Consider the following 57671-nt stretch of genomic DNA (forward strand, 5'->3'; position numbering starts at 1 on the left):
AATGGCGTGGGCTCACTCACGGAGGAGATGGTTTTACATTTGGTGTACCAGACTTATTTCGTGACCGTTTTACGTTTTATTATGTAACACTTATATGTTTAATTGTCATTTTTATTCTGTTACGTCTTTTCACAAAATCTTCTATTGGAAAAGTATTAAAGGCAATTTCACAAAATGAACAACGTGTGGAAGCACTAGGATATAAAGTTCTTCATTATAAAATTATTGCTAGTATTGTTGCAGGAGTAGTTGCTACGATTAGCGGTGGCTTATTTGTTATCACACTCCGCTTTGTTAATACGACTGTATTTTCAATTGAAATGACATTAAATGCATTATTGATGTCAATGATTGGAGGCGTTGGAACGTTAATAGGAGCAATTGCGGGAGCTGGCATTATTGAATCACTGAAATATTATTTATCAGAACTAGCTACAGCGTATCCAATTTTTGAACGATGGACAATTATTCTTGGCTTATTGTACATTATCGTCTTGCTAGTTTTTCCGAAAGGATTAGTTGGGACGATTAAGGGCCTGAAGAATATGAAACGGAGTAAGAAGGAGAAAAGTACAGAAGTGGAGCAAAACGTGTGAAAAATCAATTGTATAGAATATGAAAATCCCTCTTTTAGATTCGTAAAGGAGGGATTTTTATTGGTGTATGTAATTAGTTAGTTTGTAAACCTAGCAATTATATTAATCAAATAGTTCATTAGGTATTTGTTTTAAAGAGTTTCGATTTGTAAAAAAATGAACAGCGAATCTCTCAATGGGAACATCTTCAATGGGCACTAAGTTATCATTTTTAATCGGTAAAAAGGCTATTCCTTTACCGTCCTGAATAAACTCTTCCATAAGCGAATAAGAATCTAATTGTTGAAGTTGACCTTGAGATAAATTATTTTCTTTTAGAAATTGTATCGTCTTATTTTTAAAAGGGCACTTTTTATCATTACTAACGAAGAAGAGTTCCTTTGAATAGTCAATGATAGGCGTTTCTTTCGCTTTTAATAAGCCAACAGAAATGGAAGTAGTAAATACTTTTTTAAAAGCTGCTTCGGGATCATCCTCGTAAGTAATGACCATATCAACTTTTTGTTGTTGCAGTAATTTATGCAAATGACTACTATTTTCTACATATATTTGATAATTCCTGAAATTTTCTTTAATACGCTTACTTACATAATTAGTCAAAATAGATTGTGACGTCGCGATGATATAAGAAGAACCACTCGTTTTAATTTTATCTTTCGCTTCTTCTACTAAAGTTAATATTTGATGCGTGTAGTCTAATAAAATGTCACCTGAGGGTAACAAGGAAACGCCTTTGTTATCTCTATGTAGTAAAGGTGTTTCTAATTCTTGTTCTAATTTTTTGATTCGCTCAGTTACGTTTGGTTGAACATATCCTAACTCTTTAGCAGCTTTACTAATAGAGCCTTCACTAGCTACAGTTTTGAATATAATAAGATCATTTATTTCCATGTATCACAGCTCCTTATACGGTATCATTATAAATGATATCAACCATAATTTATACCTATTTTACGCTAGTCACTCATCGGTTTATCATTGTGTATATAAGATAGAAAGTGAGTGATAAACATGATTGGAATGCAATATAAGGTCATTTTGCCAAAGGATTATGATATGGAAATCATAAAAAAAAGGGTAAAGGATAATGGACATAAAACGGATGGTTTTCAAGAATTGAATTTCAAAGCGTATTTAATTACAGAGGCAGGAAAGGACGGGAATTTCTATAACTGTTATGCACCTTTATATATTTGGAATGGCCATGAAGGAATGAACAAATTTATATTTGAAGGGTATTACGATAATATTTTACAATCTTTTGGATGGCAACAAATAAATATAGGTGTTCTATTAGTTGTTAATTTAAGTGATGATTTTAAAAAAAGTAAATATGCTGTTGAGTTTACAGGGAGTATTTCCAAAAGTAATTCACTGAAGGGAACGCAATTAAATATTATAAATGAAAATGTACAAAACATAGAAAAATGTTTAGGAAATGTAATCATTTATAATCCAGATAAATGGAGGTATAGTCAGTTTAATTTTTATGAAGGAAAGCCCGACATGGTAACCAATAAAGAGGTTACAGTATATGAGATTTTGCACATTTCACGATGAAAACTTGTTGAAGTTAAATTAAGAAAAAGGAATGGAAATGTATGCCTTTTGTGAACGTTTATTATTATGAAAATATATTAAATAAAGAAGAGTTGAAAAAGATAGGTGAATGTATTCATCTTTCATTAATTGAACATTTTAACATCCCTGAAAATGATTTTTTTCAAATGTTTTTACCTTATAAACAAAATCACTTTTTATTTAATCCATATTATTTATTAGAAAGAGGAGAAAAGAGAACAGAGAATATGATTTATGTTTCTATTACATGTGGACCGGGAAGAACGATAAAACAGAAAAGGGATCTGTATCAGTCGATATCCTTGAAGGTTTCTGAATGTTCTAGTATAAAAAGTGCAGACATTTTTATTACACTAAATGAGACAGCTGTTGAAAATTGGTCGTTTGGTCAAGGAGTGGCGCAATTGGTAAAATGAAGGGGAATGAGATGATGAATGAATCCATTGAATATTGTATTCAAAAGAAAATGAGAGAAATGGCCCCTGCATTTGCTCAATATAGTGAAGAGATATTGTTCGAGGAAGTGTGTCGAGATGCCACTTTAACATTAAGAGAAAGAAGTTTATGTACAGTGGCGGCACTAATTAGTCTTAATCAGACAGAACAATTACCATTTCATTTGCGGCTGGCAAAGCAAAATGGAATTATGGAGAATGAAATAATTGCATTAATAACGCATATGGCTTTTTATGTTGGCTGGCCAAAAGCGGTAGCAGCTTTAAATATAGCAATGAATGAAATGGAAAGTTAAGAATAGCGATAAGAAAGACTTCATGTTGAAATGAATTCTTTCTTATCGTTATTTATGTAATACTCTAATCAGATATTTTTCACGTTTTCTCTTGCTTTTTTATCACTTGCGTAGTAAAGTGATAGTAAGATTCACGATAGGAAGTGATCAAACATGCGTGATAATACGATAGGATCATTAATATGGTTACGTTTAATACGATTTACGAACCAAAGTAATCAGATGTCAAATGAGTTTTTAAAACGTTTTGATTTAACGACAGCTCAATTTGATGTGCTTTTGCAAATACGTACGTATCAACCACTAACACAGATGGAGTTAGCTGAAAAGGTAACTGTTACACAAGGTGGTATTTCTCGAATGTTAACGCGTCTTGAAAAAGAAGGATATATTGTGCGAAAACAAGATTGGAAAACGAAAACAATTAGTCTTACAGAGCAAGGGGAAGCAGCTTTAGAAAAAGCACTGCCAGAGCAGCTTACATTTCAATCTTCGTTTTTTGATGATGTATTAAATGAAGAAGAGCAGAAAATGTTATACGAGCTAATGACGAAAGTTCATAAGCATAGCGAAAGAAAAGAATTACCACATGAGTAATTTTTTTTACACCATCAATTGATTAGTCAAGTGATGGTGTAGCTAATAGGGATATACACTTGACTTACCAACGTTTTAATAATAGAAACGAATAACACTTCATTAAAGGAGAGTACAACTATGGAAAAATACCGTATGGATACAAGTAAAGGAATGGAGTTTGGATTATATTCGATTGGGGATCATGTATTAAATCCGCATAACGGAGAGAAAATTAGTGCTGAACAAAGAATTCATGAATTAATTGAAACAGCTAAGTTAGCGGATGAAGCTGGACTTGATGTATTTGCTGTCGGTGAAAGTCATCAAACGCATTTTACAACGCAAGCTCATACAGTTATTTTAGGAGCTATTGCACAAGCTACGAAAAATATAAAAATTGCAAGTTCAGCAACGATAGTAAGTACATCTGATCCGGTACGAGTATATGAGGATTTTGCTACAATTGACTTAATTTCTAATGGACGTGCAGAAATTGTAGCTGGTCGTGGGTCTCGTATTGGGGGATATAGTTTACTCGGTTATGATGTGAATGATTATGAAGAGTTATTTGAAGAGAAAATGGATCTTTTATTAAAAATTAATAAAGAGGAACATGTAACATGGAACGGACAGTTCAGAGCGCCGCTTGCACATGCATCGGTTATTCCAAGAGCTAAAAATAATAACTTACCAATTTGGCGTGCAGTTGGTGGACCACCAGCTAGTGCGATTAAAGCAGGACGTGCGGGTGTACCAATGATGATAACAACACTAGGTGGCCCAGCTATTAACTTTAAAGGATCAGTAGATGCCTACCGTGAGGCTGCGGCGCAAAATGGATTTAATCCAGCAAGTTTGCCAGTTGCGACAACGAGTTTATTTTATACAGCAAAAAATTCACAAGATGCATTTAATGAATACTATCCTCATATTAATGCTGGTATGCTTACACTGCGCGGTGGTGGGTATCCGAAGCAACAATTTACAAATGCAGTAGATTACCGTGACGCATTAATGGTTGGTAGCCCGCAACAAATTATTGAAAAAATGCTTTACCAATATGAATTGTTTGGACAACAACGTTTTATGGCACAAATTGATTTTGGTGGTGTACCACTTAATAAAATTGAGAAAAATATTGAATTAATTGCTACTGAAATTTTACCGGCTGTTAGAAAACATACAGCGAAATAATTTAAAAAATACCGAGAGTCTAATCGATTCTCGGTATTTTTTTGTGTATGAATTCAGTTTGGAAAAATGACAAAAAAATGAATTTTTAGTTTAGAAGGAGGGAGGGTATTTTCTATTTTTGAATAACAATATTTTGTGTTTGAATTTTAAAAATACATTTTCCTCTTGACAAAAAAATAACTGATTTCTTCATTGATTAAGAGGACATTTTTTTATAAGAAAGTCAAGTGTATAAAGAGGAAAACGATTATTTTATTGATACGAAAGTAAGTCTTATATTAAAAAAATACATTTTAGTAATGAAAAAAATTTAATTCAAAAAAATGACAAAAGACATATTTCAGACAAAATGATGTCAATAATACGTCAAAAATCAGCTGAATTTACTATGCAGGTATATTATACAATTCGATTAACGGATAAAACACTACTGAAATAGTGAAAAGGTAAATTTTATGAGAAAGTTCTTTTGTAATGATCTTGAAAACTGAAAATTTATATTTTCTAAAAGTACATAAACAAATTTATCTTTCTATATTTCTAAGATTTGAGTTGTTTTATTCATACAACTCAATCGAAAATACGATATAAAAAATTATGAAGGAAGTGATTGTAGTATGGAAACGCTCGAATTGGCACGAATACAATTCGCATCAACAACGATTTTCCATTACTTTTTTGTTCCACTGTCTATTGGTTTAGCTTTTATCATTGCATTAATGCAAACGTTATATGTGGTAAAGGGACAAGAAATTTATAAGAAGATGACGAAGTTTTGGACACAAATATTCCTTGTAAACTTTGCGGTAGGTGTAGTAACTGGTATTCTACAAGAATTCCAGTTTGGTATGAACTGGTCAACCTATTCACGTTTCGTAGGTGATGTGTTTGGTCCATCACTTGCGATTGAAGGTTTATTAGCATTTTTCATTGAGTCTACATTCCTAGGTTTATGGGTATTCGGTGAGGATAAATTGCCGAAGCGCGTTCACCTTTTATGTATTTGGCTCCTTTCAATTGGAACAATGTTATCAGCATTTTGGATTTTAACTGCAAGTGCATTTATGCAATCGCCAGTAGGGTATGAAATGGCAGCAGATGGACGTGCACAAATGAATGATTTCTTAGCGATTATTCAAAACCCACAATTATGGGTACAATTCCCGCATACAATTACAGCGGCAATTGCAACTGGTGCATTCTTTATTGCAGGTGTGAGTGCATGGAAAATAACGAAAGCTCAAGAAACTGAAGTGTTTAAAAAATCGTTCCGCATTTCTATCATTGTTGGAACACTTACAACTGCGCTAGTATTATTCTTCGGTCATGCGCAAGCACAACAATTAATTAAGACACATCCAATGAAAATGGCAGCAGCTGAAGCGTTATGGAATACGAGTGAGGATCCAGCGCCATTTACAGTATTTGCGAAAATTGATGCAGAGAAGCAAGAAAATTCATTTGAAATTCAAATCCCTTATATGCTAAGTCTATTATCATTTGATAAATTTAGTGGTCAAGTAGAAGGAATGAATCAAATTCAAAAACAATATGAAGAAAAATATGGGCCTGGAGATTATATACCGCCAGTACACACTATGTTTTGGAGTTTTAGAGCGATGGTAATGAGTGGCACATTTATGCTTCTTCTAGGAGCATACGGATGGTTCTTATCAAGAAAAGATCGTTTAGCTGAAAAAACTTGGTATTTAAAATTAATGGTGTATGCAATTGCACTACCATTTATCGGTAATACAGTAGGATGGATTATGACTGAAATGGGACGTCAGCCTTGGGTAGTTTTCGGTGTTATGAAAACGGAAGATGCTGTATCTCCAAATGTTACGTTCGGAGAAGTATTATTCTCTTTAGTTTCGTTCACATCACTATATTTAATTATAGGTGGAATTACTATTTACTTATTCGTTCGTGTCATTAAAGGACATGAGAATAAGAAAACGAAACAGGATTCTCAAAGCCATGATCCATTTGATAAGGAGGATGAGTATGTTATCTCTTAATGAGTTGTGGTTTATCATTATTGCAGTTCTATTCGTAGGCTTCTTTGTACTTGAAGGTTTCGATTTCGGTGTAGGTATAGTTTCAAGGTTTTTAGGGGAAAACGATTTAGAGAAAAGAATTTACTTAAATACAATTGGTCCATTTTGGCACGCGAATGAAGTATGGCTTGTTTGTGCAGGTGGAGCTATGTTTGCAGCATTCCCGCACTGGTATGCAACTTTATTTAGCGGGTTTTACATTCCGTTTGTATTTATGCTTCTTGCTTTAATTATTAGAGGTGTTTCCTTTAAGTTCCGTGCGAAAATAGATAATCATAAATGGAAAGGTTTTTGGGATTGGGGTATGTTTTTAGGAAGTTTGCTACCGCCTATCCTTTGGGGAGTTGCCATTGCTAACTTTATGGTAGGTATTCCAATTGATGAGACGAAAAATGCTGTAGGTGGATTCTTACCATTACTTCATCCATTTGCATTACTTGGAGGAGTTATGTTCCTTCTGCTATGTATTGTTCACGGATTGCAATTCCTTACTATACGTACAACTGGTAAACTAAGAGAACGTGCACGTATTGCTGCGTTGAAAATTGCACCGCTTGCAATTATAGCACTTCTTATTTTTGCAGGTGTAGGATTATGGAAAACAGATATATTCACTGGTCATGGTACAGAGTGGATTATGGTTCCGATCGGAGCTTTTGTAGCATTATGTGCGTCAACATTATTAAATAAAAGAAGAAGAGATGGTTGGGCTTTCGTTATGACGAGTTTAACAATCATTTTACTAAGTGCGAGTGTGTTTGCCGGCATGTTCCCACGTGTTTTAATTAGCTCGTTAGGGTCAATATACGATTTAACAATTTATAATGCAGCATCAGGAGATTATGCACTAAAACTGATGACGTATTTTTCAATTGCTATATTGCCATTTGTTATGGGAAGTCAAATATGGAGTTTCTATGTGTTTAGACAACCTGTTAAGTCAGATAAAGATTTGGAGTACTAATGAAAAGAAAAAGAGGACTTCCGTCGTATCCTGGTAGCCGAGTTTTATATGTAGTGTTAACGATCATTAGCATTTTAGAAGCTATAAGTATTATTGCGCAAACAGTGTTTTTAGCACGGGCTATTACGTTTTTATTTCAAGGAGAAACAGTGCAATCTGTGTTAAATGAAACTGTTTATTTTGGAATCACGTTTGCAGTACGTCACATGCTAGTGCGAATATCGCAAATATTAGTGGAACGTTTCGCTGAAAAAACAGGATCGCTACTGCGAAAACAATTAATAGAGGCGTATTTCACATTAGGTCCACGGTATGTTCAAACTGCTGGAACAGGTCATCTGGTTACCTTATCGATTGAAGGTATTGAGAAATTTAAAACATATATTGAATTAACAATTCCTAAAATGATTAGAAGTAGTATCGTACCGGGATTCATTGTACTATATGTTTTTACGCTAGATATTGAGTCTGGAATCATTTTAGTTGTAACGATTCCTATCGTAATTACATTTATGATCCTACTAGGATTAGCGGCGCAGAAAATGGCGGATAGCCAATATGAAACATACCGTGTACTTTCTAATCATTTTGTAGATACGTTAAAAGGGTTAGAAACATTAAAGTATTTAGGTAAAAGTAAACAGCACGAAGGAAAGATTGAAAAAGTAAGTAAAAGGTATAGAAAAGCAACGATGCGTACTTTGCGAGTTGCTTTTCTTTCTTCTTTTGCATTAGATTTCTTTACGAGTTTATCCATAGCGTTTGTGGCGGTCGGATTAGGGATACGTTTAATAGACGGAACAATTGTACTATTGCCGGCCCTTACGATTTTAATTTTAGCTCCAGAATATTTCCTACCGATTAAACAAGTTGGAGCGAATTATCATGCTACGTTAGATGGACAACTTGCAATGGAACAAATAGAAGAGATTTTACAGCAACAAAAAGAAATAGGAAAAAAAGAATCAAATGTAGATTTAATATGGAATTCCTCTAGTAACTTGAAATTACAAGATGTAAAAGTAAAGAGTGATGAATCTGAAAAAGCTATATTAGAGGGAATTGATTTTACTTGGAAAGGCACCGGCGCTATAGGTGTAATTGGTGAAAGTGGAGCAGGAAAATCAACATTAATCGACGTATTAGCAGGATTTTTAACTCCTTCAGGTGGAAAGATGATTGTAAATGGTGTGGAAATTGACGGGGCTACTCGTGAAGAGTGGCAAAAGAATATTGCCTATATTCCGCAGCAACCTTATATTTTCCCGCTTTCATTAAAAGATAACATTTGTTTTTATGAAACAAATACAACTGATGAAGAAGTGGAAAGAGTTATTAATGAAGTTGGTCTTCGTTCACTCGTAACATCGCTTCCGAACGGGATGTACGAAAGAATTGGAGAAGGTGGACGTATGCTTAGTGGCGGGCAAGAACAACGTGTCGCTATGGCGCGTGCACTTTTAAGTAAAAAGCCAATTATTTTATTAGACGAGCCTACAGCACATCTTGATATTGAAACTGAATTTGAAATAAAACAAGCAATGTTACGTCTGTTTGAAGGTAAGTTAGTATTTCTTGCAACACATCGTCTTCATTGGATGAAACAGATGGATCATATTCTTATTTTAAATAAAGGGGAAATGATAGAAAGTGGAACATATGAAGAGCTTTTAAAGAATGAGGCATTACATTTTCACAGGAAAGAGAGGGGATAGAGATGAGTAATTGGATTAAACCTTATATACAGCAAAATAAAGGTAGAATGACTTTAACTATTTTCCTTGGTCTTCTTGGAGTTAGTTCAGGTGCGATGTTACTTTTCATTTCAGGTTATTTAATCTCTAAATCTGCTCTTAGACCAGAAAATGTAATGGCTGTATATGTTCCTATCGTTGCAACACGTGCGTTTAGTATAGGACAAGCAGTATTTCATTATTTAGAGCGTTTAGTTGGACACGATGTCGTACTACGCATATTAGAAAAAATGAGAACGAAACTATATAGAATAGTAGAACCGCAGGCGTTATTTTTCCGTTCGCGATTTCAAACGGGCGATATGTTGGGTGTATTATCCGAAGATATAGAGCATTTGCAAAACCTATATTTACGTACAATATTTCCTAGTATATTAGCATTAGTTGTATATAGCATATTCGTACTTGTTATCGGAGCATTTGACGTAGTGTTTGCGCTTATTGCAGGGTGTATGTTAGCGATTATCGTCTTTCTGCTTCCATTTGTATCATTACTTTTAATGAAGCAACATCATGTTACTTTAAAACAAGGAAGAAGCCGTTTGTATCAACAATTAACAGACGCTGTTTTTGGATTATCTGACTGGCAAGCAAGTGGCAGAAAAGATGAATTCATTGATAAGTATGTAGAGCAAAATAATCAGTTGTTAAAAACGGAAAAAAGAATGAAACGCTGGAATCATATTAGGGACAGTATCATTCAAGTAGTAGTGGGGATTGTAGTTATTTCAATGATCATATGGACTGGAAATGAGGCGGCAAGTGAACAGATTGCCCCAACCGTAATTGCGGCTTTCGTCTTAATGACGTTATCAGTCACAAACGCGCTTATTCCTCTTTCAGATGCTATCGATCGAATTCCATCATATGTAGAATCTGCTCATCGTCTAAATCAAATAGAAGATAATGCTGTTTTACAGGATGAAGAGGATTTACGCGGGGATAAAGGTTATGTTGCATCAAAACATATAGACATTGAATTAAATCATGTATCGTATAGTTACCCAGATAGTAATGAATTTGTATTGAAAGAAGTATCACTGCAAATAAAGGCAGGAAAGAAAATCGCCATTTTAGGAAGAAGCGGAACAGGAAAATCTACTTTGTTAAAATTATTAACAGGTGCGCTAAGCCCGTTACATGGTGAAGTTTTATTGAATAGTGAACACGCTCATACGAATCTTTTATCGAAATATATTTCTGTATTGAATCAGAAGCCGCATTTATTCGATACGACAATTGGAAATAATGTGCGAATAGGTAAACCAGAGGCTACGGATGAAGAGATATGGACAGCTTTAGAGAAAGCGCAATTAGCTTCGCATATAGCTTCTCTTCCAGATGGATTGCAAACAAAAATGCATGAAATGGGAAAAAGGTTTTCTGGCGGGGAAAGACAACGGGTTGCTTTTGCTAGAACGCTCATGCAAGAGGCTCCAATTATTGTCCTTGATGAACCTACGATCGGCTTAGATCCAAAGACAGAATTATCTTTAATAGAAACAATGTTTTCCGCAACGGAAGAAAAGACAGTAATTTGGATTACGCACCATCTTGTAGGAATTGAACATGTAGATGAAGTTATATTCCTTGATCGTGGTCAAATTGTGATGCAAGGTAGTCATGAACAACTTCTGAGAGAAAACGAGAAGTATCGTATGCTTTATGAGTTAGATAAAGGAATATAGTTTGAATAAGTAATAATTGTAAAATAGCTACGCCTAATGGTGTAGCTATTTTTTGTTAAGAAATATATTTTCTTTTTAAGGAATAGATGTATCCCGCTATTTGCAGGGGGGAAGACTTCAATCTTAAAATCCGGCTGATGTGAGGAAGTTAGGCGGGAGAGTAACTGTACGTAAAAATTCGATTGGTGAGGGGGATAATTAGAATGGCCCCTCTAATTAAGGTTTCTTTTTATTTGCCTTATGATAGAAATCAAATGAATAAAAAGCAGCTAATCCAATGCTTATATGATTGAATATGTATATTTACGATTGAAAAGTAGGATATTTTGTTATGGGCTTGCATAAAAGTATAAAGGTTTCATACGGTTTAAGTAATGTGATATTAGGTCGCGTATATAAATAATATGCGAAAAGGTGGGGGAAAAGATGGGGAATCGTTTTGAAAAAAGTGAAGAGGCGATAGAGCGAATTCCGTTAGTAAGTGTATTAATTCCTACTTATAATCGTCCTGGCTACTTTGAAAAAGCATTGTGTAGCGTATTACAACAAATATATTCTAATATAGAAATTATTGTTGGAGATGATAGCACGAATGACGAAACAGAAAATGTGTTACAAAAATACTTATGTGATCATTCAAATATTATTTATATAAAAAACAGGTCAACTCTCGGACAATTCGAAAATGCGCTAATGTTATTTAATGAAGCAAACGGTGAGTATATAAATTTTTTAATGGATGATGATATATTTCATGTGAATAAAATTGAAAAAATGATGAAGTATTTTTTCAATGATCGAGATAATGAAATCAAACTTGTAACATTTCATCGTCAAGTAATTGATGATAAAGGGAAAGAACTACGACATATTTATTCAACTGTCCGTTTATTTGAAGAGGATACTCTTATAGAGGGAACAGAATTAGGAAATAGGGTAATTGTGGATCAAAAAAATTATATTGGAGAACCAACAACAGTTTTATTTCGTAAAAATGATTTACAAGAACCATATGGGATTTTTGATAAGAGAAGGTATTTATGTAATGTAGATATAGCCTCATGGTTATCTTTATTAAGTAAAGGAAAAGCAGTATATATAGCAGAGACACTTAGTTACTTCCGATTACATTCAGGACAACAGTTGAATGAATCTAATAAACTTATGGATGGAGTAGAGGATTTTTCACATAGTATTATAGTTGGAGAAAAGTATGGATTTTTATCTACTGAAAAAGAGTTATATAAAGCGATAACTAATTTTCTAGACTATGCAAAAAAATTAGTTCCATCATCAATAGTATATACATTAGACTACTACCGACAAATTAAGCGAAAGGAAATAAATATAGAAAAGAAAAAACAGTATCGGAATAACAACTCTCATTTACCGAAAGTCAGTATACTTATTCCTGCCTATAATAAACCTCATTACTTGGAATTAGCTCTCAAAAGTGCTTTGAATCAAACATATGAAAATATTGAAATAATAATTTCTGACGATAGTACAAACGGTGAAGTTCAAGCGATGATCCAACCATATTTAAGTCAATATGAATGTATTACATATGTTAAAAATAAATCTCGATTAGAAGCAGAGAGCTTTAATAAGTGTATAGAACTTGCAAATGGAGATTATATAAACTTTTTATTAGATGATGACTTATTTCATCCTGAAAAGATTAAAAGAATGATGAACTGTTTTTTTAGTCTAGAAAACATTTCGTTTGTGACGTCATATCGTGAATTAATTGATGAGAATGGAGAAGTATTACTGCCATCAACATTGAATATGAAAATCGCCAAAGAAACTACACTTTTTGAAGGCAAAGAATTAGGGGATTATATGTTAAAAAACTTAAAAAATGTAGTTGGTGAGCCTACAACAGTTTTGTTTAACTGGGAATTTTTAGGAGTTGGTTTTGGGTGTTTTAAGGGGAAGAGTTACTCTGCTATTCATGACATTGCAACATGGCTAGATATGATGAGGAAAGGGAAAGTAGTTTATATAGAGGAACCCCTTAGTTATTTTAGACAACATAGTGGGGAAAATCAAAAACAAATGCAATTTACATTAAAGACAATTGAAGAATGGAATGAATTAATACTAGATGCATATAATAGTGGGTTTTTAAATTGTGAGCAAGATTATAAAGAATGTTTAACTCATTGTTTGGAAAATGCGGTGTTAATAATTAAGGATACGGTAAAAAATAGTCAATTAAATCAAATTGATAATGAAAAGATAGAGAAGGAACTAAATAAGTTAGTTCATCTTTTATTTGAGAAAGAAGTCTGCTATTGTCAATTTTGCAATCAACAATTCGAAAAATTTTCTCCTTGGCCAGAACATTACGCTTTTCCAAAATATAAATTCGAGATGTGGAATAAAGATACGGGGATTTGTCCGGTATGTGATTCGATGGACCGTGAAAGGTTATATCGTGTATATATTGAAAGGGAAACGGATTTATTAAGTGGAAATGATACTATTCTTCATATTGCACCAGAAGCGAAGTTAAGAAGTTGGTTTGCTCAGTATAAAAATATTACATATGTATGTGGAGATATTGAACCAATGGATCCATTAATGCAGGAAATTGATGTTACTAGAATTCCATATGAAAATGATACATTTGATGTGATTTTATGTGGCCATGTATTACAGTACGTTCAAGATGATGAAAAAGCGATGAGAGAGTTATATAGAGTATTAAAAACAAATGGATGGGGAATTATTCAAGCTCCAATCGTAATGAATGTAGATATTATTATAGAGAATGAATTAATTTTAACGCCAAAATTGAGAAAATTAGCTTTTGGTCATGAAGAACATGTAAGAATTTATAATCAATCAGGATTTATACAACGATTAATGAATGTAGGATTTAAGGTTGAATTGTATAACATAGCTGAAAAACAAGGAATGAGAAGTGCGAGGAAATTTGGTTTATCTGAAACGGATGTACTCTATATTGTCCGGAAATGAAGAATTGAGGGGAATTGAAAAAATTCGCATAATACGGATTATGGACAGTTAAATCAAAGTTTTGAAGAAGCATTAAACCTTAAAAAAAGAATTAATGCTTCTTATTTTAATTATAGAGCGATGTGCAACTTATTTTTTGGTTTTAAATTTAGCTGACAAAGGCAATACTGAGCCATAGTGAATGTAAAGTTGGAGGGCGAGTGTATATGTTTGAAGAGGATGGAATTGTTTTAATTATGGAGCCTGCTGATGAAAGAAACTTGAGGAGATTTATTTTTTCAGTGCCAAAGTCAGTGTATGAAAAGAAGGGGCTTACATTACACTATGGAGCAGCTATAGGACAAGGATATATGGATATAATTGAAGATATTATTAGCGTACATATAGAAATAGATGTTGTAACGATAATAGGGCATGTGAGCGGTTAAATGGCTATTTAAAAAGGTTGTAGGTGATTTAGCTAGAAGTTATGATAAAGAAGATTACAGACAAGTATAGTGACGAAGGGAGTCAAAAATGAAAATCAAATCAATTTTCTTAGTATGTTTAGTTTCAATTGGTTTAATGGGATGTTCACTAGTAGAGCAAGGTAAGAACTCCATAGATTATGCTCAAAAAGCGACAGACTATGTAAATGAAATAAGTGCATTTGCAAATGATGCACCAGCATTAGCTGAAAAGGCCATTAATGATAGCGAAGCTCGAAAAGAATTAGAAACGAAGCTTAGTGAAATAAAACAAGATATACCTGCATTCAATGAATTAACGCCACCGGATGTAGCAAAGGATCTTCATCAGCAAATCGTCGGATATAACGAAAAATTAAATACATTAATTGATACGGCGATGACAAAGATAGAAGAAGGGAAAGTGGATGTAGAGCAATTTAAAAACTCTGAGCTTATGCAGACGATAGATCAAGTTCGTGATTTGAAAGACAAGGTTCAAAATTTAGGACAATAATAAAAAAGGCTCCGTGATGAACGGAGCCTTTTTTATGTTCCCTAATGGAAAAGTTTATAACATGTTCTTCCTATAATATAAGCGTCGTTTATATCTTCCATTTTTCTAAAATATGTATTGTTTTATTAGTTGCATCCATGTTCACTTGAACACCTATCGGCATAGTGATCATCGGATGGGTATGACAACAATCAAAGTCAGCAAGTAAAGGAATACTTTGGTTTTGCAGTACTTCTAATAATATTTCGTACGGTTTGCGCTTTGTACCACAATCATCAAATTGCTCATGTTTTCCAAGAAGTATACCTGAAACTTTATCAAATACACCGTTAATTTTAAGTAATGAAAAGCTTCTTTCAATAGTAGCTGCATCTTTTGAGCTATCTTCAATGAATAAAATATCACCTTCTTGAATGCTTGGCATATAAGGGCTACCAAAAATTCCTTCTATTGTATTTAAGTTACCGCCAATAACACGTCCGGTAGCTTGTCCATTTGTTACAAAAATCCAACTATTATGTCTACGTTCTTTTTCTTTCGTCTTCTCTTCCCAATTAATAAATTCATCTGACCAAAATAAAGGTTGTTTTATGTTGTAAGGAAGTGAATGATCATGTAGTAATGTTTCTACAAAATAGTTGTATGTATAATCTACAAAAGGCTCAAATTCTCCAAAGGAGGGGATGAGTGCCGGACCATAAAATGTAGGGATTCCTGTTTTGGCATAAATCCCTAGCAGTAAAGCTGTTGCATCTGAATAACCAATCATTATTTTAGGGTTATTTTGAAAAGCGTCGTAATCAATATAAGGTAATAATGAATTAGAATTCATACCGCCAATTGTTGACATAATACAAGATACATTAGGATTTCTTATTAAAGCATTGAGTTCCTCGGCACGCTCTTGTATACTGCCAGAACGATAATAATCATATCGACCTGTTAGTGAACCTTCTAATATGTGAAATCCTTTCTGTTGTAAGTAGGATTTCGCTCGTTCAAATCTTTTTGGAGAAGTGTAGGTTGCTGGTGAAGAGGGTGAATAAATGCCGATTGTGTCTCCGTATTTTAATGTTTTTGGAAGTAGCATCGTAAGAATCCTTTCTATTAAATAGTTAAATTACGATAATGCAACGTTTAATATTCTTATATTTCGGTATACTGAGTGTAACATAAATGTATGAAATGAATAAATATGCTTTTTGCCTTGACGATATAAAGTAATTGTTGTTATGGTTACATGTGAGTGTATAAATGGTTTGCTAAAGGAGTTTTGAAATGAAGCGGTTAAAATGGGGAAGGCTGACGATCCTAGTAGTCATTATTTTAGGGATATGTTGGTTCTTATTCCAAGGAACTCAAAAGAGTGCAACAAATATAGAGGGACAACCTTTACAGGTGGCAGAACTACCTAAAACAGGATTAGCTGAAAAAGTAGTCCCACCAAAGTACATACCACCGGAAATTGATGCAAAAGCAGCTATGATTATTGATGCGAGTAATGGAGATATTATTTATCAACATAATGAGAATGAAGCTTTTGCACCAGCAAGTATGTCTAAGATGATGACAGCGTATCTTCTATTAGAAAATGTACACAATGGAAAAGTTCGCTGGGAAGATCCGGTGAAAATGAGTGCGAAAGCGGCACAAACAGAGGGTGCGAGAATCCCAGTTCAAGTTAATGATACATTAACTGTTAAAGATTTGTACCATGCATTAATGATTGAATCAGCAAATAATTCGGCTGTGGCTTTAGCTGAGCATATGGCAAAAACAGAGAAAGATTTCGTTCAGCGTATGAATGAAAAAGCAAAGCAGTTTAAAATGTCGGAGTATGCGAAATTCGCAAATGCATCAGGACTACAAGAACCTGATGGAAGTGAGACGAAGATGACAGCTGCTGATGTAGCAAACTTGGCGTATCATCTTGTAAAAGATTATCCAGAAATATTAGAAGTGACTCATTTACGTCAAAGTCAGTTAGCATTTAATAACATTAATGTTATAAGTACAAATGATATGTTAAACAAAAATAATAAAGCTTTATATATAGAAGGAATAGACGGATTAAAAACAGGATTTACAGATAGCGCGGGGTATTGTTTTACGGGTACAGCAAAACAAGGTGATACTCGTATTATTACTGTTGTAATGGGAACGAAAGGTAAAACGAAGCGTTTTACAGAGACGAATAAGCTAATGTCTTATGCATTTGGCTTAGTTAATTAAGTAAAATATTGACTTAGATCATCATTTAAGAAAGGTAATTTGTTGTTACTTATTATAGGTAACCATAAATTGCCTTTTTATTTTTATAATTAGGAAATAAAAAGGTAAAAAATGTGAGTGTTATTATTTGAGTTTATTATTGTTTGTTGATAGTCTAAAGTTAGAAACTTATTAATGATAAGTTTTAAGAGGCAGAATATGATGTGTACATATGAAAAAGCCTCAAATGAAAATTGGAGGGAATTATGATGGCAAAAGATTTTTACTCAGCAATTGAAGACAGAAGATCTATTTACGCGATTAGTAAAGAGCAAGTAGTTTCTGATGAAAAAATTCAAGAAGTGATTTATCATGCTGTAAAACATACACCTTCAGCTTTTAACTCTCAGAGCGCTCGCGTTGTCGTCTTGCTTGGAGAACAACATGATAAGTTATGGGATATTACGAAAGAAACGTTACGAAAAATTGTACCTGAAAATAACTTTGCATCTACTGAAGAAAAAATGAATGCATTTAAAAGTGGTTATGGAACGGTCCTATACTTCGAAGATAGTCAAGTAGTGGAACAACTGCAAGAAAACTTTGCCTTATATAAAGAGAATTTTCCGGTTTGGTCTCAACAATCCTCAGGAATGTTACAATTTGCAATTTGGACGGCTTTAGAAATTGAAGGATTTGGTGCTACATTACAGCATTACAATCCATTAATTGATGGAGAAGTGAGAAAAGAATGGGAAATTCCAGAAAACTGGAAACTTACTGCGCAAATGCCGTTTGGTAAACCGGTGGTAACTGCAGGTGAAAAAGAATACCAACCTTTAGAAAAACGTGTGAAAATTTATAAATAATGTAGGAATGATAAAGTGAAACTTTAATCCCACCCCTAATTTCTTTGCTTTCGCTAAATTTTGGGGTGGGGGTCATACTGTCCGTTAATGCGGGATAAAAGGTGAACAGAAATATAATCTGTTCACCTTTTTATAAGAAGTAAGGATTTTTTTGATAGGAATTTTTCATCTGATTTTTTAATTCGTTTTTACGTGTTTCAATAGTTGATATTTTTTGTAAGGTAATAATTGAAACGAATTGAAAAAAAGCATAGTACAGTTCTATATTTTTATTTATAGGATCATCTATTATGTTTTTCATAAATATACCTCCTTTTTTAATATTAAGACTTCCATATCAAAATTCAATGCTACGTGGAGAATACCGACCCGTAAAAGTTCGATTGGTTTCCCGGTAGGGCGGATAATACATGTATGGATTAAGACGCCACTCTATATATGATAATATAAATATCCTTAAAATTCCATATGTAGCGGAAAATAGTGAGTGGAATGTACATTTTCGTCAAATTAGAACAGAATTTTTGAAGTTAAATCTTACAAATCGTCAAATCTTTTACAAGCGATAGACAGTATCAAAAATAGTTTTCTAAAAATATTATACTATTGATAAAAAAAGTATTTTTTGTCATGATAAGAGTATGCTCCATGGAAGGAACTATACTAGGAAATACATTCTTTGCATTGTATTAGATTAATAGAGTTTTTCGGAGTGGATAGGAAAAATATATTAAGATAAGGAATAGAATGTCGAATTTTCAATGAAATACATAAGGAATTTGAAAAAAGCATTGCAAAAACAGTCAGTTTAATGGTAAGGTTCACATGAAGTTCACACGGAATTCACTTCATTCGTTTAAAATGAAATCTGTGTGAAAAATAAAACTCTTGTTAAAAAATGGAACTTAATGAATATTTTACTTTGATAATATTGTAAAGTATTAAGTTTATAAGTTTTTTTAAGAGGATAGTAGGGAAAGGAAGTAAAGACAACTTATGAAAAAAGTAATTGCAGGTTTAGCAGCAGCTTCAGTAGTGGGTGTTGCAGTTCCAGGTATGGATTCTGCTCAGGCACAAGTTTCAAACGAGGCGCTAAAAGAAATTAATGGACAAAATCAAACGACTGTAACTGAAACAAAAACTGTAGAAACAAAATCTGACTTAAAATACACAGTAACTGCTGATGTATTAAATGTTCGTTCAGGTGCTGGTACAGGACATAACGTGATTTCTAAAGTGAAATCAGGTCAAGTACTACAAGTAATTGGACAAGAAAACGGTTGGTTCAAAGTAACTGTAAACGGTCAAACTGGTTATGTAAGTGGTGACTTCGTAACGACTGGTGGTAAAACAGGAACTACTGTTCAACAAGGAACTGGTACTTACACAGTAAACGTTTCTTCACTAAACGTACGTACAGGCCCAAGTGCATCTCATACAGTATTAGGCTCTGTAAATAAAGGTAAAACAGTACAAGTTGTTGGAGAAGTACAAGATTGGTTTAAAATCAATTTCAATGGTGGAACTGGATACGTAAGCAAAGACTTCGTAACAAAAGGTGGTTCTGCTGTATCTAACGAAACAAAACAACCAACTACAAACAACAATACTACTACAGTTCAAACTGGTGGTTCTTATGTTGTTAACACTGGTGCATTAAAAGTACGTACAGGCCCAGCTACATACAACGCTGTAATCGGTGGCGTAACACAAGGTAAAGTATTAAACGTTACTGGCGCTGAAAATGGTTGGTACAAAATTAACCATAACGGCCGCACAGGTTATGTAAGTGCAGACTTCGTTAAGTTTGTAAAAGGCGGAGTAAACAACGTTACAAATAACAATAACAATAACGTTACAAATAACGTTCAACAACCAGGTAAAGACGTACAAAAACCAACAACAGGTGGAGATACATCTTCAATCGCTGGATTCGCTAGATCTTTAAATGGTTCACCATACAGAACTGCTGGTACAACACCTGCTGGTTTTGATTGCAGTGGATTCATTCACTATGTATTAAATCAAACTGGTCATAAAGGCGCTCGTCAAACAGTTGCTGGATACTGGAGCTCTAAAACAAAAACTAGCAATCCACAACCAGGTGATTTAGTATACTTCCAAAATACTTATAAATCAGGTCCTTCTCACATGGGTGTTTACTTAGGAAACGGTCAGTTCATTAGTGCAGAAACAGATGCAACTGGTGTACGTATTAGTTCTGTAAGTAACTCTTACTGGAGCAAGCACATGTTAGGTTACACAAAAGCATACTAAGAAAAAGTAGTTTATATACTTTTTGTATAGAGAAAAGGCTTTCCAGGGAAACTTGGGAAGCCTTTTTATAGTTGAATAAACTAGGAATGTAGTAGCTTTTACTTTAACTTCCCATTTAAAAATCGAGCGTATAGGTCATGGAAATAGTTCGGGCGAAATAAGTTTGCTGCATGTCCTGCAAGCGGTATTTCTTTATATAAAACGTTTGGAAGAATGGACTTTAAATCAAAAAGACAAGATTTATAGAGATGATCATGTTCGCCCATTACCCATAGAATAGGGTGGGGAAGTGATTTTAATTTAGATTTTAAATCGAATTCTAAACGATGCCGTAATGATTGGGCAATAATTGATGAATGTAATTGCAATCCGAAACGGTAATAAATATTTCTTGAAATGACTGCGAACGGATTTGCCTTTAGTATGCCACTTGGAAAAATGGTATTTGCGTATTGAGAGAGCCATTTAGAGTAATCGTCTCCTCGCTTCTCCCAAAACTTTTGAAATACGTTATATAAAAGGGATGGATTATTATAATGTCCACCAATGTGACAAATACTCAATACCTTTTCTGGATGCATTTGTGCAAAAATTGTAGAAATATAACAGCCGTAACTTAGAGCGCAAATATGAGCTTTTTGAATGCCTTCTTTTTCATATAAATTCAATAATTGATCTACGAGGCGCTGTAATGAAAATTCGATATCTGCACCTTTATCATCGCCATGACCTAATAAGTCGTAAGTTATAATATTATAGGTGGCTGAAAATCGTTTATGCTCTTTTTTGAAGGCGCGACGATTGCCGACTAAGCCATGAATAAAAATAATTGTTTCCTTTTCGGAATGTATATTTGTTTGCAAAAAGGATACTCCTTTCAATAACGGGAGATTTATATAGTATCGTAAATTGGTTATTTATAATTCACATAGAATAATATTTAGCACTAGGTAATAATATCAGATGTTTATATCTGTTGTAAAGATGCGTTTGTATGTATATTTTGTAAAAACAGAAAAAGTGTGTTTACATTCAGTTTACATTTGTATTGTATTCTATTTTTAGAAAGAACAGTTTGGTTTAACACGAGGAGATGAACAGGAATGGAAGTTAGAAATGAGATGAAGAAAAAAGGGAGCTGGAGGCAGTTTTTACGCCTTATTCAAGATACAAATCCTCCGAAAGGGATTCTTGCTTTTGCGTTATTAATGAGTTTGCTTTCTACAGGAGCGAGTTTATTTATACCAATGTTAACGAAAGGATTAGTAGATAATTTCTCACTTTCGTCAATAAGTACAGGACAAATTGTTGGGCTAGTTGCATTCTTTATTATGCAAACTATAGCTGCAGGATTATCTATATATTTATTAAATTATATTGGGCAGAAGATTGTAGCTGGACTGAGAGAACGCTTGTGGAAAAAGGTGCTTATATTACCAGTAACTTATTATGATCAAAATAGAACAGGCGATACAATTAGCCGTATGACAAATGATACAGGAGTTGTGAAAACATTAATTTCTGAGCACTTGTCAAACTTATTAACAGGTGGTATTTCAATTGTTGGATCATTAATTGTATTATTTGTTTTAGATTGGAAAATGACACTTTTACTTTTAACAGTTATTCCATTATCGGTACTTATTTTAGTTCCACTTGGACGAAAAATGTATAAGATTTCAAAAGCACTTCAAGATGAAACGGCTTCTTTTACTAGTGTATTAACGCAAGTATTATCAGAAATTCGTTTAGTAAAATCTTCGAACACAGAAAAAAGGGAATATGAAACTGGAAATAAAGGTATTGAAAAGCTATTACAATTTGGTTTGAAAGAGGGAAAAGTGCAAGCGTTAATTTCACCAGTTATGTCGTTTGTTTTAATGGCATTGCTTGTTATTATCGTAGGATATGGTGGAATGCGAGTTTCTAGCGGAGCATTAACAACAGGAGAACTAGTAGCGTTTATATTATATTTAGTTCAAATTATAATGCCGATGAGTCAATTATCTATGTTCTTTACACAATTCCAAAAGGCAATTGGTGCAACGGAAAGAATTAATACAATTTTAGAATATGAAGTAGAAGATCATGAAACTGGTGTGAAGGTCACAAATGCTAAGCAGTCAATCGTTCTTGAAAATGTACATTTCGAGTATAACGAAGAAGAGCAAGTTTTAAAGAATATTGATTTCACAATTGAATCAGGAAAAGTAACAGCAATCGTAGGACCAAGTGGTAGCGGGAAAACGACGTTATTCTCATTATTAGAACGTTTTTATGAGCCGACTAGCGGTGCCATTAAATTGGGAAAAGATTCAATTAAGAATTACTCACTACAATCATGGCGACGTCAAATTGGTTACGTTTCACAAGATAGTCCGTTAATAGATGGAACGATTCGTGATAACATTTGTTACGGTGTTGAGGGAGAAGTGACAGATGAAGAAATTGAAAAAGTAGCAGAGATGGCGTATGTTGATGCATTTATTCATGATTTGCCAAATGGTTATGCAACAGAAGTTGGAGAACGTGGCGTGAAGCTTTCTGGAGGGCAAAGACAACGAATTGCCATTGCTCGAGCGTTACTTCGAAATCCACAAATCCTTATGTTAGATGAAGCAACTTCAAGTCTAGATAGTAAATCAGAGTCTGTCGTTCAAAAAGCGTTAAATAACTTAATGAAAGGCAGAACAACGTTAGTTATTGCACATAGACTTTCTACTGTTGTAGATGCAGATAAAATTATCTTTATAGAAAAAGGGAATCTTACAGGAAGTGGTACACATGATGAATTGTTACGCACACATGATATGTATCGTGAATTTGCAACGCAACAATTGAAAATTAAAGAGGGTGCATTATAAAATGAATAATCAGTGGGGCTTATACTCCGCTGATTATTCATTTTTAAAAGCTTTATAAAGGATGCTAATTAGAAAGGAAATGGTTTCTTTGATACCTAATATTTTAATAGTGGATGATGATCCGCATATTAGAGAACTTGTTTCTGTTTTTTTAGAACGCGAAGGCTTTCAAACATATGAGGCAATTGATGGTCTAGATGCACTTAAGAAAATAGACGAAGTAAAAGTTGATATGGTTATTCTTGATATCATGATGCCGAATATGGATGGATTTGATGTATGTTTTGAATTAAGGAAGTACTATGATATTCCAATTTTGATGCTAACTGCTAAAGGGGAAACGTCTCAAAAAGTAAAAGGATTTCATCTTGGCACGGATGATTATCTTGTAAAACCATTTGATCCGATAGAACTAGTAGTGAGAGTAAAGGCACTACTGAAACGTTACCAAATTACAGTATCGCAATCGATTCAAGTTGGAAATGTACTGTTAAATCGTAAAACATTTGAAGTTACAATTGGAGAACAAATAGTTACATTACCGCTAAAAGAATTCGAATTGCTCTTTACTTTAGGTTCTAAAGCAGGAAGAACTTGTTCGAGAGAGCAGTTAATTGAAGATGTATGGGGATATGATTTTGAAGGGAATGAACGTACACTAGACGTTCATATTAATCGGCTACGTGAGAAATTTCAAGAAGAGAAGTCGAAGTTTAGTATTAAAACGATAAGAGGTTTAGGGTATCGCTTAGAGGTAAGTAAATGAGAAAAAGAAAAGAAATGAGTAAGTTGAAGATGTTGAAAGTAACGGGAGCGATAATAGCGCTCTTTTCTTTTCTCACTATAATTTGGTCTATCGCATTTTATGTAGCAACTAGTATATTGAATGCTCTTGAAATACATGTATCGTCGTTTGTTGCCTTTTTAATTAGTGATATGGTTGGTTTTGTATTTATTGTTCTTATTTGGACATTGTTTGGGATATTAATGAGGCCAAAACGACAGGCGATGATTTGGACTATTATTGAACCTATACAAAAAATTGCAAAAGGAGACTTCTCTGTAAAAATACGAAATGAAGAAAAGTATGATGGAGAAATTGGTTTACTCGTAAAAAGTATAAATGATATGACAGATGAACTAAATGCGATGGAGAAAATGCGTCAAGAATTTGTATCGAATGTTTCACATGAAATACAGTCACCATTAACATCTATAAAAGGTTTTGCTAGAGCATTACAAGATAACAATATTTCCGAGGAAAAAAGAACGCATTATCTTACCATTATTGAAACAGAAACGACGAGATTATCTAAACTAAGTCAAAATTTATTGAAACTAACTCTTTTAGAATCGGAAGAGTACACACCAGAAAGAGTGACTTATCAATTAGATCAACAGTTAAAGCAAGTAGTGTTAAATAGTGAACCGCTCTGGGCTGAAAAAGAAATTGAGTTAGAACTTGATTTGGATAAAGTGCATGTTACTGCCGATCAAGAAAGTATGAGTCAAGTGTGGATCAATTTAATTCATAATAGCATTAAATTCACGCCAAATGGTGGCACAATTACAATCCAGTTACAAGAACATGAGAAAGTAGTGGAAGTACGTATTCGCGATTCGGGAATTGGTATATCAGAAGAACAGAAACAACATATTTTTGAACGTTTTTATAAAGCGGATTCTTCACGAAATCGTGCGTATGGAGGAAGTGGCTTAGGTTTGGCCATCGTAAAAAAAGTACTCGACCTTCATCAAGGAGATATAAAAGTCGAGAGTAAGGAAGGGAATGGTACGGAATTTATTGTGCGTATTCCAAATTATGAAGAGAAATAGTGTTAGGAGGAAATTCTTCTAACACTATTTCTCTTTAAAAATACATTTCCCATTACTGCAACTATATTGATAAGCTCTCCCTTCGCTATTCATACGGTATGAGTAATCTGATTCTTTATCTTTCTGGAAGTCAACGTACGCTTCTGCACCACTTTTATCATCATCTATATCAATGAATTGAACGTTGCGTATAGAATAATCTTTCTTCTCACTTAAACCTCTTTCTTGTAAGTTTGTATGAATCCCGTCTACTAACTCGTCAAACAATGACCAGTTTAAATTAAGGTTTTCAAATGACTCAGTATGTCTTCCTAAAATGCCGTTGTCTTGTATTATTTTTTTATTAGTATCGTATGTATAAGCGTATGTAAAATAAGGTTCGTCTTTATAAACGACTTCTGCATAATAGCCGATATTATAAAGGGGAGTATATCTTCCAGTAATGCTTTGTATTTCTGCTTGCTTATATCTTTTTATAGTATGGAGATATTCGTTAGTATCTTTTTCTATTACTTTATAGTTTAGTGGATTACCAAATATAAAGTACATCGCAAACAATATGATACATAGTCCGACTGCAGTTAGTGACAAGAACCATTTTTTTCTTTTCATACACATACACTCTCCTATGCTAGATTTGTTTTTATTTTACATGAATAATGATGGAAATATGAGACTAATAAATAAAAACTTTCTATAGTTACTTACAAGTAACCTACGCACATGAAAGTGCATCATTGCCTTTTTACATAAACACAGATACAATTTTAATATAATACAATACATAACTGAGATGATTAAGGAGTGTTATACTTGGCAGAATTATTACAAGGTAAAAATGCTTTAATTACAGGAGCAGGTAGAGGGATTGGTCGTGCTGTAGCGATCGCGTTAGCGAAAGAGGGCGTAAATGTCGGTCTTTTAGCTCGTTCAGAAGAAAACTTAAAAGCTGTTGCGAAAGAAGTAGAAGCAGAAGGCGTAAAAGCTGTTATTGCGACTGCTGATGTATCTTCATATGAAGAGGTAACGACTGCAATTGAAACGTTAAAAAACGGTTTAGGATCTATCGATATTTTAATTAATAACGCTGGTATTTCTAAATTCGGTAAGTTTTTAGAATTAGACGTTGCTGATTGGGAAAAAATCATTCAAGTAAACTTAATGGGTGTATACTATGCAACTCGTGCAGCTTTACCAAGTATGATTGAACAACAATCAGGTGATATTATTAACGTTTCATCTACAGCAGGACAAAAAGGTGCACCTGTAACAAGTGCATATAGTGCTTCAAAATTTGGTGTTCTTGGCTTAACAGAATCGTTAGCGATGGAAGTTCGTAAACATAACATTCGTGTGACAGCTTTAACTCCAAGTACAGTAGCGACGGATATGGCTGTAGATTTAGGGTTAACTGATGGAAACCCAGATAAAGTAATGCAAGCAGAAGATATTGCAGAGTTTATCGTAGCGCAGCTGAAATTAAATAAACGTACATTTATTAAATCAGCAGGACTTTGGTCTACTAATCCGTAGGGGATAAATGTATAAACGAAAGAAGGGATATTTATTCTGTAATGGAGTAGATGTCCCTTCTTTATTTTTTGTTTATGAGACAGAACTTTCGGTATAATCAAATGTGAATAGTAGAAAAGTATTGAAAGGGATGGTATTTACATGAGTACGATTGAGAAGTGGATGGCTGTTGATCAATACGTGAGTGATGTATTAATACCGAAAGATTCTATATTAGAAGAAGTTCTTCAAGCAAACGCGGCAGCTAATTTACCAGCACATGATGTATCGCCAACGCAAGGGAAGTTTTTGCAACTATTAGTACAAATTCAAGGAGCTCGAAACATTTTGGAAATTGGTACTCTAGGCGGATATAGCACGATATGGCTTGCAAGAGGATTGCCATCGGAAGGCAGAATTGTTACATTGGAAGCAAGCGAAAAACATGCAGAAATTGCACGTAGTAATATTAAACGTGCCAATTTGAATGATAGAATTGAAGTGCGAACAGGATTAGCTTTAGATTCTTTACAGCAAATTGAAAATGAGAAGTATGAGCCATTTGATTTTATTTTCATAGATGCTGATAAACAAAATAACCCTATCTATTTTGAATGGGCACTGAAACTATCACGCCCTGGAACTGTAATTATTGGTGATAATGTAGTACGTGAAGGAGAAGTTATTGACAATACGAGTAACGATCCTCGCGTACAAGGGATACGTCGCTTCTATGAATTAATAGCTGCAGAGCCACGTGTAAGTGCTACTGCGCTTCAAACTGTAGGAAGTAAAGGATACGATGGGTTTGTAATGGCGGTCGTAAAAGAGTGATCTGAGGAGGTAAATGGGATGAAAAAGAAATTTCAAAAATTATAACATGTATCTTGTACAACGCAGCTAGCTCGTGGACCTCCAACATACTTGGAAATATAAGTTTATATAAAAATTGGAGGTTAGGAATAGATGAGAACTGAAAAAGAAATGTTAGACTTAATAATAAATACAGCAAAAGAGGATGAGAGAATCCGAGCAGTTATCATGAATGGATCACGTGTAAATTCAAATGTGAAGAGAGATTGTTTTCAAGACTACGATATTATGTATGTTGTACATGATATACAATCTTTTACGTCTAATCATAATTGGATTCATAGATTTGGAGAAATAATGATTGTACAAATGCCAGAAGAAATGTTATTAATTCCAGCGGACGAAGACGGGAAATTTCCGTATTTAATGCAGTTTATGGATGGAAATCGAATTGATTTAACGCTCGTTCCATTTGATTTGATAAATATGTTCGTTGGACAAGATAGTTTAAGTAAGCTGCTTCTGGATAAAGATAATTGTATTGGTGAATTTCCACCAGCAAGCGATAAAGACTACTTAATAAAAAAGCCTACAGAAAAAGAGTTTTTAGATTGCTGTAATGAATTTTGGTGGTGTAGTACGAATGTAGGGAAAGGACTATGGAGAGAAGAACTTTCTTATGCGAAAGGGATGCTTGATGGTCCAGTACGAGATATGTTCATCGTAATGCTAGAATGGCATATTGGAATGAAAACAGACTTTACAGGTAATGCAGGGAAGTTTGGGAAGCATTTCGAGCAATATATTGAAAAAGATATGTGGGAGCAATTTAAACGTACCTATTCGAATGCGGAATATGAAAATATATGGGAGTCATTCTTTGTCATGGGGAAATTATTTAGGGAAGTGGCGAACGAAATTGCTAACACATTTGGATATCAGTACCCGCAAGGTGATGATGGCAGAGTGACAAGCTATTTAAAACATGTGAAAGCTTTGCCGAAAGATAGTACATCGATTTATTAATAATATAAAGCAATAAGACTGTCCTAATTATGGACAGTCTTATTTTTGTTCATGAATAGGAATTTCCCTAACAAAGTGCAGAGGAATCACATATGAAATTTTAGGGAGGTTTTTATTATGTATTATTTTTATTCGTCAGAAATGTTTGCCCCATATCAATGGGGGTTAGAACGAGATGTTTCGTATGCTTATATGCCATATAACTCATTTTATTATGGAGAATATATAAGCTCATTGCCATACGCATATATCCCTCAAAATTATAAAGTACTAATGGAAGCAGATGAGCGTGGATCGTGGACGCCATTTTCGTGGGTCGAAAAATATGCGTACGCATTTTCAGGACCATACAATAAAGCGGAAGTCGCTCTTACATTTGATGATGGACCAGATTTAGAATTTACGCCGAAAATTTTAGATAAGTTAAAACAACATAATGTAAAAGCGACTTTCTTCTTGCTTGGTGAAAACGCAGAGAAGTATCCGAATGTAGTAAAACGTATTGCGAATGAAGGGCATGTAATTGGTAATCATACGTATAGCCATCCGAATTTAGCGAAAGTAAATGATGCTGAGTACCGTAATCAAATTATAAAAACAGAAGAAATATTAAATCGTTTAGCTGGTTATGCACCGAAGTTTATACGTCCACCGTACGGTGAAATACTTGAAAATCAATTGAAGTGGGCGACAGAGCAAAACTTTATGATTGTACAGTGGAGTGTTGATACGGTTGATTGGAAAGGCGTAAGCGCTGATACGATTACAAATAATGTGTTAGGGAATTCATTTCCTGGCAGTGTTATCCTTCAGCATTCAACACCAGGTGGGCATTTACAAGGATCTGTAGAGGCACTGGACAAAATCATTCCGCAGTTGAAAACGAAAGGGGCACGTTTTGTAACGCTGCCAAGTATGTTCCAAACATCGAAAGAGAGAAAATAAGGTGGAGTGTTGGGTATTGTCAATCATCCACTATTAAGAATAGGACTCCTAAGTACTTTAAAATGGGAGTCCTATTTTATTTATAAATTATTATTTTCTAGTAAGTCTTTTCCTTGCTCTATAACAAATTCATAGTATGCAAGATCGTATGGATAAATATCTTCAAATGTTATCGTTATCGGTTTATTGCTTAAAACAGAAATAGCCGTAAAAGATGAAATCTCTCTTTGTAATAGTTGTAGAAAAGAAGTTGCATGTATTTTCATCACATCGTCTACTTCTTCACCTGGTGCAAATGGAAGTGGATTGATGACATTGTGGAAATACATATGACAAAATTCACGATCCGTAAGATTTGAAATTTCATAATCTATTTTAAAGATTCCTTTGTATGCTAAATCAGTCGTTTGAAAAGAAAGACCCAATTCTTCTTCAATTTCACGAAGACCACCAATTTGTACATCTTCATCATGCATAATATGTCCGGCTGAAGTAATATCCCATATACCCGGAGCTTCTTTTTTATTTTTAGAGCGTAATTGGAAATATAAAAACATATCTTCATCATCTTTTTCTACAAACCAACAATGAAATGTTTCGTGCCAATCACCGTCACGATGCACTTCATCACGCAATTTCTTCCCAAGTGTATTTCTTTCAGGATCAAATATTGTTAACCACTCTGTCATTTAAATTCCCCTTTCTGCAAATTTTATTATACAATATTTGTATTGGATTTTGGGAAAATAAAGAAAAATGGAGTGGTTAATAGTGGGGATAGAGAGTAAAGAAATAAAATCGATTATTTCAACAGAGGAAGAGTTACGGAAAATATTGGGGCAACCAAGTGAGCGAGCATTGAAAAAAGTTATTTCATCATTAGACCATCATTGTGTAGATTTTCTGTCTAAATCTTCGTTTCTAGTATTATCTACTGCAAATAAATTGGGAGAGTGTGACGCCTCGCCGAGAGGAGACGCACCTGGATTTGTATACGTATTAAATAATAATAAAATTATCATTCCAGAAAGACCAGGTAACCGTCGTATAGATTCCATTTTGAATATTATTTCAAATCCGCACGTAGGGTTACTATTTTTTCTTCCCGGACTTGGGGAGACGCTCCGAATAAACGGCCGAGCGTATATTACAAACGACGAAGAGATATTGCAAGAAATGCAGGCGAATGGACGCAATCCGTTACTTGGAATTGTTGTTGAAATAGAAGAGTGTTATATTCATTGTGCAAAAGCTTTTATCCGATCTAAGATGTGGGATCCAGAATCTTGGTTACATAAAAAAGAGTTACCTTCAGCTGCTAAAATGTTACTGGAACATGCGAAAGTAAATACTTCTGAAGAAGATGTTGCACGTTCTTTAGAAGAAAGTTATACGAAAAGATTGTATTGAAAAAGTTTTATAGATATAGTTTTGTGAGGTGAATATGTACACATTTTAGAATGGGGTATTCATATAAGAATCGTTGATTTACAAACTGGAAAAATAACGAAATAGGTAAATTGAGCGGCCATTGCATAATGTTATTGTGAAATACAATAAAAAATGATTTTGAAAATGGTTAGTAAAAATAGGCTTGCTTTTTAAAAAGTTGATCACTATAATAAGTTAACAAATAGACATGAACGAAAAAGTAACGATAAGGACACGAAATCATTTTTACGGTTTACAGAGAGGGAAGTCAAGGGTGTGAGCTTCCTAACACGAGAAATGATTTTACCACCTTTGAACTTCAATAGTGAACGAGTAATCTAGTAATTATTGACGGAATCAGCCGTTATCTGAACTTGAGCAATCTAGAAGGAAATACGTCTAGATTGGAACAAGGGTGGAACCACGAAAACACATTCGTCCCTTTCCTAGGGATGAGTGTGTTTTTTTATGAAATCAGAGATTGAAAATTAAAAATAATTAAAAAATAGTATTGATTTTGTTTTTTATGCGAGTATAATGAGTTAACAAATAAACATGAGCGAAAAAGTAACGATAAGGACATGAAATCATTTTTACGGTTTACAGAGAGGGAAGCCAAGGGTGTGAGCTTCCTAACACGAGAAATGATTTTACCACCTTTGAACTTCAATAGTGAACGAGTAATCTAGTAATTATTGACGGAATCAGCCGTTATCTGAACTTGAGCAATCTAGGGAGAAATACGCCCTGGTTGGAACAAGGGTGGAACCACGAAAACACATTCGTCCCTTTCCTAGGGATGAGTGTGTTTTTTTATTACTTTGAAAGGAGGTGCTGTAACATGAAACGATTTGTACGTACGGAAATAACCATCACCTGCATGATTAAAAAGCAGAGTAAGGTGATTGATAAAGATAAAAAATAAAATTGTAGGAGGAGATTAGAAGATGAATAACGTTATTAATGTTGGGGTGTTAGGCTTAGGTACGGTCGGAAGTGGTGTTGTCCATATTTTGAAAGAACATTATAAAAAAATTGCACTTGATACAGGGTATGAAGTGAAGGTAAAGACAGTCGTTGTACGTGATGTAGAAAAAGAACGTGATGTTTGTATTGATGGAATCGTAGTAACAAGTCATGTCGATGAAGTTCTAAATGATTCAAATATTGATATTGTAGTAGAGGTAATGGGCGGAATTGAAGAAGCGAAGCAGCATATTGTTAAGGCTTTACGAAATAAGAAACATGTCGTAACAGCAAATAAAGATTTAATGGCTGTATACGGTGCAGAGCTTCTCCAATTAGCGAACGAAAATGATTGTGATTTATGTTACGAGGCAAGTGTAGCGGGCGGTATTCCGGTGTTAAGAGGATTAACAGACGGATTAGCTTCAGACCAAATTGAAAAAATTATGGGAATTGTAAATGGCACAACAAATTACATGTTAACAAAGATGAGTCAAAATGGATGGTCGTATGAAGAGGCATTACAAGAAGCCCAAAAATTAGGTTTCGCAGAATCGGATCCAACAGCGGATGTAGATGGGCTAGATGCGGCGAGAAAGGTAGCCATTCTTGCAAACTTAGGTTTTTCGATGAATGTTTCTTTAGATGATGTGCAAGTAAGAGGGATTCGAAAGGTCGAAAAAGAAGATTTACTAATGGCTGAAAAGTTAGGATTTACTATGAAATTAATTGGGAAAGCAGAGAAACAAGGATCAGCCATTCATTTGAGTGTAGAACCGACACTTTTACCAAGTCATCATCCATTATCGAATGTAAATAATGAATTTAATGCAGTATATGTTCACGGTCAAGCGGTAGGAGAAGTAATGTTTTACGGACCTGGAGCTGGTAAGTTACCGACTGGTTCGGCTGTAGTAAGTGATATTATTTCAATCGTTAAAAACATGAATCAAGTTCAGAAAAATAAAAGTGCGCTAAAAGAACCAGAGCCATATGAGTTACAAGGAGATGAAGAAGTTGTTTCGAAATATTTCTTACGTATTTCATTACGAGATGAACCTGGGATGTTGCAAAAAATAACAGAATGTTTCGTTAATTATTCTGTAAGTTTAAAAGAAGTTATTCAATTACCTTTAAATCGTGAACTTGCAGAAGTCGTTGTTGTGACACATCAAACTTCAAAGTATCAATTCAAACGAGTGCTAGGAGCGATAGAAGATGTCGCAAGTGAAATAAACAGTTATTACATTATCGAGGAGGAAAAACAATATGTATAAAGGATTATTAAAACAGTATGCTTCTTATTTACCGGTGAATGAAAATACACCTGATGTGAGCTTAATGGAAGGAAACACACCGCTTATTCCGTTATTAAATATATCAAAACAATTAGGAATTCAGTTATACGGTAAGTACGAAGGAGCTAATCCGACAGGTTCTTTTAAAGATCGTGGTATGGTAATGGCTGTTGCGAAGGCGAAAGAAGAAGGTTCGGAGGCAATTATTTGTGCATCAACAGGTAATACTTCGGCATCGGCCGCAGCATACGCGGCACGCCTTGGAATGAAATGTATAATCGTAATCCCAGAAGGAAAGATTGCACATGGAAAATTAGCGCAAGCAGTCGCTTACGGGGCTGAAATCATTTCAATAGAAGGAAATTTTGATGATGCACTTAAGGCTGTAAGAAATATTGCTGCGGAAGAACCGATTACATTAGTAAACTCAGTGAATCCTTATCGAATTGAAGGGCAAAAAACAGCGGCGTTTGAAATTTGTGACCAGTTACAAAGTGCACCAGATGTTTTAGCGATTCCTGTTGGGAATGCTGGAAATATTACAGCGTACTGGAAAGGTTTCTGTGAATATGAAAAAGAAAAAGGCTATAAGAAGCCGAGAATTCACGGGTTTGAAGCGGAAGGAGCAGCAGCAATTGTAAAAGGACATGTAATTGAAGAACCTGAAACAATTGCAACAGCGATTCGCATTGGTAACCCAGCAAGTTGGTCATATGCAGTAGAGGCTGCTGAACAGTCTCATGGTGAAATAGATATGGTATCGGATGAAGAAATTTTACATGCGTATAGATTATTAGCAAAAACAGAAGGGATTTTCGCTGAGCCAGGATCAAATGCTTCATTAGCTGGCGTTATTAAACATGTTCAATCTGGGAAAATCAAAAAAGGAGAGACAGTTGTTGCAGTTTTAACTGGAAATGGCTTGAAAGATCCTGATATCGCAATTTCTTCTAATACATTGGACATTGCAAGTGTTTCAAACAATATAGAACAAATTAAAGAGCATATTAAAGGGGTGATTATGTCGTGATACCATTAAGTATTCGTGTTCCTGCTAGTACAGCAAATGTTGGACCTGGATTTGATTCAGTAGGAATAGCTTTGTCATTATATTTAGATGTGGTGGTAAAAGAAAAAGCTGATAAATGGCAAGTAATCCATTCCTTTGAAGAGTCAATTCCGACAGACGATAAAAATTTAATCGTTAGCACGGCATGTAAAGTGAGTCCTTCTTTATCATCCCATATAATAGAAGTTACTAGTAATATCCCACTAACAAGAGGTCTAGGAAGTAGTGCATCAGCCATTGTAGCAGGGATAGAGCTTGCAAATCAACTAGGTAATTTGAACTTAACAACTGATCAAAAAGTTCAAATTGCTACAAATTTTGAAGGACATCCAGATAATGTTGCTGCTTCTATATTAGGAGGAACTGTAATCGGAGCACTTGATGGAAAGAATGTGTCGGTTGTAAGAATTGAAAGTAAGGAATTAGGCGTAATTTCTCTTATTCCGAATGAAGAGCTAAATACAGAGGAAAGCCGATCTGTATTACCAGATGTGTTTCCGTTTCATGAAGCAGTTAAGGCTAGTGCGATAAGCAATGTATTAGTAGCTGCCTTATGTCAAAAGAAGTGGGAAGTTGTAGGGGAAATGATGGAAAGAGATCATTTTCACGAGCCATTTCGTTTAGAACTGGTTCCGTTATTACCATCTATTCGTAAATGTGCAAAAGAATTTGGCGCATACGGTACAGCGCTTAGCGGTGCAGGCCCATCCATTTTTATATTAACACCGTATGAAAAGCGCCAAGAAATTGCTGAGCAATTAGCGAGAGTATTTACGTCTATGAAAGTGTGGGAGCTAGAAATCGACCATAAAGGTATTATTGTAAATAAGGAAGAGCATATTGGATTATAAAGAAAGCTGGCATGGCTAGCTTTCTTTACGTTGCAAACCAATTTTAAATTAGGTTTTTTCGGAAAAAATATAAAACAAATGTTAATTTTGAATAATGTAGCAAAGAGTGCATTCATTTTGGAGGTGATTAAATGAATAAAGAGTCACCAGAAGAAAAAAGAGAGCGTATGAGACAAATTGAATTAAAAAGTAATCCTACTGGTTCTTTACACGACGGACTCAATAGAGCGGAAACAGGTAGTCCAGTTGATATAGCAGGCGGTATGAATTGGAAAGGTACAGGGATAATCATTTTAGTACTACTTTTAGGATACATTGTATACACTTATTTTTTCAGTTAAAGAATGCTTGTTAAAATTTTGATTTGTTTAGTTTCATAATTGTTGAGAAAAAATGCAGTTACTGTATTACATATCTTCTAAGCGAATTATAGTTGTTCATATCAACTTTTAATACTCCAAATAGAGCTAGCAAAATGCTAGCTCTATTATTTTTTGCCACATTCCTGTAACAAACCACCTGTATATTCATTGGTGGAGGTGCAGAGGATGAAAAAAATGATAGCGATATGTCTTCTTACAACTATGTCATTTTCGACTTTAGTCGGTTGTGACGTAAAAGGTAGTAATGCTGTACAAGAGTCTAAAATAAAGAAAGCGACGTATAAAGATTTTACTTATGATGTAAATCCAGAAACATTCACATTAACTGTAGAACATGAGGGGGTAAAGGAACAGGCATCACAACCCCTACCGAAAATGAAGGTATCGAATGTAAAAAAAGAAAAGGATCGTACATCGTGGGAATATCCAGATCAAAAAGTAAAAATAAAATTAGAAAAGAAAAAAGAACACTTAAACATTGAAGTGGAATCGACTGGTGCAGAAAGCTTTACATGGCCGAAAGTAGAAGCTGAAAATTATACACTTCCGTTATGGGAGGGTAAGCAAATTCCGAGCAATGATGAAAATTGGAAGAAGTTTTTAAAGGATGATGCATATTCATTTGCTGAATCATTTTCTATGAAGTTTTTCGCATTAAATGGTTCGAAATATTCAATTGTATATATTGCAAACAATATGTTTAATAATGAATTGAAATTTCATTCGGATCCGAAAATAGGATTTGATTTTACACATGAATTTCCGAGCATAAATAAAAATAAAACATATGGATTTCAATTATATGTGACAAATAATGATGCGGTAAGCATTGCTAAACTGTATAAGGATGATATTGTTCGAAAAGGTGAATTTAAAACATTACAAGAAAAGGCTAGAAAAAATAAAGAAATCGAAAAGTTATATGGAGCGGCGCATTTTTATTTTTGGAATCAAAATGGTTTATCAGAAAGTAATATAAATTGGCCAAAACTAAGAGAGCAAATAAATAGCCCACTGTTTAGTCATATAAAAGAACTTATTCAAAAGAATAGTTCAGAGCCTGGGGAACTGAATGTATTAGATCAAGTAAGTAAACAAGATTTCATTGATAAGTATCAAAAGAATGTTATTTTACGTTATATAAACGAAGTATTATCAATGAAGGAATTGTATAAAGAGGATATTTTCCAAAAAGTTGATCAGAACGCTAGTGAGTTATTAAGCAAAGGTGTAGATCATTTAACGCAGATGGAGTTATATAACTTAAATAAGCATGTATTAAAATCAGCGCTCGGTGATGCGGTTGAAGACGTAAGTAAATGGGGTAACGCAGATGGAACGGATATTATAAAGGAAATGAAAGCGGCAGGAATAGACAATGCGTGGATTGGGTTACCGAACTGGGAACAAGGGTATATGCAGCCTGATTTCGTGACAGAAGCTAAGAAAATGGGATATTTAGTTGGTCCGTATGATTCTTACCATTCTATTCACGAAAAGGCTGATAAAAATTGGAATACAGCTTCTTTTCATGATCCATCGTTATATGAAGAGGCAACTGTGACGAAGAAAAATGGAGAAAAGGTGCAAGGTTTTTTAGGTAGAGGGCGAAAATTAAATCCAACTTTATCTCTTCCTAGTGTAAAAGAGCGAATGAACGATATATTACAAAATGGACCTAAATATAATTCATGGTTTATTGATTGTGATGCAACAGGGGAAATTTACGATGACTATTCGGCTAAACATATAACAACACAAGAACAAGATTTAAAAGCAAGGTTGCAACGAATGGATTATATTGCACAAGAAAAAGGTATGGTAGTTGGCTCTGAGGGCGGAAATGACTTTGCGAGTAGCACGATTGCATTTGCTCACGGCATTGAAACGCCAGTTATTAAATGGGACGATGAAGATATGAGGAAAAATAAAACAAGTCCGTATTATGTGGGCGGATATTGGTCACCGAATCAAAATGTTCCAGAAAAATATGCAAAACAAGTACCGTTAAAAGAAGAATATAAACAAGTATATTTAAATCCAGTATATTCGGTACCGTTATACAAATTAGTATACAACGATTCTGTAATTACAACGCATCACTGGGAATGGGGAAGTTTGAAAGTAAAAGATGAGGTAGGAAACCGTATGTTATATGAGTTATTGTATAATATTCCTCCGTTGTACCATTTAGATGAAGTAGAGTGGAACAAACATAAACAAGAGATTACGCAGCATCTGAAAGTTTGGAATGAAGTTCATGAAAAGGCAGTAAAAGAAGAAATGACGAACTTTGCATATTTGTCAGAAGATAAATTAGTCCAATCTGCTTCATATGGAAAAGATATTAAAGTTATTGTGAATTTCTCAAATGAAGAGATAGAAATAGATAAGGCGAAACTAAAAGCAAAATCCGCTGTTATTTATAATCATGGGGAGAAAACAATATATACACCGCTTGAGGGATAATATGAAATGTATTGTTGCATTACTAATTTTTTAGGTGAAAATTGAAGGATTCGAAACGAATAAATTTATAAATCTGTAATTTAGGATGTTACGAAGTGCTAAATTTTTGAAGATGAAAAATAGTGACTTGCCAAAAATAAGCACGAGAGTATAATGTGAAATGGAATACATATTGGATTCATCATGTAACCTTACAAAAATGTAAGGTGTTTGAAAGGAAATTCAATATGAAGATTGCTAGACATACATTATACTAGGGAAAGAGAAAGAGAGGCGAATGAAAATGAGCTCTGAATTAGAACAAAATACGAGAAGCAGTAAAAAACGTTCTAAAAGAAAGTCAATAAAATGGTTCATTTTAATTCCATTTTTCCTACTTATTTTTGGAGGAGTAGGATATGGATCATTAATATATAATAAAGCAAAAGCTGTTGTAAGTGATGCGTATGCACAAATTGATAAGTCATCGAAGCGTGATAAAGAAGTTGAACCTTTAAAGGATAACATTTCAATTTTAATCATGGGTGTAGATGGTAGTGAAATGAGAAAAAGTCAATACGGAGAAGCTGTTCGAACAGATGCACTTTTATTAGCAACAATTAATAAAGATGATAAATCAGTTAAATTAGTGAGTATTCCGCGTGATTCACGTGTATATATTCCATCTAGAAAGAAATTAGATAAAATTACACACGCACACGTATTTGGTGGTGTTGAAAGTACACGAGATACAGTGGAAAGATTTTTAAATGTTCCTGTTGATTATTATGTGAAGTTTAACTTTGAATCATTCGTACAAATTGTCGATTCACTTGGTGGTATTGATATTGATGTACCTGTTACTTTCACAGAGCAAGATAGTAAAGACCAAGCGGGTATGATTCATTTGGAGAAAGGTTACCAACATTTAAATGGCGAACAAGCACTTGCACTTGCAAGAACGCGTAAAATTGACAGTGATGCAATGCGTGGTCAAAGACAACAACTTGTAATAGAAGCAATTGCTAAAAAAGCGATGTCTGTCCAATCTATTAGCAAAATGGGTTCTTTACTTGATGCGGTTGATAAAAATATGAAAACGAACTTAACTTTCGATGATATGCTTGCTATTACAAAAAATATGGCAGGATCTAATTTGGAAATGGAAAAAATGCAAATAGAAGGTACGGATAAACGTATCGGAGGTATTTATTATTACATTCCAAATGAAAAAAATGTGAAAGATATTTCAAAAAAATTAAATGATCATCTAGGTGTAACACCAAAACCAGTTCGAAACGAATAATAAAAAAAGATTGGCTTTCGCCAATCTTTTTTTAATTCGGAATGGATTTGTAACTTTTCTGTAACGATTTTTTATTTTAGAAAAATTATACTCATATGTATGAGAATATTGGAGAAGCAAAAAGTAAAGAAAAATAATTAAAATCTGTAATAAGGAAAGATATCATATGCAGAAATGGATAGGCATTATGGGAATCATTTTTATGTTGACTGGATGTAAAATGTCTGAAGCTCCAACAAGTTTAATGGGTGCTCCTGCCAATGAAAAATGGATTAATGAACTAAAAGAGCAAATAGATAAAGATTTGCCTGTAAATTATCGATTGCTTACTCCAATGTCTAATAAAGATAAACAGATGATTTGGTCAATGGATTTTAAACAAGATAATAAGAAAGAAGCCATCTTATTTTATAAAGTGCCGAATGAAGATCATAGCGTATATTTAGCTGTCTATGAAGAAATCGCAAATGGCTGGAGAATAAAGTCCACACATAGATTTGATGGTGGAGATGTAGATATCGTTGAAGTCGGTGATTTTACAGGGAACGGGAAGCGAGAGTTATTAATCGGAATTTCTGTCAATCGTGAATCGTTAGAACATATTATGTATGTTTTTTCGGAAGAAAATGAAGATATGAAGGAAATATATAATCGAAGTTATACGAAGTTATTCATAGAGGATTTAAATGAAAATGGACTGAAAGATATAAGCCTTGTTACATATGAAAAGGATAAAAAATTGACAGTTGAGTTCATGGAACAATTTAAGACTTTATCTGAAGTGTCATTCGATCCATTTATAAATAGCATCCAAAGAATACAAATGGGCCGCATTTCTAAATCACTAAAGGCGGTTGTAATTGACGCAGGTGTTGGCGCTCATTCAGGGATAACGTATGTAGCAAAATTTGATACGGGTCATTATGAGCCACTTCCTATAGATGGAAAAGAAGACTTATTCAATGATTATGTAGTCGAAAGCAAAGATATAAATGAAGACGGCATTATTGAATTTGTTCGTACAGTGCGTCCAAAAGGTTTGGAAGAGGTATCGTACGGAGAGAGTACGATGTTTGAACGTTATATTCAGTGGAGTGAAGATGGAATTAAACCGATAGAAGAAAGATATGTAAATATAGAGAAAGGTTATTTTGTGAAAATCCCGCAAGCTTTAATTGGGAAAATAACTGTTCCAGTTCAGCAAGAAGCATCAGATGTTCAAAAATTTATAGATACTACGACAAATGAGCTATGGCTTGAAGTCCATATATTTAAGCGGAAAGAATGGTTCAAAATAAAAGGATACGAAGCAGCAGTGAAAACAGCCTCTCACGTATACGCCGTACCGAAACAATCACATTTTGAAAAAGTGAAAGCATATGTAAAACCGCTAGCGGATTATCAACAAGAGTAGGGAGGTGGAAATTATGCCAACAATTTTAGTTTTAGAAGATGAAATGCCAATTCGTAGTTTTATCGTCTTGAATTTGAAACGTGCTGGATTTTATGTGTTAGAAGCTAGTACGGGAGAAGAAGCGTTACAGATTTTATGTGAACATACTGTTGATGTAGCATTGCTTGATGTAATGTTACCAGGAATTGATGGTTTTCAAGTTTGTAAATCTATCCGGGAAGAAAATAAAAAAATAGGTATTATTATGTTAACCGCACGCGTACAAAATGAAGATAAAGTACAAGGACTAGGAATTGGTGCAGATGATTATATCGCAAAGCCGTTTAGTCCAGTGGAATTAACTGCACGTATACAATCGTTATTAAGAAGAATAGAAGTACATGATGAAAAAGCGAATACGATCATATCTGGCCCGTTTTCGTTAAATGTTATAGAAGAAAGATTATATAAAAGTGGACAATTAGTTGATTTAACCCCTACAGAGTATATGATATTACAGTATTTGATGAATCAGGCTTCAAAGCCGGTTTCACGTGATGAAATTTTAAATATGATTTGGGGAACGAATTATGTAGGTGAGACGAAAGTAGTAGATGTAAATATGAGGCGGTTACGCCAAAAGATAGAATGTAATCCATCAGAACCTGAATTTATTCTTACTGTGTGGGGAAAAGGATATGTGTGGAAGGAAAGTATAAGATGAAAAGAAAAGTGACTTTATATTTTATGACGGTCATTATACTTATGCTTGTATTATTTGAAGTCGTATTTTCAGTCTCCATTTATCGTTATTATTATAATGGCATTGTGCAATATATAGAATCTCATGCGAAGACAAGTACACGATTTTTCTCTGAATACAATTCACTCTACTTTATTCGTTTGCAAGAATACAGCGGTGATATAATTGAGAGCTTTCAGTTAGAAGGAACAGAATTGCAATTAATTGATCGACATGGAACGATTATACAGTCGTCAAGTGGAAGAAAGGTAGAAGGTAAAATAGTTATTCCGTATTCGTTACTAGAAGGAGAAATGTATCATCAAGTGACTGCTACGAAAGATAATGTGAAACAATTAGAAGTGATTAGTCCGCTTATTCATCAAGGACAAACGATAGGTGTTTTGAAATATACAACTGTTTTAACGAATGTAAATGCAAAGATTATCGAAATCATTATGTTTACTATTTCTGTAGGCATTGTTATTTCAGGAATTGTCTTCTTAATCAGTAGAAGATTAGCGAATTCGTTTGTTAAACCGATCGAATCTATTATTCATGCTTCTTCACAAATTGCAGAAGGTACATTAAAGAAGAAAATTAAAGAGGATTATCCTGGCGAATTAGGTGATTTGGCACATAGTTTAAATCATATGTCTAATAAAATAGAAAAAGCGGAACAGATGAAAAATGAATTTATTGCTTCGATTTCTCATGAAATACGAACGCCTTTAACGGGGATTAAAGGTTGGAGTGAGACGTTAAAAACGGTAGATCATTTAACGGAAGAAGAGATAAAGCAAGGTATGGGAATTATATCAGGTGAAACAGACCGATTGATTCATTTAGTAGAAGAATTGCTAGATTTTTCAAGATTACAATCAAATCATTTCAATTTATATAAACAAAAGGTGCAAATATACGATATACTAGAGGAGACGATTTGGCAATTAACTCCTAACGCTGAAGAGAAACAAATTCAATTTATGAATACGATAGAAAGAATTGAATTGATGGGAGATCGAAATAGGCTAAAGCAAATTTTCTTGAATATTGTTCAAAATGCTATAAAATATTCACATGAAAAAGGTACAATTCACATTGAAGTGACTAAAAATGAAGGACAAGTAGTGATCAAGGTGAAAGACGAAGGGATTGGAATTGCTAAAGAGCATTTACCATATATAGAACAGTCATTTTACCAGATTAATAACCATGCTACAGGTGCCGGTCTTGGTTTAGCTATCGTTAAAAAAATGGTAGAGCTTCATGGAGGTACACTTAGTTTTATAAGTAAAGAAGGAATAGGAACAACTATTTTGATAAAACTCCCATTATAATACATATATAGGTCTGTTTATATAGTGTAATAAAATAAATAGATGTATAATTATATTGGGTGATTTATATATAAGATTAATAGGGAGAGGAATTCGATAGAATGGAAAAAGCTTTTAAAATTAAACGAGTAGTAGTCGTTTTAATAGCGATTGCAGCAGTAGCTATTGGGTATTTCATGTTTCAATCCATTACTTCACCAGCAAAGGCTGTTGCAAAACAAGAAAACGTAGTACAGCTTGCAAGTGAACAACCGAAAGTAGAAATGAATAAAACGGCACCAAGTCGTTTTAATGGGAAAGAAAGAAAAGTTGCTTATCTTACATTTGATGATGGCCCAGGGAAATATACGGCTGAATTGTTAAATATGTTAAAACAGCATGATGCGAAGGCGACTTTCTTTTTAATTGGCGCGAATGTGAAACAGTTTCCGGATTTAGTGAAACGTGAAGATGCAGAAGGTCATTATGTTGGAATGCATAGTATGACACATAATTTTGCAAAGTTATATGTAAATGGCGAATATGTTAATGAAATGAAAGAAGATCAAGGATTAATTGCAAATATTATCGGGAAATCACCTAAATTAACACGTCCACCATACGGATCGAACCCTGGTTTAAATGAAGGCCTTCGCAATAAAGTAGTAGAGGGCGGTTTAAAAGTATGGGACTGGACAATTGATTCTTCAGATTGGAAATATAATAAAATGCAGGTTGATGCAGCGGCAGCACAAATTGCTCAAAATGTAATAACAAATGCAACAAAACCACAGGAAGTTATTTTAATGCATGACATTCACCCACAATCAGTTGCTGCTGTGCCAGCAATTTTAAAAGGGTTAAAAGAAAAGGGTTATGAGTTTGAAGCTTATCATGAAGAGAGTCACTTCCCAGTGAATTTCTGGCATGATAACCGTATGTAATGGAGGAATGAACGTTGAAGTATGGAAAAGTAGCAGTAGTTGGAGCACTATCAGTAGGGCTATTAACAGGTTGTTTCGGTGAAAAACCTGAAGAAAATCTTTATACAGCTTTTGAAACAGCGGCAACACAAGAAAAATCATTAGTTGATGAAGCGAAGAAGTTAGAGAAGTTAGAGAAGGAAGGTCAAGAGCTATATTCTCAAATTTTACAAGAAGGTAAAGATCATAATGATGCTGTTATGAAGAAGATAGAGCAAGCTACTGCAAATGTAGATGACCGTGAAAAAGTATTAAAAACGGAGAAAGAAATGCTGGAAAAAGCTCAGAAAGAAACAAAATCTGTGCAAGGAAATATAGAGAAGCTTGAAGATAAGAAGTTACAAAAACAAGCGAAAACAGTAGAAGAGTCGTATAAAAACCGTTATGATGCATTCCAAAAGATGAATGAAAATTATACGAAGGCGTTAGCGACTGAAAAAGAACTGTATGAAAAATTAAAAGTAAAAGAAACGAAATTAAAAGAAATTGGTGAAAAAGTTAAAGCTGTTAATGAATCAACTGTGGAAGCGCAAAAATCAAAAGAGCAATTTAACAATTTTACAAAAGAGTATAATGACAGTAAATTAGCATTCTACAAAGATGCAGAGATTAAGATTAAAGATCAAAAATAAAGAAGAATTTTAAGCGTAATAAAAAGCCGAAGAAACATCGTCACAAATGTTTTTTCGGTTTTTTACGTTAAATGAATAGAAAAGACTGGAATTGATATCATAAAAGAGTTATAGTGAATTATTCCAAGGGAAACATTGTAAAGTAAGGAGAATGGAAATATGTCATATGAATTTTTACTCAAATTAGGTTTAGCACTCTTTTTAGGATTATTCATCGGGATAGATAGGCAGCTAAAGAATAAACCGCTTGGTGTGAAAACAAGTATGGTTATTTCTGTAGCAAGTTGTTTAATTACGATGGTTTCAATTGAATCCGTACATGTATATTCTGTTCCAGGGCATACAAATATGGATCCAATGCGTTTAGCTGCTCAAATTGTGAGCGGGATTGGTTTTCTTGGGGCTGGTGTTATTTTACGAAGAAGTAATGACGTTATTTCCGGATTAACGACAGCTTCTATGGTGTGGGCTGCTTCAGCTTTAGGGATAGCAATTGGGGCAGGATTTTATTTACAAGCGACGGTTGCTATGATTTTAATCATTTTAGCGATTAATGTACTTCCGCAACTTGTGAAAATTGCAGGTCCGTATTCATTAAGACAAAAGGATTTATCTATAAAAATTACTGTAAAAGAGCATCATGAGTTAGATGGTATATTTAAGCAAATTAAAAATTTAGGTATGCATGTGAAACGAGTGAAAATAAAAGATATAGATGGTGGAGCATTTCAGCAATTGGAGATGGTTATTTTAGCTCCAGAAGATTTATATACAACAGAGTTATATAGTTCCCTAAAAGAGATTGATCGAGTAGTTTCAGTTGAAGTGGAAAGTAGATAATTGTGAAAAAAAGAGTGAAGTGAAATTCACTCTTTTTTTATTTGGGTTTTGAAGGGGATAAATTGATATAATGATGAATAAACAAGGGGGAGAAATGATGGAAGTACATATTAGAAGAGCAATTAAAGAGGATATATCAGGTATAGCAAAGGTGCATGTTGATAGCTGGAAAACAACGTATAAAAGGATATTTGCTGACGAAATTTTAGAAAATATAACATATGAGCAACGAGAAAAACAATGGAAAAACATTTTTCAGCAAGAAGATAAATACCAATATAGATTTGTAGCAGAGACGTTAGATGGAACAATAATTGGATTCATCGACGGGGGAGTGGAAAGAAGTGGTGCATATAATTGTGATGGGGAATTATATGCGATCTATCTTTTACAAGAGTATCAAGGAATGAAAATAGGACAAAAGTTATTTCAAGCTTTACTATCGGAATGTATAAACAATGATATGCAATCACTTTTAGTTTGGGTTGTTACGAATAATCCTTCTAAAAAGTTTTATGAAAAATTTAATCCAGAAAAAATTGATACGAAATTTTTAGAGAGACTAAATATAGAAGAAACAGCGTATTGTTGGAGAGATATAAATAATATTATTATGTAAACTTTATGTTTGAAAGAGGTATACCAATTAAGGTATACCTCTTTTGTTTAACTATTTTGGATGGATTACTAATGAAAAATAGTAAGTATGTAGTTTGGAATTGAGTATTTTTTTCGTGTATTTTTAACTAGATTAAAGAAAAGAGAGAAAACAAGAAAAATTAAATTAGATAAAAAAATTCTGAAATATACTATTGAATTGAATATCGTTATCAATTAGAATCATAATTGATAACGATATTCAATTGTTGTTTAGTATATAAAATTTCGATAGCTTTAATATAAAGAGGAGGACCAATATGCAGCATGCGAAACAAATCGCAGAACATGCAACATTACAAAGTTTTTTAAACTGTTATTTAAGGGAAACAGGGAGTGGAGAATGGATTACAGAGGATGAAAAAATGAAAAATATCTTCAGTAATACGTTGAATAGAGATATAGTCCCCACATATTTATATTGTCGGCTATCGGCGCAGAACGTTACTTTGTATGGAGAAGTTATATATAAATCAGCAACAGATCGCCATTTGTTTGGAGAACAATTTTATTATCAAATGGGAGAAAATAAGAATGTTATAAAAGCAGATTACGTTACAGTTATTACATTCTTAATAAAAGAGATGTCTATCAACTACGGAGAAGGGACGAATCCTGCTGAACTTATGCTTCGAGTTATTCGTAGTTGTCAAAATATTGAAGAATTTACTAGGGAGAGAAGAGAAGATACATCTGCATTATACGGTTTCCATACAACTTTTATAGAGGCAGAGCAATCCTTATTATTTGGACATTTAACCCATCCAACTCCAAAGAGTAGACAAGGTATTTTGGAATGGAAAAGTGCAATGTATTCTCCAGAATTAAAAGGAGAATGTCAGCTTCATTATTTTAGGGCACATAAAAGTATAGTAAAGGAAAAATCATTATTATTAGATTCTACAACAGTAATTCTAAAAGAAGAGCTAAGTAATGATGAGATGGTTAGTAAAGAATTTATATCGAAGTATTGTAGGGAAGATGAATATTCATTACTTCCAATACATCCGCTTCAGGCAGAATGGCTATTACACCAACCACACGTACAGGATTGGATAGATCAAGGAGTACTTGAATATATCGGTCCTGCCGGTAAGTGTTATATGGCAACATCATCACTTAGGACGTTATATCATCCCCAATCAAAGTATATGCTTAAGTTTTCATTTCCAGTAAAAGTAACAAATTCAATGCGCATTAATAAATTGAAGGAACTAGAGAGTGGTCTTGAAGGAAAGGAAATGCTAAATACAGCAATTGGTGAAGTGTTAGAGAAGTTTCCAGGGTTTGATTTTATTTGTGATCCAGCATGTATTACATTAAATTACGGGGCAAAAGAATCTGGATTTGAAGTAATTATACGAGAGAATCCTTTTTATGGTGAACATGCAAATGACGCTACTTTAATTGCTGGATTAGTTCAAGATGCTATACCTGGGGAACGTACTCGTTTATCGAATATTATTCATCGACTAGCAGATGTAGAAAGTAGAAGCTGCGAAGAAGTAAGTTTAGATTGGTTTAGACGATATATGAATATTTCTTTAAAGCCAATGGTATGGATGTACTTACGTTATGGTGTTGCGTTAGAAGCTCATCAGCAAAATAGTGTTGTGCAGCTAAAAGACGGTTACCCAGTAAAATATTATTTCCGTGATAATCAAGGGTTTTATTTCTGTAATTCAATGAAAGAAATGCTTAATAACGAGTTAGCGGGTATTGGAGAACGTACTGGAAATTTATATGACGATTACATTGTGGATGAAAGATTTCGTTACTATTTAATTTTCAATCATATGTTTGGACTCATTAACGGATTTGGTACAGCTGGATTAATTAAGGAGGAAATTCTTCTCTCGGAATTAAGATCTGTACTGGAATCATTCCTTCCTTATAACCGTGAACCTTCGACCTTTTTAAGAGAATTGTTAGAAGAGGATAAGTTGGCATGTAAAGCCAATTTATTAACGAGATTTTTCGATGTCGACGAGTTAAGTAATCCTTTAGAACAAGCAATTTACGTACAGGTACAGAATCCGCTCGTTAGAGAAGTGGCTGTCCGTTCATAAATAACGTTAAAATTTCACGTAATACAAATAATGGTATTTTTATAAGGTGGAGGGGTTTATGAGAGTGAACATGTATCATACAAAAATATTGAAAGCGCTTGAATCAAAAGATTACGTTTCAGTGCGAAGAAGAGTGTTACGTCAATTAGTAGAATCGTTAATTTATGAGGGAATCATTACGCCAGTTCGTATAGAAAGCGAAGAACAAATTCTTTTTCTTATACAAGGACTTAATGAAGACAACAAAAGTGTCACGTACGAATGTTACGGAAGCGAACGAATGACATTTGGACGTATTTCTATAGATTCATTAATAGTAAGAGTTCAAGAGGAAAAACAAGAAGTACAATCAGTTTCGCGATTTTTGGAAGAAGTTTTTCGAGTTGTTAACGTAGAACAAACGAAATTAGATTCTTTTATTCACGAATTAGAACAAACGATATTTAAGGACACGATTGCACAATATGAAAGACATAATAAGGTGAAATATACTCAAAAATCATACGATGACTTCGAAAGCCATTTAGTAGATGGCCACCCATATCATCCTATCTATAAAGCGCGCATTGGATTTCAATATCGTGACAATTTTCAATATGGATATGAATTTATGAGGCCAATAAAACTTATATGGATTGCAGCCCATAAGAAATATGCGACTGTAGGTTATGAAAATGAAGTGATGTATGACAATATTTTAAAAGGTGAGATAGGCGGACCTATATTAGAAGCTTATATGGAACGAATTTACAGTACGGGATGTGATGCAAAGCAGTACGTGTTTATACCTGTTCATCCTTGGCAGTGGGAAAATTTCATCATTCCCAATTACGCTGATCATATACAAGATAAAAATATTATTTATTTAGGAAAATCAGCGGACGATTATTGTGCGCAACAGTCGATGAGGACGTTAAGAAATGTTACGAATCCAAAGAGACCATATGTAAAGTTATCACTGAACATACTTAATACTTCAACACTCCGTACGCTGAAACCATATTCAGTTGCGAGTGCACCAGCTATATCGAATTGGTTAAGTGATATCATAAGTCGGGATTCTTATTTAAGGGATGAATCACGCATCATTTTGTTAAAAGAATTTTCGAGTGTAACGTATGATGCGAATAAGAAAGCCACATATGGTTCATTAGGGTGCATTTGGCGTGAAAGTGTTCATAAATATTTGGATAGACAAGAGGATGCTGTTCCTTTTAACGGTGTATATGCAAAAGAGAAAGATGGCACACCAGTTATTGATACGTGGTTAAACAAATATGGGATAGAAAATTGGCTACGATTACTGATTCAAAAAGCAATTATTCCAGTTATACATCTTGTTGTAGAACATGGGATCGCGTTAGAATCACACGGACAAAATATGATTTTAGTTCATAAAGAAGGGCTACCTGTCCGTATTGCATTAAAGGATTTCCATGAAGGACTTGAGTTTTATCGTCCATTCTTAAAAGAAGTTAATAAATGTCCGGACTTTACTAAAATGCATAAAACGTATGCGAATGGAAAAATGAATGATTTCTTTGAAATGGATCGTATTGAATGTTTACAAGAGATGGTATTAGATGCACTGTTCTTATTTAATGTAGGAGAATTAGCTTTTGTACTTGCGGATGAATATGATTGGAAAGAAGAAAGTTTTTGGATGATAGTGGTCGAAGAAATTGAAAATCATTTTAGAAAATATCCACACTTGAAAGATAGATTTGAAAGTATTCAGCTATACACTCCTACATTCTATGCTGAGCAATTAACGAAGCGTCGATTATATATGGATGTGGAATCGCTCGTTCATGAAGTTCCAAATCCATTGTATAGAGCAAGACAACTTAACAAACAAAAATCAGTTGTTACAGGGGGAAATTATGCTAATCGTTAATAAAGAAGAGTATAGCAAAAGTGATTTTGATTTGAGGTTTCAAGTTTATGAGGAAATGGAACATTTTCAAGAAGCAGCAGGAAATAGATTTGCGCTTTGTCTGAAAGATCCATTCGATATTATTACGCTTGTGTTTTTCTTAAAAGAAAAGAAATCATCAGTATTACTTATACATGAAGATACACCAAAAGAAACAGCTATTGAAATGGCAAAGCGTGCAAATTGTATCGGGATTTTATATGGAGAATTTAGCGGTTTTACGAAATTAGAAGTAGTGAACTCTTTACTAGAAGAGCCTTCTTTATTGCAATATAGTTCTGGAACTACAGGTGAACCGAAACTGATTCGTAGAGCATGGACGGAAGTGGATACAGAAATTACTGCTTATAATGAGGCTTTAAACTGTGAAGTAGATGAAGTACCAATTGTTATGGCTCCTGTTTCACATTCATACGGACTCATATGTGGTACGTTATCTGCAATTACGAGGGGAAGCAAACCTATCATCATTACGAATAAAAACCCTAAATTCGCATTAAATATAGTTCGTCATACAGAAAAACATATCATATATGCAGTACCACTTATGTTACATATTATGGGGAGTTTCCCACAAGGAACGTTTCAGTTTCATAAAATCATGACATCCGGAGCACCTTTACCAGAAGCATTGTTTTATAAACTAAAAGAAACGACAACATATATGATGCAACAATATGGTTGTTCTGAAGCAGGTTGTATTAGTATATGTCATGATATGAAAAGCCATTTAGATTTAGGAAACCCACTATCTCATACGAGTATAAGCATAGGTTCAGATGAAAATATGCCTGAAGAGATCGTAGTGAAAATGAACGATAAAGAAATTTTCACGAAAGACTTGGGGTATAAATCTGAGCGCGGGCTTCATTTTATGGGTCGCATGGATGATGTGATTAACGTTTCAGGATTAAAAGTCTTTCCGATAGAGGTAGAAGAAACGATGCTTCGACTAGAAGGCGTTCAAGAGGCAATTGTATATCGAGGGAAACATCCTGTGATGGGCGAAATAGTGAAAGCGAAAGTAATCTCTCATATTGATCCGGTTCGAATAAGAGAATGGTGTATACAGCATTTACCAGCTTATAAAGTTCCGTATGAGATTGAAAGTGTAACTGAAATTCCGAAAAATAAAACTGGAAAAGTAAGTAGAAAGCTACTAGAGATGGGAGAGGTTACAACATGAGACGTGAAACATTAAAAAATGAAGTGTTGAAAATTATGATAGAAAAAATGGAACTAAAAAATGTAACGCATTTAGAAGAAACGATGCGTTTAAACCAAGATTTATATATAGATTCGGTAATGATGTTACAACTTATAGTTTACATAGAAATGGATGTAAAGCTATGCGTTCCAGAAGATGAGGTAGACCCTAAAGCATTTCTTACTGTAGGATCTTTACTTGATTTTATGGAGGAGTTACAGCCGGTATAAGATGTAAATGTGAATAATTAAACTTTAGGAAAGTGGATGAGAATATGACTTCAATTAAAGTTCACTGTTTAGTGAGTTGTTTTTGCGAAATTATAAAAAGGCGTAGCGATATTGATTTTCGTCCCTTTTATTTTGGACTATGGGACGGTGATTTTGATATAACGGAAGGCGGTATTATATCGTATCACTCCGAAAATATTAACCATGATAATTATTTATTATGGTATGAAAAGTTGTATGGCGTAAAAGTGAACGAATGGTATGATCATGCAAAAGATAAGGATAACAATGTAGAAACGTTTTTACAATTAGTAGAAAACAAGCCGGAGAATCGCTATGTCATTGTAATGGTAGATATGTCTCTATTGCCAGAGAGGGAAAATAAATTCCATCAAAAACCGTTTCCGCATTATTTAATGATATCAAAGACGGAGAAAGAAGAAGAATGGTTCATGCTAGATCCTGACTTTCGCTGGGAAGGGAATATGGAAAGAGAAAAAGTGATTCACTCTGTTCAAGATAACCCATTTGGTGGAGGATATTACATTGATATAGAAGAAATTCAGGAACCAACAGAAGAAATGGTAGCAAGTTATTTCATAGAAACTTTCAAAAGAAATGACAATGAACTGACTATGGAGCTGAAAAATTTAATTATAAAAATGGCAAATGAAGAAGAAGGGTATTCGCTTTCTGGTCTTATAGCGGCAGTAAAACAAATACCAGTACTTGCGATTCGTAAATATAGTTATGAACATGCCTTTGCATACTTCCGTGAAACGTTGCAATATTCGGAGCAAGAATTTGATTATTGGTGTGATCGAGTAGAAGATATTGTACAAGGATTTACAAATGTACAGTATCGTGCAATTAAAATGGCAATGACGAATAATAAAAGTATGCTATTATCAATTGTTGAAAAGCTGGATGAAATGAATGCAATTGAACTGCAAATAAAGGCTGAATTAGAGAGACAGTTTTTATTATGGAAAGAAATGAAAACAAACGAGTCTGTCTTAGCATTAAAAAAACCTAACTGAATTTAAGATAAGGGAGTTCGAACCTATGAAATATTCATTATGTACTATTTCCTTTCGTCATCAATTAATTTCATTTACTGATATTGTTCAATTTGCATATGACAACGGTTTTGAAGGGATTGAATTGTGGGGCACTCATGCACAAAATTTGTATATGCAAGAGTATGAAACGACAGAACGAGAATTGAATTGTTTAAAGAATAAAAACTTAGAAATTACGATGATAAGTGATTACTTAGACATATCATTAACGGCAGATTTTGAAAAAACGATAGAGAAATGTGAACAACTTGCAATACTAGCTAATTGGTTTAAAACGAACAAAATTCGTACGTTTGCTGGACAAAAGGGGAGCAAAGATTTCTCGGAACAAGAGAGAAAAGAGTATGTGAATCGTATTCGCATCATTTGTGAAGTATTTGCTCAGCATAATATGTATGTACTTTTAGAAACACATCCAAATACGTTAACGGATACGTTGCCTTCTACTTTGGAATTATTAGGAGAAGTAGATCATCCGAATTTGAAAATAAACCTGGATTTTCTTCATATATGGGAGTCGGGAGCAAATCCAATAGACAGCTTCCATCGACTAAAGCCGTGGATACAACATTATCATTTTAAGAATATATCGTCAGCAGATTATTTACATGTGTTTGAACCTAACAATGTATATGCAGCAGCGGGAAGTCGAATTGGTATGGTTCCATTATTTGAAGGTATCGTAAATTATGATGAGATTATTCAGGAAGTGAGAAATACTGACCATTTCGCTTCACTCGAATGGTTTGGGCATAATGCGAAAGATATATTAAAAGAAGAAATGAAAGTATTAAGAAATAGAAATTTAGAAGTAGTAACTTCTTAATATAAAATGATGTAAGAGTCTCTCATTGAAGAGACTCTTTTTTTATAAATAAAAATAACCAAAAATTACCATGTATTTAAATTGAAATTTAACACAATTTATATATAAATAAGGAGGTGATTGGTAATGGCTAGAAATCGTAATTCTAATCAATTAGCATCACATGGAGCACAAGCAGCTTTAGATCAAATGAAATATGAAATTGCACAAGAATTTGGTGTACAACTTGGAGCTGACACTTCTTCACGTGCAAACGGTTCTGTAGGCGGTGAAATTACAAAACGTCTAGTAGCGATGGCAGAACAACAACTTGGTGGCGGATATACTCGCTAATTGTAGAAGGTTATAGGAGAAAGGAAGGATTCTTCCTTTCTTTTTTTTTCAATTAATTGGTATGGATATATTGCGAACTGGATTCAAAGAATAGGAATAATACTATATTTTCCCCAATTTCTTTTGTTGTAAATGGGAAGTAGTAAAGATGTAATAGCCCTGGTGGAATGAAAAATTACGTTCCACCAGGGCTATTATATGGTAAGAAATATACGATGAAAGGGTTCCGAAGCCAACATGTTAAAAAAAGAAAACTGTTGTTTAATTGCGCTTGCATCAGTTCCACTTGTTATGACATTAGGAAATTCAATGCTCATTCCAATCCTACCGACTATCGAAAAGAAATTACATATTTCATCGTTTCAAGTATCCATGATTATTACAATTTACTCTATTGTAGCCATTTTACTTATACCGATTGCTGGTTATTTATCAGATAGATGGGGACGAAAGATGGTAATGGTTCCGAGTTTGCTGATTGCGGCTATAGGAGGAGCGATAACTGGTTGGGTATCTTGGAAAGTTGATAATCCCTACACTTGGATATTGATTGGTAGAGCAATTCAAGGTATTGGTGCTGCTGGTGCAATGCCAGTTGTTATACCGTGTGTTGGTGATTTATACAAAGATGAAAAACAAGTGAGTACAGGTTTAGGAATCATTGAAACATCCAATACATTTGGAAAAGTACTGAGCCCTATTTTAGGATCTGCTCTTGCTGCCATTGTATGGTTCTTACCATTTTGGGCGATTCCAGTTTTATGTGTAGTATCAATTGTTTTATTACTTGTTCTAGTAAAGGCAAAGAAACAAGAAGGAGAAGGACCTCCACTTAAAGAGTTTATAAAATCTATTCTCTCTACGTTTCGAGAAAAGGGAAGATGGTTGATTGCCATTTTTGTATTAGGTGCAATTATTATGCTTATTTTATTCGGAATTCTCTTTTATTTGTCGACTATACTGGAATCAAAGTATGACATTCATGGTATATGGAAAGGGTGTGTACTCGCTATACCGTTACTTGTACTCTCACTTAGTTCATATATGGCCGGTAAAAAAATTGGAGATAATCAAAATGTGATGAAGAAGTGTATTTATATTGGATTTTTAATGGCTGCTGCTTCAGTCATTATTCCTTTATTTATAAAAGGAATTTATTTACTACTCTTTTGTCTCGTTATTATGGGAATCGGAATTGGTATGGCACTCCCATGTTTAGATGCTTTAATTACACAAGGGATTGAAAAGGAGCAAAGGGGGACAGTTACGTCATTTTATAGTTCTATGCGATTTATCGGTGTAGCAGCTGGGCCACCTCTATACTCTTTTTTCATGAAAGGTGCTGACCATGAAGTGTTTTATGTAACAAGTATATTCGCTGGTATTGGTGCTGTTATAGCAATCATTTGGATTAAACCAGCAAAAGATGCAAAGAACGTAAAACAGGAACCGGAACCTACTTCATAAATTGTAAGAGAATTGCACGATGTTTTATAGATCATGCAATTCTCTTTCGTTCATTAAGAATAAATCACTTGTGTTAACATATAAAGTGCGACACCCCAAATGATGAGACCCGAAAACTTATTTAATAATCCGATTGTCTTTCCAGTTGAGTCTATTCTTTTTAGAAATTTCCCCGCTAAAGCTAAGCTTATAAACCAAATCCAAGAAACGATAATAGTTGCCAGTGTGAAAGCCCATTTCTCACTTCCTATGTATTGAATAGAATTTGTTCCAATTACACCGATTGTATCTAAAATTGCATGTGGATTTAATAACGAAACCGACGCAGCGAAAAGGATTTGCTTTTTTAATGGCATACTGTTTTCTTGTTTTATATCGTTAGAAGGGTTACTTCTCCAAATAACAAAGCCCATATATAGGAGAAAGAAAAATCCAATTATGTATAACGTGTTAGTTAACCAAGAAAAAGTAAGGAGTACAAGGGAGACACCCTGCACCGCAATTAATATGAGTAACGTATCACATATAGAGGCAGTTAATACTACAGGAGCTGCCCTCCAAATGTTTGGTTGGCTCGCACCTTGGTTAAAGACGAAAACATTTTGGACACCTAATGGAATGATAAGCCCAAATGCAAGAATGATACCATGAATAATTGCTTCACTCATCATATTACCTCCTATTTAAATTTATTATGATAGTGTATATTGTAAAGAAGAAATGAAAATTTGTATCCATCCATATGGTTGGGGTGGTTACCAACCAAAAAGAATACAAGGTGATATGATGGAAAGATTCGTTTGGAAACCGAATATGTCTCTAGCGACACCCCTGTATAAACAAATAGAAACGTATATAAAAGAAAGAATCGTTAATGGAGAATGGACTGTTGGAACGAAATTACCTTCACAAAGAGATTTGGCACATACATTTGGTGTGAACCGGAGTACAATTGTAATGGCTTTCGATGAACTAGTAGCAAAGGGATACATTGAAGGGAATGGCAGGAAAGGAACAATTGTTGTAAATAATAATGAGAGTGCTTCTACATATGCACCCCCGCCTAATTGGCAGTCCTATGTAGAAACAGGACTTCATTATCCGAACCTTCCTGCTATTCAAGAGATTAATCAAGCTGAATTTTATCCGCATGTAATTCGTTTAGGAACAGGTGAGCTCGCGCCAAGTCTTTTACCTGAAAAAAAGATGAAAGATATTATGAATAAGCTTTTAAAATCGAGCATGATACTTGGGTATGAAGAACCGAAAGGGAATTTCTATTTAAGGAAGAAAATTGCGGACTATTTAAAAGGACATGGTGTATATGTAACTCCTGATTCTATATTAATTGTTTCAGGAGCAATTCAAGCTTTGCAACTTATTTCTATGGGGCTTCTTCCAAAAGGGGCATCGATCTTATTAGAAAAACCATCTTATTTATATTCACTTAATGTTTTTCAATCAGCAGGAATGCGCTTAATTGGAATACCGATGGATGAGAATGGTTTACATCCATCATATATTAAGAAATATAAGAAGCAATTTAATGCATCTATTTTATATACAATCCCGTCTTTTCATAATCCGACGAACTTTAGTATGAACGAAAAGAAACGAATAGAAGTTATGGAAATATGTAACGAAATTGGATTGCCTATTATAGAGGACGCGGTGTATCAAGACTTATGGTTTGATGAACCTGTTTCAAAGCCTTTAAAAGCATATGATAAAAACGGAATTGTACTACATATCGGGAGTATGTCTAAAGTCATTAGTCCAGGATTAAGAATTGGATGGATCGTTGGATCTGAGCCAGTCATTCAAAGATTGGCAGATATAAAAATGCAAACAGATTATGGTTCAAGTTCTATATCCCAACAAATTGCAGCGGAATGGCTTACAGATGGATTGTATGATGAACATTTACAGTTTGTAAGAACTAAGTTGAAAAAGCGCAGAGATTTTATGATACAAATGTTAGAGAAATATTGTCATGATATAGCAACTTGGTATGAACCGTCAGGTGGTTTTTATATTTGGTTACATATGAATGTATCCGTTTCGAACCGTAGCTTATTTGACAAAGCATTGAAAGAAAAGATTTTATTAAATCCAGGTGCTTTGTATGATAGAAGTGCAAATCAATTTTTGCGTCTATCCTATTCATACGCAACGTTAGAAGAAATTGAAATAGGTATCAAAAAACTTGCACAACTAATGACAAAGTAAGAGGGGAACGTAATGAAACAATATGTAATTTGCCAAATTATTAATGGAGAAAAATATTTAGCTGCTTATGCGGAAACGATGCAGGATGCAATTGAAAAAGCAGAATTGTTAGGATTACGAACAGGAAATCGATACACCGTTATTACTGCAGAGGAAGCGGAAGGGTTAACGTATCCTTAAGAAACGTATAATAATGATGCAGAAAGTAAATAAGCCTAGTAATATCATATATTACTAGGCTTATTTTTTTTGAAAGCGTTACGTGTTCTCGTATGAAAAATAATAGTATTATGAGTCAAGTTGACGGAAATAACGATTCGTTTTTCGGTCCTGATTTCCGTTTCTATAGTCATCAATATATTGTCTGAAGTTCCAAGATTGTAAAAACTTATTTGCGGCGTTATAACCAGAATTGTAAAGCCACTCTTTTTCTTCCTTTGTTAACTCAAAGTTTGTACTTGTAATAGACCCAGTCGGAATTGTAATCGTTCTTGCTTTTGATT

Annotated in this window: 55 protein-coding genes and 2 other annotated features (2 of these 57 only partly in view); of the genes, 47 read left to right on the top strand and 8 right to left on the bottom strand. The window is 34.0% G+C overall.

The window, feature by feature from the left end; all coding sequences use genetic code 11:
- A protein-coding gene (locus tag PDL00_RS07460; RefSeq protein ID WP_242255398.1) for a branched-chain amino acid ABC transporter permease crosses the window boundary here: on the top strand, positions 1-596 show its 3' portion. 358 nt of this gene lie to the left of the window's left edge; the window shows 596 of its 954 coding nt (coding positions 359-954); the start codon falls outside the window, past its left edge; the stop codon is at positions 594-596.
- A gap of 102 nt (positions 597-698) precedes the next feature.
- Here the strand turns inward: PDL00_RS07460 and PDL00_RS07465 are convergent, their stop codons facing one another.
- Positions 699-1487, bottom strand: a complete 789-nt coding sequence (locus PDL00_RS07465; RefSeq protein WP_242255383.1) for a LysR family transcriptional regulator — start codon at positions 1485-1487, stop codon at positions 699-701.
- A 120-nt stretch (positions 1488-1607) separates the two neighbouring features.
- Between PDL00_RS07465 and PDL00_RS07470 the strand changes: the two genes are divergently transcribed.
- The 12 genes from PDL00_RS07470 to PDL00_RS07525 all read left to right on the top strand — a co-directional run bounded on the left by PDL00_RS07470 (position 1608) and on the right by PDL00_RS07525 (position 15118).
- Positions 1608-2156: a DUF4865 family protein gene (locus tag PDL00_RS07470; protein ID WP_270728099.1), complete on the top strand. Its 549-nt coding sequence runs from the start codon at positions 1608-1610 to the stop codon at positions 2154-2156.
- Positions 2157-2197: 41 nt separating this feature from the next.
- Complete coding sequence (locus PDL00_RS07475) at positions 2198-2593, top strand: tautomerase family protein (RefSeq protein WP_270728101.1); 396 nt, start codon at positions 2198-2200, stop codon at positions 2591-2593.
- Between the two features lie 11 nt (positions 2594-2604).
- On the top strand, positions 2605-2928 hold the full coding sequence (locus tag PDL00_RS07480) for a carboxymuconolactone decarboxylase family protein (protein WP_270728104.1): 324 nt from the start codon (positions 2605-2607) through the stop codon (positions 2926-2928).
- Positions 2929-3081: 153 nt separating this feature from the next.
- Positions 3082-3525, top strand: a complete 444-nt coding sequence (locus tag PDL00_RS07485) for a MarR family winged helix-turn-helix transcriptional regulator (protein WP_242255391.1) — start codon at positions 3082-3084, stop codon at positions 3523-3525.
- Between the two features lie 120 nt (positions 3526-3645).
- The gene (locus PDL00_RS07490) at positions 3646-4701 is read left to right on the top strand and encodes an LLM class flavin-dependent oxidoreductase (protein ID WP_242255392.1); all 1056 of its coding nucleotides are present in this window, start codon (positions 3646-3648) and stop codon (positions 4699-4701) included.
- Between the two features lie 617 nt (positions 4702-5318).
- On the top strand, positions 5319-6722 hold the full coding sequence (gene cydA / locus PDL00_RS07495) for a cytochrome ubiquinol oxidase subunit I (protein WP_064476356.1): 1404 nt from the start codon (positions 5319-5321) through the stop codon (positions 6720-6722).
- Positions 6709-7725, top strand: a complete 1017-nt coding sequence (gene cydB / locus PDL00_RS07500) for a cytochrome d ubiquinol oxidase subunit II (protein ID WP_088024216.1) — start codon at positions 6709-6711, stop codon at positions 7723-7725. The genes cydA and cydB overlap by 14 nt, the downstream gene beginning before the upstream one ends.
- A complete protein-coding gene (cydD, locus tag PDL00_RS07505; RefSeq protein ID WP_270728112.1) occupies positions 7725-9440 on the top strand; it encodes a thiol reductant ABC exporter subunit CydD in 1716 nt (571 codons plus the stop codon). Before cydB ends, cydD begins: the two co-directional genes overlap by 1 nt.
- A 2-nt stretch (positions 9441-9442) precedes the next feature.
- Positions 9443-11167, top strand: coding sequence for a thiol reductant ABC exporter subunit CydC (gene cydC, locus PDL00_RS07510; RefSeq protein ID WP_270728115.1), 1725 nt, complete (start codon positions 9443-9445; stop codon positions 11165-11167).
- A 426-nt stretch (positions 11168-11593) separates the two neighbouring features.
- On the top strand, positions 11594-14155 hold the full coding sequence (locus PDL00_RS07515; RefSeq protein WP_270728117.1) for a glycosyltransferase: 2562 nt from the start codon (positions 11594-11596) through the stop codon (positions 14153-14155).
- A 206-nt stretch (positions 14156-14361) separates the two neighbouring features.
- Positions 14362-14583: a hypothetical protein gene (locus tag PDL00_RS07520; RefSeq protein ID WP_000461288.1), complete on the top strand. Its 222-nt coding sequence runs from the start codon at positions 14362-14364 to the stop codon at positions 14581-14583.
- An 88-nt stretch (positions 14584-14671) separates the two neighbouring features.
- A complete protein-coding gene (locus PDL00_RS07525) occupies positions 14672-15118 on the top strand; it encodes a DUF6376 family protein (protein WP_242254295.1) in 447 nt (148 codons plus the stop codon).
- A gap of 88 nt (positions 15119-15206) precedes the next feature.
- Here the strand turns inward: PDL00_RS07525 and PDL00_RS07530 are convergent, their stop codons facing one another.
- On the bottom strand, positions 15207-16208 hold the full coding sequence (locus PDL00_RS07530) for a S66 family peptidase (protein WP_270728122.1): 1002 nt from the start codon (positions 16206-16208) through the stop codon (positions 15207-15209).
- Between the two features lie 188 nt (positions 16209-16396).
- On the opposite strand from PDL00_RS07530, the gene PDL00_RS07535 reads away from it, so the two are divergent.
- Together PDL00_RS07535 and PDL00_RS07540 are read left to right on the top strand one after the other, a co-directional pair.
- Positions 16397-17350: a D-alanyl-D-alanine carboxypeptidase family protein gene (locus tag PDL00_RS07535; RefSeq protein WP_242254299.1), complete on the top strand. Its 954-nt coding sequence runs from the start codon at positions 16397-16399 to the stop codon at positions 17348-17350.
- 245 nt (positions 17351-17595) lie between these two features.
- On the top strand, positions 17596-18198 hold the full coding sequence (locus PDL00_RS07540) for a nitroreductase family protein (protein WP_242254301.1): 603 nt from the start codon (positions 17596-17598) through the stop codon (positions 18196-18198).
- Positions 18199-18328: 130 nt separating this feature from the next.
- Here the strand turns inward: PDL00_RS07540 and PDL00_RS07545 are convergent, their stop codons facing one another.
- The gene (locus tag PDL00_RS07545) at positions 18329-18499 is read right to left on the bottom strand and encodes a DNA mismatch repair protein MutT (protein WP_242254303.1); all 171 of its coding nucleotides are present in this window, start codon (positions 18497-18499) and stop codon (positions 18329-18331) included.
- Positions 18500-19194: 695 nt separating this feature from the next.
- Between PDL00_RS07545 and entFM the strand changes: the two genes are divergently transcribed.
- The gene (gene entFM / locus PDL00_RS07550) at positions 19195-20475 is read left to right on the top strand and encodes an enterotoxin EntFM (protein WP_270728127.1); all 1281 of its coding nucleotides are present in this window, start codon (positions 19195-19197) and stop codon (positions 20473-20475) included.
- 98 nt (positions 20476-20573) lie between these two features.
- On the opposite strand, the gene PDL00_RS07555 is transcribed toward entFM, so the two are convergent.
- A complete protein-coding gene (locus PDL00_RS07555; protein WP_270728130.1) occupies positions 20574-21338 on the bottom strand; it encodes an alpha/beta fold hydrolase in 765 nt (254 codons plus the stop codon).
- Between the two features lie 240 nt (positions 21339-21578).
- Here PDL00_RS07555 and PDL00_RS07560 point away from each other — a divergent pair, with 240 nt between their 5' ends.
- The 3 genes from PDL00_RS07560 to hitS all read left to right on the top strand — a co-directional run bounded on the left by PDL00_RS07560 (position 21579) and on the right by hitS (position 25175).
- Positions 21579-23339 carry an ABC transporter ATP-binding protein gene (locus tag PDL00_RS07560; RefSeq protein ID WP_270728132.1) on the top strand — a complete coding sequence of 587 codons (1761 nt, stop codon included), beginning with the start codon at positions 21579-21581 and terminating at the stop codon, positions 23337-23339.
- An 88-nt stretch (positions 23340-23427) separates the two neighbouring features.
- Positions 23428-24105: an envelope stress response regulator transcription factor HitR gene (hitR, locus tag PDL00_RS07565; protein WP_242254312.1), complete on the top strand. Its 678-nt coding sequence runs from the start codon at positions 23428-23430 to the stop codon at positions 24103-24105.
- On the top strand, positions 24102-25175 hold the full coding sequence (gene hitS, locus PDL00_RS07570) for an envelope stress sensor histidine kinase HitS (RefSeq protein WP_270728135.1): 1074 nt from the start codon (positions 24102-24104) through the stop codon (positions 25173-25175). The genes hitR and hitS overlap by 4 nt, the downstream gene beginning before the upstream one ends.
- A 24-nt stretch (positions 25176-25199) precedes the next feature.
- Here hitS and PDL00_RS07575 read toward each other — a convergent pair whose 3' ends face one another.
- Positions 25200-25787 carry a DUF3139 domain-containing protein gene (locus tag PDL00_RS07575; protein WP_242254316.1) on the bottom strand — a complete coding sequence of 196 codons (588 nt, stop codon included), beginning with the start codon at positions 25785-25787 and terminating at the stop codon, positions 25200-25202.
- A gap of 201 nt (positions 25788-25988) precedes the next feature.
- Between PDL00_RS07575 and PDL00_RS07580 the strand changes: the two genes are divergently transcribed.
- From PDL00_RS07580 to PDL00_RS07595, 4 genes are all read left to right on the top strand, one after another.
- Complete coding sequence (locus tag PDL00_RS07580) at positions 25989-26708, top strand: 3-ketoacyl-ACP reductase (protein WP_270728138.1); 720 nt, start codon at positions 25989-25991, stop codon at positions 26706-26708.
- Positions 26709-26849: 141 nt separating this feature from the next.
- The gene (locus PDL00_RS07585) at positions 26850-27521 is read left to right on the top strand and encodes an O-methyltransferase (protein ID WP_270728141.1); all 672 of its coding nucleotides are present in this window, start codon (positions 26850-26852) and stop codon (positions 27519-27521) included.
- A gap of 132 nt (positions 27522-27653) precedes the next feature.
- On the top strand, positions 27654-28526 hold the full coding sequence (locus PDL00_RS07590; RefSeq protein WP_270728144.1) for an aminoglycoside 6-adenylyltransferase: 873 nt from the start codon (positions 27654-27656) through the stop codon (positions 28524-28526).
- A 117-nt stretch (positions 28527-28643) separates the two neighbouring features.
- A complete protein-coding gene (locus PDL00_RS07595; protein WP_270728147.1) occupies positions 28644-29471 on the top strand; it encodes a peptidoglycan-N-acetylglucosamine deacetylase in 828 nt (275 codons plus the stop codon).
- An 80-nt stretch (positions 29472-29551) separates the two neighbouring features.
- Here the strand turns inward: PDL00_RS07595 and PDL00_RS07600 are convergent, their stop codons facing one another.
- Positions 29552-30160 (bottom strand): NUDIX hydrolase, encoded by a 609-nt coding sequence (locus PDL00_RS07600; RefSeq protein ID WP_242254322.1) that lies wholly within the window; start codon positions 30158-30160, stop codon positions 29552-29554.
- Between the two features lie 82 nt (positions 30161-30242).
- Here PDL00_RS07600 and PDL00_RS07605 point away from each other — a divergent pair, with 82 nt between their 5' ends.
- The 22 genes from PDL00_RS07605 (at position 30243) to PDL00_RS07710 (ending at position 54939) form a co-directional block, all read left to right on the top strand.
- Complete coding sequence (locus PDL00_RS07605; protein WP_270728799.1) at positions 30243-30881, top strand: pyridoxamine 5'-phosphate oxidase family protein; 639 nt, start codon at positions 30243-30245, stop codon at positions 30879-30881.
- A gap of 235 nt (positions 30882-31116) precedes the next feature.
- Positions 31117-31348 (top strand) — a binding site (T-box leader).
- Between the two features lie 115 nt (positions 31349-31463).
- Positions 31464-31695 (top strand) — a binding site (T-box leader).
- Between the two features lie 154 nt (positions 31696-31849).
- The gene (locus tag PDL00_RS07610) at positions 31850-33145 is read left to right on the top strand and encodes a homoserine dehydrogenase (RefSeq protein ID WP_270728150.1); all 1296 of its coding nucleotides are present in this window, start codon (positions 31850-31852) and stop codon (positions 33143-33145) included.
- Positions 33138-34196 (top strand): threonine synthase, encoded by a 1059-nt coding sequence (thrC, locus tag PDL00_RS07615; RefSeq protein ID WP_270728152.1) that lies wholly within the window; start codon positions 33138-33140, stop codon positions 34194-34196. Before PDL00_RS07610 ends, thrC begins: the two co-directional genes overlap by 8 nt.
- Positions 34193-35086, top strand: a complete 894-nt coding sequence (gene thrB, locus PDL00_RS07620; RefSeq protein WP_270728155.1) for a homoserine kinase — start codon at positions 34193-34195, stop codon at positions 35084-35086. Before thrC ends, thrB begins: the two co-directional genes overlap by 4 nt.
- Before the next feature lie 131 nt (positions 35087-35217).
- A complete protein-coding gene (locus PDL00_RS07625; protein WP_001031473.1) occupies positions 35218-35427 on the top strand; it encodes a DUF6366 family protein in 210 nt (69 codons plus the stop codon).
- 207 nt (positions 35428-35634) lie between these two features.
- The gene (locus PDL00_RS07630) at positions 35635-37938 is read left to right on the top strand and encodes a glycoside hydrolase (RefSeq protein WP_270728159.1); all 2304 of its coding nucleotides are present in this window, start codon (positions 35635-35637) and stop codon (positions 37936-37938) included.
- Positions 37939-38221: 283 nt separating this feature from the next.
- Positions 38222-39223 carry an LCP family protein gene (locus tag PDL00_RS07635; RefSeq protein ID WP_242254330.1) on the top strand — a complete coding sequence of 334 codons (1002 nt, stop codon included), beginning with the start codon at positions 38222-38224 and terminating at the stop codon, positions 39221-39223.
- Between the two features lie 166 nt (positions 39224-39389).
- Positions 39390-40637, top strand: a complete 1248-nt coding sequence (locus PDL00_RS07640; RefSeq protein WP_270728162.1) for a hypothetical protein — start codon at positions 39390-39392, stop codon at positions 40635-40637.
- A 13-nt stretch (positions 40638-40650) separates the two neighbouring features.
- The gene (locus PDL00_RS07645; RefSeq protein ID WP_001142160.1) at positions 40651-41340 is read left to right on the top strand and encodes a response regulator transcription factor; all 690 of its coding nucleotides are present in this window, start codon (positions 40651-40653) and stop codon (positions 41338-41340) included.
- Positions 41337-42698 carry a sensor histidine kinase gene (locus PDL00_RS07650; protein ID WP_270728165.1) on the top strand — a complete coding sequence of 454 codons (1362 nt, stop codon included), beginning with the start codon at positions 41337-41339 and terminating at the stop codon, positions 42696-42698. Before PDL00_RS07645 ends, PDL00_RS07650 begins: the two co-directional genes overlap by 4 nt.
- A 101-nt stretch (positions 42699-42799) precedes the next feature.
- Complete coding sequence (locus tag PDL00_RS07655; RefSeq protein WP_242254333.1) at positions 42800-43621, top strand: peptidoglycan-N-acetylglucosamine deacetylase; 822 nt, start codon at positions 42800-42802, stop codon at positions 43619-43621.
- A gap of 14 nt (positions 43622-43635) precedes the next feature.
- Positions 43636-44292, top strand: a complete 657-nt coding sequence (locus PDL00_RS07660; protein WP_242254335.1) for a YkyA family protein — start codon at positions 43636-43638, stop codon at positions 44290-44292.
- Between the two features lie 159 nt (positions 44293-44451).
- Positions 44452-45132: an MgtC/SapB family protein gene (locus tag PDL00_RS07665; protein WP_242254337.1), complete on the top strand. Its 681-nt coding sequence runs from the start codon at positions 44452-44454 to the stop codon at positions 45130-45132.
- 70 nt (positions 45133-45202) lie between these two features.
- A complete protein-coding gene (locus PDL00_RS07670) occupies positions 45203-45751 on the top strand; it encodes a GNAT family N-acetyltransferase (protein ID WP_270728172.1) in 549 nt (182 codons plus the stop codon).
- Positions 45752-46049: 298 nt separating this feature from the next.
- Positions 46050-47858, top strand: coding sequence for an IucA/IucC family protein (locus PDL00_RS07675; protein ID WP_270728174.1), 1809 nt, complete (start codon positions 46050-46052; stop codon positions 47856-47858).
- Between the two features lie 58 nt (positions 47859-47916).
- Positions 47917-49755: an IucA/IucC family protein gene (locus tag PDL00_RS07680; protein ID WP_242254343.1), complete on the top strand. Its 1839-nt coding sequence runs from the start codon at positions 47917-47919 to the stop codon at positions 49753-49755.
- The gene (gene asbC / locus PDL00_RS07685) at positions 49742-50980 is read left to right on the top strand and encodes a 3,4-dihydroxybenzoic acid-AMP ligase AsbC (protein ID WP_242254345.1); all 1239 of its coding nucleotides are present in this window, start codon (positions 49742-49744) and stop codon (positions 50978-50980) included. Before PDL00_RS07680 ends, asbC begins: the two co-directional genes overlap by 14 nt.
- Positions 50977-51231 (top strand): petrobactin biosynthesis protein AsbD, encoded by a 255-nt coding sequence (gene asbD / locus PDL00_RS07690; protein WP_097817566.1) that lies wholly within the window; start codon positions 50977-50979, stop codon positions 51229-51231. Before asbC ends, asbD begins: the two co-directional genes overlap by 4 nt.
- A gap of 44 nt (positions 51232-51275) precedes the next feature.
- On the top strand, positions 51276-52271 hold the full coding sequence (gene asbE, locus PDL00_RS07695; protein WP_242254346.1) for a petrobactin biosynthesis protein AsbE: 996 nt from the start codon (positions 51276-51278) through the stop codon (positions 52269-52271).
- Positions 52272-52296: 25 nt separating this feature from the next.
- On the top strand, positions 52297-53139 hold the full coding sequence (locus tag PDL00_RS07700; RefSeq protein ID WP_242254348.1) for a sugar phosphate isomerase/epimerase family protein: 843 nt from the start codon (positions 52297-52299) through the stop codon (positions 53137-53139).
- A gap of 126 nt (positions 53140-53265) precedes the next feature.
- Positions 53266-53472 carry an alpha/beta-type small acid-soluble spore protein gene (locus PDL00_RS07705; protein ID WP_000113545.1) on the top strand — a complete coding sequence of 69 codons (207 nt, stop codon included), beginning with the start codon at positions 53266-53268 and terminating at the stop codon, positions 53470-53472.
- A gap of 237 nt (positions 53473-53709) precedes the next feature.
- Entirely contained in the window at positions 53710-54939 is a 1230-nt protein-coding gene (locus PDL00_RS07710) for an MFS transporter (protein WP_270728181.1), read from the top strand.
- Positions 54940-54992: 53 nt separating this feature from the next.
- On the opposite strand, the gene PDL00_RS07715 is transcribed toward PDL00_RS07710, so the two are convergent.
- A complete protein-coding gene (locus PDL00_RS07715) occupies positions 54993-55607 on the bottom strand; it encodes a LysE/ArgO family amino acid transporter (protein WP_242254352.1) in 615 nt (204 codons plus the stop codon).
- 118 nt (positions 55608-55725) lie between these two features.
- Here PDL00_RS07715 and PDL00_RS07720 point away from each other — a divergent pair, with 118 nt between their 5' ends.
- Together PDL00_RS07720 and PDL00_RS07725 are read left to right on the top strand one after the other, a co-directional pair.
- Entirely contained in the window at positions 55726-57168 is a 1443-nt protein-coding gene (locus PDL00_RS07720; protein WP_270728801.1) for an aminotransferase-like domain-containing protein, read from the top strand.
- 12 nt (positions 57169-57180) lie between these two features.
- Positions 57181-57348, top strand: a complete 168-nt coding sequence (locus tag PDL00_RS07725) for a DUF3933 family protein (protein ID WP_061676491.1) — start codon at positions 57181-57183, stop codon at positions 57346-57348.
- A 108-nt stretch (positions 57349-57456) separates the two neighbouring features.
- On the opposite strand, the gene PDL00_RS07730 is transcribed toward PDL00_RS07725, so the two are convergent.
- On the bottom strand, positions 57457-57671 hold the 3' portion of the coding sequence (locus tag PDL00_RS07730) for a patatin-like phospholipase family protein (RefSeq protein ID WP_073518656.1). 751 nt of this gene lie beyond the right edge of the window; the window shows 215 of its 966 coding nt (coding positions 752-966); its start codon lies beyond the right edge, outside the window — the gene reads right to left on this strand; the stop codon is at positions 57457-57459.

The organism is Bacillus cereus group sp. TH152-1LC, from assembly GCF_027710505.1.
Lineage (GTDB): Bacteria > Bacillota > Bacilli > Bacillales > Bacillaceae_G > Bacillus_A > Bacillus_A mobilis.

Excerpts from the sequence above, each read along its gene's own strand:
- PDL00_RS07465 (WP_242255383.1), bottom strand. The coding sequence starts at position 1,487 with ATGGAAATAAATGATCTTATTATATTCAAAACTGTAGCTAGTGAAGGC.
- PDL00_RS07470 (WP_270728099.1), top strand. The coding sequence starts at position 1,608 with ATGATTGGAATGCAATATAAGGTCATTTTGCCAAAGGATTATGATATG.
- PDL00_RS07475 (WP_270728101.1), top strand. The coding sequence starts at position 2,198 with ATGCCTTTTGTGAACGTTTATTATTATGAAAATATATTAAATAAAGAA.
- PDL00_RS07480 (WP_270728104.1), top strand. The coding sequence starts at position 2,605 with ATGATGAATGAATCCATTGAATATTGTATTCAAAAGAAAATGAGAGAA.
- PDL00_RS07485 (WP_242255391.1), top strand. The coding sequence starts at position 3,082 with ATGCGTGATAATACGATAGGATCATTAATATGGTTACGTTTAATACGA.
- PDL00_RS07490 (WP_242255392.1), top strand. The coding sequence starts at position 3,646 with ATGGAAAAATACCGTATGGATACAAGTAAAGGAATGGAGTTTGGATTA.
- cydA (WP_064476356.1), top strand. The coding sequence starts at position 5,319 with ATGGAAACGCTCGAATTGGCACGAATACAATTCGCATCAACAACGATT.
- cydB (WP_088024216.1), top strand. The coding sequence starts at position 6,709 with ATGTTATCTCTTAATGAGTTGTGGTTTATCATTATTGCAGTTCTATTC.
- cydD (WP_270728112.1), top strand. The coding sequence starts at position 7,725 with ATGAAAAGAAAAAGAGGACTTCCGTCGTATCCTGGTAGCCGAGTTTTA.
- cydC (WP_270728115.1), top strand. The coding sequence starts at position 9,443 with ATGAGTAATTGGATTAAACCTTATATACAGCAAAATAAAGGTAGAATG.
- PDL00_RS07515 (WP_270728117.1), top strand. The coding sequence starts at position 11,594 with ATGGGGAATCGTTTTGAAAAAAGTGAAGAGGCGATAGAGCGAATTCCG.
- PDL00_RS07520 (WP_000461288.1), top strand. The coding sequence starts at position 14,362 with ATGTTTGAAGAGGATGGAATTGTTTTAATTATGGAGCCTGCTGATGAA.
- PDL00_RS07525 (WP_242254295.1), top strand. The coding sequence starts at position 14,672 with ATGAAAATCAAATCAATTTTCTTAGTATGTTTAGTTTCAATTGGTTTA.
- PDL00_RS07530 (WP_270728122.1), bottom strand. The coding sequence starts at position 16,208 with ATGCTACTTCCAAAAACATTAAAATACGGAGACACAATCGGCATTTAT.
- PDL00_RS07535 (WP_242254299.1), top strand. The coding sequence starts at position 16,397 with ATGAAGCGGTTAAAATGGGGAAGGCTGACGATCCTAGTAGTCATTATT.
- PDL00_RS07540 (WP_242254301.1), top strand. The coding sequence starts at position 17,596 with ATGATGGCAAAAGATTTTTACTCAGCAATTGAAGACAGAAGATCTATT.
- PDL00_RS07545 (WP_242254303.1), bottom strand. The coding sequence starts at position 18,499 with ATGAAAAACATAATAGATGATCCTATAAATAAAAATATAGAACTGTAC.
- entFM (WP_270728127.1), top strand. The coding sequence starts at position 19,195 with ATGAAAAAAGTAATTGCAGGTTTAGCAGCAGCTTCAGTAGTGGGTGTT.
- PDL00_RS07560 (WP_270728132.1), top strand. The coding sequence starts at position 21,579 with ATGGAAGTTAGAAATGAGATGAAGAAAAAAGGGAGCTGGAGGCAGTTT.
- hitS (WP_270728135.1), top strand. The coding sequence starts at position 24,102 with ATGAGAAAAAGAAAAGAAATGAGTAAGTTGAAGATGTTGAAAGTAACG.
- PDL00_RS07575 (WP_242254316.1), bottom strand. The coding sequence starts at position 25,787 with ATGAAAAGAAAAAAATGGTTCTTGTCACTAACTGCAGTCGGACTATGT.
- PDL00_RS07585 (WP_270728141.1), top strand. The coding sequence starts at position 26,850 with ATGAGTACGATTGAGAAGTGGATGGCTGTTGATCAATACGTGAGTGAT.
- PDL00_RS07590 (WP_270728144.1), top strand. The coding sequence starts at position 27,654 with ATGAGAACTGAAAAAGAAATGTTAGACTTAATAATAAATACAGCAAAA.
- PDL00_RS07595 (WP_270728147.1), top strand. The coding sequence starts at position 28,644 with ATGTATTATTTTTATTCGTCAGAAATGTTTGCCCCATATCAATGGGGG.
- PDL00_RS07600 (WP_242254322.1), bottom strand. The coding sequence starts at position 30,160 with ATGACAGAGTGGTTAACAATATTTGATCCTGAAAGAAATACACTTGGG.
- PDL00_RS07610 (WP_270728150.1), top strand. The coding sequence starts at position 31,850 with ATGAATAACGTTATTAATGTTGGGGTGTTAGGCTTAGGTACGGTCGGA.
- thrC (WP_270728152.1), top strand. The coding sequence starts at position 33,138 with ATGTATAAAGGATTATTAAAACAGTATGCTTCTTATTTACCGGTGAAT.
- PDL00_RS07625 (WP_001031473.1), top strand. The coding sequence starts at position 35,218 with ATGAATAAAGAGTCACCAGAAGAAAAAAGAGAGCGTATGAGACAAATT.
- PDL00_RS07630 (WP_270728159.1), top strand. The coding sequence starts at position 35,635 with ATGAAAAAAATGATAGCGATATGTCTTCTTACAACTATGTCATTTTCG.
- PDL00_RS07635 (WP_242254330.1), top strand. The coding sequence starts at position 38,222 with ATGAGCTCTGAATTAGAACAAAATACGAGAAGCAGTAAAAAACGTTCT.
- PDL00_RS07640 (WP_270728162.1), top strand. The coding sequence starts at position 39,390 with ATGCAGAAATGGATAGGCATTATGGGAATCATTTTTATGTTGACTGGA.
- PDL00_RS07645 (WP_001142160.1), top strand. The coding sequence starts at position 40,651 with ATGCCAACAATTTTAGTTTTAGAAGATGAAATGCCAATTCGTAGTTTT.
- PDL00_RS07650 (WP_270728165.1), top strand. The coding sequence starts at position 41,337 with ATGAAAAGAAAAGTGACTTTATATTTTATGACGGTCATTATACTTATG.
- PDL00_RS07655 (WP_242254333.1), top strand. The coding sequence starts at position 42,800 with ATGGAAAAAGCTTTTAAAATTAAACGAGTAGTAGTCGTTTTAATAGCG.
- PDL00_RS07665 (WP_242254337.1), top strand. The coding sequence starts at position 44,452 with ATGTCATATGAATTTTTACTCAAATTAGGTTTAGCACTCTTTTTAGGA.
- PDL00_RS07670 (WP_270728172.1), top strand. The coding sequence starts at position 45,203 with ATGATGAATAAACAAGGGGGAGAAATGATGGAAGTACATATTAGAAGA.
- PDL00_RS07675 (WP_270728174.1), top strand. The coding sequence starts at position 46,050 with ATGCAGCATGCGAAACAAATCGCAGAACATGCAACATTACAAAGTTTT.
- PDL00_RS07680 (WP_242254343.1), top strand. The coding sequence starts at position 47,917 with ATGAGAGTGAACATGTATCATACAAAAATATTGAAAGCGCTTGAATCA.
- asbC (WP_242254345.1), top strand. The coding sequence starts at position 49,742 with ATGCTAATCGTTAATAAAGAAGAGTATAGCAAAAGTGATTTTGATTTG.
- asbD (WP_097817566.1), top strand. The coding sequence starts at position 50,977 with ATGAGACGTGAAACATTAAAAAATGAAGTGTTGAAAATTATGATAGAA.
- asbE (WP_242254346.1), top strand. The coding sequence starts at position 51,276 with ATGACTTCAATTAAAGTTCACTGTTTAGTGAGTTGTTTTTGCGAAATT.
- PDL00_RS07700 (WP_242254348.1), top strand. The coding sequence starts at position 52,297 with ATGAAATATTCATTATGTACTATTTCCTTTCGTCATCAATTAATTTCA.
- PDL00_RS07705 (WP_000113545.1), top strand. The coding sequence starts at position 53,266 with ATGGCTAGAAATCGTAATTCTAATCAATTAGCATCACATGGAGCACAA.
- PDL00_RS07710 (WP_270728181.1), top strand. The coding sequence starts at position 53,710 with ATGTTAAAAAAAGAAAACTGTTGTTTAATTGCGCTTGCATCAGTTCCA.
- PDL00_RS07715 (WP_242254352.1), bottom strand. The coding sequence starts at position 55,607 with ATGAGTGAAGCAATTATTCATGGTATCATTCTTGCATTTGGGCTTATC.
- PDL00_RS07720 (WP_270728801.1), top strand. The coding sequence starts at position 55,726 with ATGGAAAGATTCGTTTGGAAACCGAATATGTCTCTAGCGACACCCCTG.
- PDL00_RS07725 (WP_061676491.1), top strand. The coding sequence starts at position 57,181 with ATGAAACAATATGTAATTTGCCAAATTATTAATGGAGAAAAATATTTA.